This window comes from Rhodococcus sp. NPDC127593, from assembly GCF_042671975.1.
Lineage (GTDB): Bacteria > Actinomycetota > Actinomycetes > Mycobacteriales > Mycobacteriaceae > Rhodococcus_F.
The window spans coordinates 56,323-112,301 of record NZ_JBHXWI010000027.1; the positions used below are offsets into that span (position 1 = coordinate 56,323).

General features: G+C 67.7%; 56 protein-coding genes and 1 pseudogene (2 of these 57 only partly in view). 38 read left to right on the plus strand and 19 right to left on the minus strand.

The genetic code is table 11. The annotated features are described in order from the left end of the window. The 7 genes in view from ACFVJ3_RS24805 to ACFVJ3_RS24835 are tightly spaced (at most 29 nt apart) and all read left to right on the plus strand, a layout consistent with a single transcriptional unit that may run on beyond the window. Positions 1-635: the 3' portion of an FAD binding domain-containing protein gene (locus ACFVJ3_RS24805; RefSeq protein WP_378454568.1), read on the plus strand. 271 nt of this gene lie to the left of the window's left edge; only the last 635 of its 906 coding nucleotides appear in the window; its start codon lies beyond the left edge, outside the window; it ends in the stop codon at positions 633-635. 2 nt (positions 636-637) lie between these two features. Beyond that, complete coding sequence (locus tag ACFVJ3_RS24810) at positions 638-1,222, plus strand: (2Fe-2S)-binding protein (protein WP_378454569.1); 585 nt, start codon at positions 638-640, stop codon at positions 1,220-1,222. Continuing rightward, a complete protein-coding gene (locus ACFVJ3_RS24815) occupies positions 1,219-3,621 on the plus strand; it encodes an aerobic carbon-monoxide dehydrogenase large subunit (RefSeq protein ID WP_378454570.1) in 2,403 nt (800 codons plus the stop codon). Before ACFVJ3_RS24810 ends, ACFVJ3_RS24815 begins: the two co-directional genes overlap by 4 nt. A gap of 29 nt (positions 3,622-3,650) precedes the next feature. After that, positions 3,651-4,544, plus strand: coding sequence for an XdhC family protein (locus ACFVJ3_RS24820; RefSeq protein ID WP_378454571.1), 894 nt, complete (start codon positions 3,651-3,653; stop codon positions 4,542-4,544). After that, the gene (locus ACFVJ3_RS24825; RefSeq protein WP_378454572.1) at positions 4,541-5,428 is read left to right on the plus strand and encodes an AAA family ATPase; all 888 of its coding nucleotides are present in this window, start codon (positions 4,541-4,543) and stop codon (positions 5,426-5,428) included. Before ACFVJ3_RS24820 ends, ACFVJ3_RS24825 begins: the two co-directional genes overlap by 4 nt. Positions 5,429-5,440: 12 nt before the next feature. Then, entirely contained in the window at positions 5,441-6,094 is a 654-nt protein-coding gene (locus tag ACFVJ3_RS24830) for an SRPBCC family protein (RefSeq protein ID WP_378454573.1), read from the plus strand. Beyond that, complete coding sequence (locus tag ACFVJ3_RS24835) at positions 6,091-7,308, plus strand: VWA domain-containing protein (protein ID WP_378454574.1); 1,218 nt, start codon at positions 6,091-6,093, stop codon at positions 7,306-7,308. The genes ACFVJ3_RS24830 and ACFVJ3_RS24835 overlap by 4 nt, the downstream gene beginning before the upstream one ends. 393 nt (positions 7,309-7,701) lie before the next feature. Here the strand turns inward: ACFVJ3_RS24835 and ligD are convergent, their stop codons facing one another. The 4 genes from ligD to ACFVJ3_RS24855 all read right to left on the minus strand — a co-directional run bounded on the left by ligD (position 7,702) and on the right by ACFVJ3_RS24855 (position 12,307). Beyond that, positions 7,702-8,673 carry a non-homologous end-joining DNA ligase gene (gene ligD, locus ACFVJ3_RS24840; protein WP_378454575.1) on the minus strand — a complete coding sequence of 324 codons (972 nt, stop codon included), beginning with the start codon at positions 8,671-8,673 and terminating at the stop codon, positions 7,702-7,704. A gap of 114 nt (positions 8,674-8,787) precedes the next feature. Further along, positions 8,788-9,222, minus strand: coding sequence for a PAS domain-containing protein (locus tag ACFVJ3_RS24845; RefSeq protein WP_378454576.1), 435 nt, complete (start codon positions 9,220-9,222; stop codon positions 8,788-8,790). Between the two features lie 58 nt (positions 9,223-9,280). Next, positions 9,281-10,903, minus strand: coding sequence for a serine/threonine-protein kinase (locus ACFVJ3_RS24850; RefSeq protein ID WP_378454577.1), 1,623 nt, complete (start codon positions 10,901-10,903; stop codon positions 9,281-9,283). A gap of 276 nt (positions 10,904-11,179) precedes the next feature. Beyond that, complete coding sequence (locus ACFVJ3_RS24855) at positions 11,180-12,307, minus strand: RNA-guided endonuclease InsQ/TnpB family protein (protein ID WP_378454578.1); 1,128 nt, start codon at positions 12,305-12,307, stop codon at positions 11,180-11,182. Between the two features lie 101 nt (positions 12,308-12,408). Here ACFVJ3_RS24855 and ACFVJ3_RS24860 point away from each other — a divergent pair, with 101 nt between their 5' ends. Beyond that, entirely contained in the window at positions 12,409-12,858 is a 450-nt protein-coding gene (locus tag ACFVJ3_RS24860) for an FBP domain-containing protein (RefSeq protein ID WP_378454643.1), read from the plus strand. 172 nt (positions 12,859-13,030) lie between these two features. Here ACFVJ3_RS24860 and ACFVJ3_RS24865 read toward each other — a convergent pair whose 3' ends face one another. Next, positions 13,031-14,185 (minus strand): AbrB family transcriptional regulator, encoded by a 1,155-nt coding sequence (locus ACFVJ3_RS24865; protein WP_378454579.1) that lies wholly within the window; start codon positions 14,183-14,185, stop codon positions 13,031-13,033. Positions 14,186-14,278: 93 nt separating this feature from the next. Here ACFVJ3_RS24865 and ACFVJ3_RS24870 point away from each other — a divergent pair, with 93 nt between their 5' ends. Next, complete coding sequence (locus ACFVJ3_RS24870; protein ID WP_378454580.1) at positions 14,279-14,977, plus strand: GntR family transcriptional regulator; 699 nt, start codon at positions 14,279-14,281, stop codon at positions 14,975-14,977. A 368-nt stretch (positions 14,978-15,345) separates the two neighbouring features. On the opposite strand, the gene ACFVJ3_RS24875 is transcribed toward ACFVJ3_RS24870, so the two are convergent. Then, positions 15,346-16,842, minus strand: coding sequence for an aldehyde dehydrogenase family protein (locus ACFVJ3_RS24875; protein ID WP_378454581.1), 1,497 nt, complete (start codon positions 16,840-16,842; stop codon positions 15,346-15,348). A 302-nt stretch (positions 16,843-17,144) separates the two neighbouring features. Here ACFVJ3_RS24875 and ACFVJ3_RS24880 point away from each other — a divergent pair, with 302 nt between their 5' ends. After that, positions 17,145-18,188: a helix-turn-helix domain-containing protein gene (locus tag ACFVJ3_RS24880; protein WP_378454582.1), complete on the plus strand. Its 1,044-nt coding sequence runs from the start codon at positions 17,145-17,147 to the stop codon at positions 18,186-18,188. Here the strand turns inward: ACFVJ3_RS24880 and ACFVJ3_RS24885 are convergent. Then, positions 18,146-19,399 carry an acyl-CoA dehydrogenase family protein gene (locus ACFVJ3_RS24885; RefSeq protein ID WP_378454583.1) on the minus strand — a complete coding sequence of 418 codons (1,254 nt, stop codon included), beginning with the start codon at positions 19,397-19,399 and terminating at the stop codon, positions 18,146-18,148. The two genes, ACFVJ3_RS24880 and ACFVJ3_RS24885, sit on opposite strands and share 43 nt — an antisense overlap. A gap of 111 nt (positions 19,400-19,510) precedes the next feature. Between ACFVJ3_RS24885 and ACFVJ3_RS24890 the strand changes: the two genes are divergently transcribed. Both ACFVJ3_RS24890 and ACFVJ3_RS24895 read left to right on the plus strand, forming a co-directional pair. After that, complete coding sequence (locus ACFVJ3_RS24890; protein WP_378454646.1) at positions 19,511-19,642, plus strand: hypothetical protein; 132 nt, start codon at positions 19,511-19,513, stop codon at positions 19,640-19,642. Positions 19,643-19,719: 77 nt separating this feature from the next. Continuing rightward, positions 19,720-20,787 carry a LacI family DNA-binding transcriptional regulator gene (locus ACFVJ3_RS24895; protein WP_378454584.1) on the plus strand — a complete coding sequence of 356 codons (1,068 nt, stop codon included), beginning with the start codon at positions 19,720-19,722 and terminating at the stop codon, positions 20,785-20,787. Positions 20,788-20,902: 115 nt separating this feature from the next. Here the strand turns inward: ACFVJ3_RS24895 and ACFVJ3_RS24900 are convergent, their stop codons facing one another. Continuing rightward, positions 20,903-21,331, minus strand: a complete 429-nt coding sequence (locus tag ACFVJ3_RS24900) for a PIN domain-containing protein (protein ID WP_378454585.1) — start codon at positions 21,329-21,331, stop codon at positions 20,903-20,905. A gap of 274 nt (positions 21,332-21,605) precedes the next feature. Here ACFVJ3_RS24900 and ACFVJ3_RS24905 point away from each other — a divergent pair, with 274 nt between their 5' ends. Then, positions 21,606-22,784: a Gfo/Idh/MocA family protein gene (locus ACFVJ3_RS24905; protein ID WP_378454586.1), complete on the plus strand. Its 1,179-nt coding sequence runs from the start codon at positions 21,606-21,608 to the stop codon at positions 22,782-22,784. Between the two features lie 50 nt (positions 22,785-22,834). Then, entirely contained in the window at positions 22,835-23,836 is a 1,002-nt protein-coding gene (locus ACFVJ3_RS24910; protein ID WP_378454587.1) for a sugar phosphate isomerase/epimerase family protein, read from the plus strand. A gap of 81 nt (positions 23,837-23,917) precedes the next feature. Here ACFVJ3_RS24910 and ACFVJ3_RS24915 read toward each other — a convergent pair whose 3' ends face one another. After that, positions 23,918-24,817: a LysR family transcriptional regulator gene (locus ACFVJ3_RS24915; protein ID WP_378454588.1), complete on the minus strand. Its 900-nt coding sequence runs from the start codon at positions 24,815-24,817 to the stop codon at positions 23,918-23,920. Positions 24,818-24,900: 83 nt separating this feature from the next. On the opposite strand from ACFVJ3_RS24915, the gene ACFVJ3_RS24920 reads away from it, so the two are divergent. From ACFVJ3_RS24920 to ACFVJ3_RS24950, 7 genes are read left to right on the plus strand one after another with little or no spacing between them, the layout of a single operon-like run. Next, positions 24,901-25,791 carry a DMT family transporter gene (locus ACFVJ3_RS24920; RefSeq protein WP_378454589.1) on the plus strand — a complete coding sequence of 297 codons (891 nt, stop codon included), beginning with the start codon at positions 24,901-24,903 and terminating at the stop codon, positions 25,789-25,791. 41 nt (positions 25,792-25,832) lie between these two features. Further along, a complete protein-coding gene (locus ACFVJ3_RS24925) occupies positions 25,833-26,417 on the plus strand; it encodes a biotin transporter BioY (RefSeq protein WP_378454590.1) in 585 nt (194 codons plus the stop codon). After that, complete coding sequence (locus ACFVJ3_RS24930; RefSeq protein WP_378454591.1) at positions 26,414-27,535, plus strand: class I adenylate-forming enzyme family protein; 1,122 nt, start codon at positions 26,414-26,416, stop codon at positions 27,533-27,535. Before ACFVJ3_RS24925 ends, ACFVJ3_RS24930 begins: the two co-directional genes overlap by 4 nt. Next, positions 27,532-28,659 carry a thiolase family protein gene (locus ACFVJ3_RS24935; protein WP_378454592.1) on the plus strand — a complete coding sequence of 376 codons (1,128 nt, stop codon included), beginning with the start codon at positions 27,532-27,534 and terminating at the stop codon, positions 28,657-28,659. The genes ACFVJ3_RS24930 and ACFVJ3_RS24935 overlap by 4 nt, the downstream gene beginning before the upstream one ends. Continuing rightward, positions 28,656-29,336 (plus strand): energy-coupling factor ABC transporter ATP-binding protein, encoded by a 681-nt coding sequence (locus ACFVJ3_RS24940; protein ID WP_378454593.1) that lies wholly within the window; start codon positions 28,656-28,658, stop codon positions 29,334-29,336. Before ACFVJ3_RS24935 ends, ACFVJ3_RS24940 begins: the two co-directional genes overlap by 4 nt. Then, complete coding sequence (locus tag ACFVJ3_RS24945) at positions 29,333-29,935, plus strand: energy-coupling factor transporter transmembrane component T family protein (protein WP_378454594.1); 603 nt, start codon at positions 29,333-29,335, stop codon at positions 29,933-29,935. The genes ACFVJ3_RS24940 and ACFVJ3_RS24945 overlap by 4 nt, the downstream gene beginning before the upstream one ends. After that, the gene (locus tag ACFVJ3_RS24950) at positions 29,928-31,322 is read left to right on the plus strand and encodes an AMP-binding protein (RefSeq protein ID WP_378454595.1); all 1,395 of its coding nucleotides are present in this window, start codon (positions 29,928-29,930) and stop codon (positions 31,320-31,322) included. The genes ACFVJ3_RS24945 and ACFVJ3_RS24950 overlap by 8 nt, the downstream gene beginning before the upstream one ends. A 4-nt stretch (positions 31,323-31,326) precedes the next feature. Here the strand turns inward: ACFVJ3_RS24950 and ACFVJ3_RS24955 are convergent, their stop codons facing one another. From ACFVJ3_RS24955 to ACFVJ3_RS24965, 3 genes are all read right to left on the minus strand, one after another. After that, positions 31,327-31,647 (minus strand): hypothetical protein, encoded by a 321-nt coding sequence (locus ACFVJ3_RS24955; protein WP_378454596.1) that lies wholly within the window; start codon positions 31,645-31,647, stop codon positions 31,327-31,329. Next, positions 31,644-33,017, minus strand: a complete 1,374-nt coding sequence (locus ACFVJ3_RS24960) for an acyclic terpene utilization AtuA family protein (protein WP_378454597.1) — start codon at positions 33,015-33,017, stop codon at positions 31,644-31,646. The genes ACFVJ3_RS24955 and ACFVJ3_RS24960 overlap by 4 nt, the downstream gene beginning before the upstream one ends. Before the next feature lie 67 nt (positions 33,018-33,084). After that, the gene (locus ACFVJ3_RS24965) at positions 33,085-34,395 is read right to left on the minus strand and encodes a CitMHS family transporter (protein WP_378454598.1); all 1,311 of its coding nucleotides are present in this window, start codon (positions 34,393-34,395) and stop codon (positions 33,085-33,087) included. Between the two features lie 154 nt (positions 34,396-34,549). Between ACFVJ3_RS24965 and ACFVJ3_RS24970 the strand changes: the two genes are divergently transcribed. Both ACFVJ3_RS24970 and ACFVJ3_RS24975 read left to right on the plus strand, forming a co-directional pair. Next, a complete protein-coding gene (locus ACFVJ3_RS24970; RefSeq protein ID WP_378454599.1) occupies positions 34,550-35,470 on the plus strand; it encodes a LysR family transcriptional regulator in 921 nt (306 codons plus the stop codon). Between the two features lie 9 nt (positions 35,471-35,479). Beyond that, positions 35,480-35,845 (plus strand): VOC family protein, encoded by a 366-nt coding sequence (locus tag ACFVJ3_RS24975; RefSeq protein WP_378454600.1) that lies wholly within the window; start codon positions 35,480-35,482, stop codon positions 35,843-35,845. A gap of 15 nt (positions 35,846-35,860) precedes the next feature. On the opposite strand, the gene ACFVJ3_RS24980 is transcribed toward ACFVJ3_RS24975, so the two are convergent. Then, entirely contained in the window at positions 35,861-36,841 is a 981-nt protein-coding gene (locus ACFVJ3_RS24980; protein WP_378454644.1) for a LacI family DNA-binding transcriptional regulator, read from the minus strand. A 187-nt stretch (positions 36,842-37,028) separates the two neighbouring features. Here ACFVJ3_RS24980 and ACFVJ3_RS24985 point away from each other — a divergent pair, with 187 nt between their 5' ends. Both ACFVJ3_RS24985 and ACFVJ3_RS24990 read left to right on the plus strand, forming a co-directional pair. After that, on the plus strand, positions 37,029-38,084 hold the full coding sequence (locus ACFVJ3_RS24985; protein ID WP_378454601.1) for a Gfo/Idh/MocA family oxidoreductase: 1,056 nt from the start codon (positions 37,029-37,031) through the stop codon (positions 38,082-38,084). A gap of 5 nt (positions 38,085-38,089) precedes the next feature. Continuing rightward, positions 38,090-38,872 carry a TIM barrel protein gene (locus ACFVJ3_RS24990; protein ID WP_378454602.1) on the plus strand — a complete coding sequence of 261 codons (783 nt, stop codon included), beginning with the start codon at positions 38,090-38,092 and terminating at the stop codon, positions 38,870-38,872. Positions 38,873-38,882: 10 nt separating this feature from the next. Here ACFVJ3_RS24990 and ACFVJ3_RS24995 read toward each other — a convergent pair whose 3' ends face one another. Further along, positions 38,883-39,308, minus strand: a complete 426-nt coding sequence (locus ACFVJ3_RS24995; protein ID WP_378454603.1) for a hypothetical protein — start codon at positions 39,306-39,308, stop codon at positions 38,883-38,885. A 182-nt stretch (positions 39,309-39,490) separates the two neighbouring features. Here ACFVJ3_RS24995 and ACFVJ3_RS25000 point away from each other — a divergent pair, with 182 nt between their 5' ends. The 7 genes from ACFVJ3_RS25000 to katG all read left to right on the plus strand — a co-directional run bounded on the left by ACFVJ3_RS25000 (position 39,491) and on the right by katG (position 44,671). Next, on the plus strand, positions 39,491-39,637 hold the full coding sequence (locus tag ACFVJ3_RS25000; protein WP_378454604.1) for a hypothetical protein: 147 nt from the start codon (positions 39,491-39,493) through the stop codon (positions 39,635-39,637). Between the two features lie 17 nt (positions 39,638-39,654). Continuing rightward, positions 39,655-40,284, plus strand: coding sequence for a histidine kinase (locus ACFVJ3_RS25005; RefSeq protein ID WP_378454605.1), 630 nt, complete (start codon positions 39,655-39,657; stop codon positions 40,282-40,284). Positions 40,285-40,346: 62 nt separating this feature from the next. Next, entirely contained in the window at positions 40,347-40,682 is a 336-nt protein-coding gene (locus ACFVJ3_RS25010) for a sensor histidine kinase (RefSeq protein ID WP_378454606.1), read from the plus strand. A gap of 17 nt (positions 40,683-40,699) precedes the next feature. Beyond that, positions 40,700-41,368: a response regulator gene (locus ACFVJ3_RS25015; protein ID WP_378454645.1), complete on the plus strand. Its 669-nt coding sequence runs from the start codon at positions 40,700-40,702 to the stop codon at positions 41,366-41,368. Between the two features lie 88 nt (positions 41,369-41,456). Next, entirely contained in the window at positions 41,457-41,612 is a 156-nt protein-coding gene (locus ACFVJ3_RS25020; protein WP_378454607.1) for a hypothetical protein, read from the plus strand. Positions 41,613-41,962: 350 nt separating this feature from the next. Then, positions 41,963-42,406, plus strand: a complete 444-nt coding sequence (locus tag ACFVJ3_RS25025) for a Fur family transcriptional regulator (protein WP_005243590.1) — start codon at positions 41,963-41,965, stop codon at positions 42,404-42,406. 36 nt (positions 42,407-42,442) lie between these two features. Beyond that, complete coding sequence (katG, locus tag ACFVJ3_RS25030) at positions 42,443-44,671, plus strand: catalase/peroxidase HPI (protein ID WP_378454608.1); 2,229 nt, start codon at positions 42,443-42,445, stop codon at positions 44,669-44,671. Between the two features lie 78 nt (positions 44,672-44,749). Here the strand turns inward: katG and ACFVJ3_RS25035 are convergent, their stop codons facing one another. Then, positions 44,750-44,983, minus strand: a complete 234-nt coding sequence (locus tag ACFVJ3_RS25035) for a hypothetical protein (protein WP_378454609.1) — start codon at positions 44,981-44,983, stop codon at positions 44,750-44,752. A gap of 94 nt (positions 44,984-45,077) precedes the next feature. Further along, on the minus strand, positions 45,078-45,857 hold the full coding sequence (locus ACFVJ3_RS25040; RefSeq protein ID WP_378454610.1) for an acetoin reductase: 780 nt from the start codon (positions 45,855-45,857) through the stop codon (positions 45,078-45,080). 452 nt (positions 45,858-46,309) lie between these two features. On the opposite strand from ACFVJ3_RS25040, the gene ACFVJ3_RS25045 reads away from it, so the two are divergent. Further along, positions 46,310-47,218: a hypothetical protein gene (locus tag ACFVJ3_RS25045; RefSeq protein WP_378454611.1), complete on the plus strand. Its 909-nt coding sequence runs from the start codon at positions 46,310-46,312 to the stop codon at positions 47,216-47,218. A gap of 778 nt (positions 47,219-47,996) precedes the next feature. Here the strand turns inward: ACFVJ3_RS25045 and ACFVJ3_RS25050 are convergent. Continuing rightward, positions 47,997-48,458 (minus strand): ubiquinol-cytochrome c reductase iron-sulfur subunit, encoded by a 462-nt coding sequence (locus tag ACFVJ3_RS25050; protein WP_378454612.1) that lies wholly within the window; start codon positions 48,456-48,458, stop codon positions 47,997-47,999. Positions 48,459-48,724: 266 nt separating this feature from the next. Here ACFVJ3_RS25050 and ACFVJ3_RS25055 point away from each other — a divergent pair, with 266 nt between their 5' ends. Both ACFVJ3_RS25055 and ACFVJ3_RS25060 read left to right on the plus strand, forming a co-directional pair. Continuing rightward, positions 48,725-49,216, plus strand: a complete 492-nt coding sequence (locus ACFVJ3_RS25055) for a MarR family winged helix-turn-helix transcriptional regulator (RefSeq protein WP_378454613.1) — start codon at positions 48,725-48,727, stop codon at positions 49,214-49,216. Beyond that, entirely contained in the window at positions 49,213-50,172 is a 960-nt protein-coding gene (locus tag ACFVJ3_RS25060) for an alpha/beta fold hydrolase (RefSeq protein ID WP_378454614.1), read from the plus strand. The genes ACFVJ3_RS25055 and ACFVJ3_RS25060 overlap by 4 nt, the downstream gene beginning before the upstream one ends. 29 nt (positions 50,173-50,201) lie before the next feature. Here the strand turns inward: ACFVJ3_RS25060 and ACFVJ3_RS25065 are convergent. Next, positions 50,202-50,279: pseudogene (locus ACFVJ3_RS25065) on the minus strand (antitermination regulator); the annotation flags it as partial. Positions 50,280-50,495: 216 nt separating this feature from the next. On the opposite strand from ACFVJ3_RS25065, the gene ACFVJ3_RS25070 reads away from it, so the two are divergent. From ACFVJ3_RS25070 to ACFVJ3_RS25080, 3 genes are all read left to right on the plus strand, one after another. Next, the gene (locus tag ACFVJ3_RS25070) at positions 50,496-51,605 is read left to right on the plus strand and encodes a ring-opening amidohydrolase (RefSeq protein WP_378454615.1); all 1,110 of its coding nucleotides are present in this window, start codon (positions 50,496-50,498) and stop codon (positions 51,603-51,605) included. A gap of 161 nt (positions 51,606-51,766) precedes the next feature. Next, positions 51,767-53,272, plus strand: a complete 1,506-nt coding sequence (locus ACFVJ3_RS25075; RefSeq protein ID WP_378454616.1) for an amidase — start codon at positions 51,767-51,769, stop codon at positions 53,270-53,272. A gap of 91 nt (positions 53,273-53,363) precedes the next feature. Beyond that, positions 53,364-55,043 (plus strand): PucR family transcriptional regulator, encoded by a 1,680-nt coding sequence (locus ACFVJ3_RS25080; protein WP_378454617.1) that lies wholly within the window; start codon positions 53,364-53,366, stop codon positions 55,041-55,043. A 4-nt stretch (positions 55,044-55,047) separates the two neighbouring features. Here ACFVJ3_RS25080 and ACFVJ3_RS25085 read toward each other — a convergent pair whose 3' ends face one another. Beyond that, positions 55,048-55,979, minus strand: the 3' portion of a protein-coding gene (locus ACFVJ3_RS25085) for a PucR family transcriptional regulator ligand-binding domain-containing protein (protein ID WP_378454618.1). 595 nt of this gene lie beyond the right edge of the window; 932 of the gene's 1,527 nt are visible here — the last part of the coding sequence; its start codon lies beyond the right edge, outside the window — the gene reads right to left on this strand; its stop codon occupies positions 55,048-55,050.

Below are 55,979 nucleotides of genomic sequence, written 5' to 3' on the forward strand. Positions count from 1 at the left end.
CGGCGTTCCCCCTCTTCCGCGACGCGGAGAAGGTGATCGCCGACCCGGTGGTCCGCAATCGCGGAACCATCGGCGGATCGCTGTGCCAGGCGGATCCGGCCGAGGACCTCACCACTGTCTGCTCTGTTCTCGACGCCACGTGCGTGGTGCGTGGGCCCGGCGGGCGCCGCGAGATCCCCATGTCCGAGTTCCTCGTCGGACCGTACGAGACGGCGCTCGCACACAACGAGATGCTCATCGAGATCGTGATACCGGTCCACGGCCACAGCTCCAGCGCGTACGCCAAGGTCGAACGGCGGACCGGGGATTGGGCGGTCACCGCGGCCGGAGCGGCCGTCACGGTGGAGGGCGGCGAGATCGCCAGGGCAGCGGTCGGCCTGACCGCCGTCAACCCGGATCCGTCCGGACTCTCGGATGTCGCCGACTACCTGACCGGACGTCCCCCGTCCGAGGAGGCGTTCGCCCAGGCCGGGCGGATGGCCGCGCAGGCCTGCGAGCCCGTCCGAGACGCACGCGGCACCGTCGAGTACAAACGCCACCTCGCATCCGAACTCACGATCCGCACACTCCGTACAGCGGTCGACCGGGTGCTCCGCAGCGACGTGGAGCACGAGCCGACCGGAGAAGAGGCATAGCCATGCAGGTGAACATGACCGTCAACGGTGAAGCAGTGAGCGCCGAGGTGGAACCGCGCATGCTGCTGGTCCATTTCCTCCGCGACCAGCTGGGCCTGACCGGGACCCACTGGGGCTGCGACACCAGCAACTGCGGTACGTGCGTCGTCACCGTGGACGGCGATCCGGTGAAGTCGTGCACGATGCTCGCCGCGATGGCGGGCGGGCACGACGTCCGCACGGTCGAGGGCCTCGAACACGACGGCGAACTCGATCCCGTCCAGCAGGGCTTCATGCAATGCCACGGACTGCAGTGCGGGTTCTGCACGCCCGGCATGATGATGACGGCGCGGGCACTGCTCGACCGGGAGGAGAGCCCGGACGAGGCCACCATCCGGGAAGCGATTTCCGGGCAGATCTGCCGCTGCACCGGGTACACCACGATCGTGCGCTCGATTCAGTGGGCGGCGGACCATCGGGCGGGCGAGGCCGCCGAGCCGGAACCGGCCGGCGACTTCGACGCGGAGGTCCAGGAGGACAAGACGCGGGGCGCCGAGGGCGCACCGATGACAGTCGAGGAACACGCGACCACGGGAAGTAAGTCATGACCACCGTCGAATCCCGTCCGCCGTCGGGCGGCGCCGACATCGTCGACAACGACAAGAAGCCCTGCGGCCACGGCCGCATGCTGCGCAAGGAGGATCCCCGCTTCATCCGGGGGCTCGGAAATTACGTCGACGACATCACCCTCCCCGGCATGCTGCACCTGGCGATCCTGCGGTCGCCGGTCGCGCACGCGCGGATCGTGAGCATCGATACCACTGCAGCACAGGAACACCCGAAGGTGACTGCGGTGGTGACGGGAGCCGACCTCGCCGCGAAGAACCTCGCGTGGATGCCGACGCTGTCCAACGACGTGCAGGCCGTGCTGGCCACCGACAAGGTGCGCTTCCAGGGCCAGGAGGTCGCGTTCGTCATCGCCGAGGACCGCTATTCGGCCCGCGACGCCCTGGAACTGATCGACGTCGAGTACGACATGCTCGATCCGGTCGTCGACGCGCGCGCCGCGCTCTCGCCGGATGCGCCGGTGATCCGGGACGACCTCGAGGGCAAGACGGACAATCACTGCTTCGACTGGGAGACAGGCGATGCCGCCGCGACCGAGGCCGTGTTCGCGAAGGCGGACGTGGTGGTGAAGCAGGAGATCGTCTACCCCAGGGTGCATCCGGCGCCGATGGAGACGTGCGGTGCGATCGCCGACGTCGACCGGGTGTCCGGCAAGCTCACCCTGTACTCCACGTCCCAGGCCCCGCACGCGCACCGGACGGTCTACGCCCTGGTCTCAGGGATCCCGGAGCACAAGATCCGGGTGGTGTCCCCGGACATCGGCGGGGGATTCGGCAACAAGGTCCCGATCTACCCGGGATACGTGTGTGCCATCGTGGCGTCGCTCGTGACGGGTAAACCGGTGAAGTGGATGGAGGATCGGAGCGAGAACCTGATGAGCACGGGCTTCGCCCGCGATTACATCATGGTCGGCGAGATCGCGGCGACCCGTGAGGGCAAGATGCTCGCGATCCGCACGAAGGTGCTGGCCGATCACGGTGCGTTCAACGGCACGGCGGCGCCCATCAAATACCCGGCCGGTTTCTTCGGCGTCTTCACCGGCAGCTACGACATCGAGGCCGCGCACTGCGCGATGACGGCCGTCTACACGAACAAGGCGCCCGGCGGGGTGGCGTACGCCTGCTCGTTCCGCATCACCGAGGCCGTGTATCTGGTCGAGCGGCTCGTCGACTGCCTGGCGTTCGATCTGAAGATGGATCCGGCGGAACTCCGGCTGAAGAATCTGCTGAGACCGGAACAGTTCCCGTACACCAGCAAGACCGGATGGGTGTACGACTCGGGTGACTACGAGACCACCATGCGCAAGGCCATGGACATGATCCGCTACCAGCAGTTGCGGGAGGAGCAGAAGGAACGCCGCGAACGCGGCGAGCTGATGGGAATCGGCATGGCGTTCTTCACCGAAGCCGTCGGTGCCGGGCCCCGCAAGGACATGGACATCCTGGGACTGGGCATGGCCGACGGCTGCGAACTGCGCGTGCACCCGACGGGCAAGGCAGTCTTGCGATTGTCGGTGCAGACCCAGGGACAGGGTCACGAGACGACGTTCGCGCAGATCGTCGCGGAGGAGCTGGGGATCCCGCCGGACGACATCGACGTCGTGCACGGCGACACCGACAACACGCCGTTCGGGCTCGGCACGTACGGCAGCCGGTCGACGCCGGTGTCGGGGGCGGCCGCGGCACTGGTGGCCCGCAAGGTGCGGGACAAGGCGAAGATCATCGCCTCGGGCATGCTCGAGGCCTCGGTCGCGGATCTGGAATGGGAGAAGGGCGAATTCCATGTGAAGGGCGACCCGTCGGCGAAGGTGACCATCCAGGACATCGCGATGCGGGCACACGGCGCCGGCGACCTGCCGGAGGGCATCGAGGGCGGACTCGACGCGCAGATCTGTTACAACCCGGAGAATCTGACGTACCCCTACGGCGCGTACTTCTGCGTCGTCGACGTCGACCCCGGCACCGCCGTGGTGAAGGTGCGGCGGTTCCTCGCCGTCGACGACTGCGGCACGCGCATCAACCCGATGATCATCGAGGGGCAGGTCCACGGCGGCATCGTCGACGGCATCGGCATGGCGTTGATGCAGATCATCGAATTCGACGAGGACGGCAACTGCCTCGGCGGATCACTGATGGACTACCTGATCCCCACCGCGCTCGAGGTTCCCAAGCTCGAGACCGGCTTCACCGTCACCCCGTCGCCGCATCACCCGATCGGAGCGAAGGGCATCGGCGAGTCCGCGACGGTCGGATCGCCCGCGGCCGTGGTGAACGCGGTCGTGGATGCGCTCGCCCCGTTCGGTGTCCGGCACGCCGACATGCCGCTCACCCCGTCCCGGGTGTGGGAGGCCATGCAGGGCCGCGCGACACCCCCGATCTGAATGTCGCGCGTCGGCTGCGAGGAGGCCCGATGGATCTGAAAGAGCGTGCGGCGCAACTGACGCGCGATCGCAGGCCATTCGTCCATGCGACCGTGGTTCGGGCGCAGCCGCCCACGTCCAGTCATACCGGTGACGAGGCGATCCTCCTGCAGGACGGGACGATCGAGGGGTTCGTCGGCGGTCAGTGCGCGCAGAATTCGGTGCGCACGGCCGCCCTGGGCGTGCTGGCGACCAACGAGAGCGTGCTGTTGCGGGTTCTCCCCGACGGGGCGGTGCAGTTCCCCGAGATGCCGGGCGCGTCCGTCGTGGTGAATCCGTGCCTGTCCGGCGGTGCCATGGAGATCTTCCTGGAGCCGCAACTGCCACCCCCCTTGGTGCGGATCTTCGGCACCACTCCGATCGCGCAGGCATTGGCGGGCATATCGGAACTGCTGGGATTCACCGTCGAGCACGACGACGCCGGGATCGAGCAGTTCTCCGGCACGACGGCCGTGGTGCTCGCCGGTCACGGTGGGCCCGAAGCCGTGGTCATCCGTGCGGCGCTCGACGCGGGGGTCGGGTACGTCGGGCTCGTCGCCAGCCGAACACGGGGTGGGGCCATCCTCGACACTCTGGGTCTGACCGAGTCCGAACGGGCGCGGGTGCACACCCCCGTCGGTCTCGACATCGGGGCGCGGACGTCGGCGGAGATCGCGGTGTCGATCGCGGCCGAGTTGGTGCAGGAACTGCGGACCGCGGGACTCCGTGCGCCCGAGAATGATTCGAATCCGCGGGCGGCGGTGACGGAGTCGATCGATCCGGTGTGCGGGATGCGAGTCGTCGTGGGGCCGGGCACCGCCCACCTGCGGCGCGACGGTGAGGACTTCTGGTTCTGCGGGCCGGGTTGCCGGGCATCGTTCGCGCAGCAGACGGGAGCGGTATGACCGCGGCGTTCGAGGACGTGGCGGACGTGGTCCGGCGCTTCGATGCCGAGGACTACCTCCTGGACTTCGGAACCGCGTCGGCCCTGTATCTCGCGGCAGCCCTGCGCCGCCCGCTCCTGCTCGAAGGCGAACCCGGAGTCGGCAAGACCACCGCGGCGAAGGCTCTCGCGACCGTCCTCGGCGCCCCGCTGATCCGGTTGCAGTGCTACGAGGGTCTCACCGCGAACGAGGCCCTCTACGACTGGAACTACCAGCGGCAGTTGCTCACCATCCGGCTGGCCGAATCGCGGGGTGACGGCCTCACCGAGGACGACCTGTTCACCGAGGAATTCCTGCTGGAACGTCCGATCCTCCACTGCGTGCGATATCGGGGGCCGACCCCGCCCGTACTGCTGATCGACGAAATAGACCGAGCCGACGACGAGTTCGAGGCACTCCTCCTCGAATTCCTGGGGGAGGCATCGGTCACCGTCCCCGAACTGGGAACGTTCACGGCCGAACATCACCCCGTCGTCGTGCTGACGTCCAACCGGAGCCGCGACCTCCACGACGCTCTGCGCAGACGATGCCTCTACCACTGGATCGACTACCCGGAGCTGGCGCGGGCGGCCGCCATCGTGCGCCGCACGGTGCCCGCGGCTGCGGCGCCCCTCATCGAGCACGCCACCCGCTTCGTCGGCCGGGCCCGCGAACTCGATCTCGACAAGCCGCCCGGAATCGCCGAGACGATCGACTGGGTGTCCGCACTCGCGGCACTGGGAGTGGCCGATCTGGTTCGCGACGACGCGATCCAGAGCCTGAGTGCCCTCGCGAAGACCCCGGACGACCGCACAATAGTTCAGGACGCATTCGCCGACTACGCGCACGGCCTGGCCACCGGATGAGAGGCAACTGCCATGAAGATCGCCAACGAGTTCACCGTCAGCGCCCCGATCGAGCAGGCGTGGGAGGTGCTCAGCGACCTCGACGAGGTGGCCCCCCTGCTACCCGGAGCCCAGATGACCGGGCGGGAGGGTGACGACTACCTGGGGAAGGTGAAGGTCAAGGTCGGCCCGGTGACCAGCGAGTTCAAAGGCAAGGCCGCCTTCGTCGTGCGCGACCCGAAGGAGCATCGCGCCGTGATCGACGCCCGCGGGAAGGACTCGCGCGGTTCCGGCAACGCGTCCGCGACCATCACCGCCCAGTTGCACGAGGCGGGCGACCGCACCCGCGTCACCGTGGACACCGACATGAAGATAGTCGGCAAACTCGCGCAGTTCGGCAGCGGGATGATCCAGCAGGTGTCGGAGAAACTCATGGGGCAGTTCGCGGAATCACTGGAAGCGAAGCTCGCCGGTGGACCCGCCGACCAGCCCGCGTCGGCCGAGCCCGAGTCGGCCGACGCCACCGGCACCACGACGCTTTCCGTGGCCCCGCCTGCCGCCGAACCGGCGCCGCTGGACCTTCTGGCGCTGTCCGGTGTGGGTGCGTGGAAACGGTACGCCCCCATCCTCGCTGCGATCCTCGCCGGAATCGTGGTCGTCCTCGTGGTGGGCCGCCGCAGGCGATGAGCGCGTCGGGCGTCCTGCGGGGCGTCGATCTCGCGGCGTTCGCGGTGGCACTCGTGGCCCGGCTGCGTTCCCGCGGCGTTGTGGTTTCGGCGAGTGGCCCCGCGGTGTTCGTGCAGGCGCTGCATCTGTCGCCGCCGAGTTCGCGGTCGCGGCTGTACTGGTCGGCGCGTCTGACGCTCGTCAACCGCGTCGACGACCTCGCGCCGTTCGACGCCGTGTTCTCCGCGGTCTTCGAGGACGCCCTGCTGTCCGTGGATCCGCACGCGCGGCGGGCCGCTGCGGGACGGGAGACGGCCCTCGCCGCTGTCCGCGACGGTCGCGACCGGCCCGGTGAGGCGCAGGACGCCGAGGGCGTGCCGTGGATGACACGACCGATGATGACCGGCGGCGACGACAGCGGCGAGGGCGACCTTCACGACGCGCTCACCGCCGTGCCGGACACCCTGCCCAGTAGGCTCGTGGCTCGCGCCGACGAACCCTTCGCCCGATTCGACGCCGGCGACCTCCGGCTCCTCGGGTCCTGGCTGGAGCAGGCCACCGCCGCGTGGCCGTCCCGCCGCACCCGGCGTCGCGAAGTGCATCGGCGCGGCCGGCGTATCGACCTGCGGGCCACCATGAACCGGTCGAGGGCCACGGGCTGGGAGCCGGTGGTCCTCGCGCGGAGCCGGGCGCGGAACCGTCCGCGACGCATCGTGATGCTGTGCGACGTGAGCCGGTCGATGCAGCCGTATGCCGCGATCTATCTCCATCTGATGCGGGCGGCGGTGCAACGACAGACCGCGGGCAGGCCGGAGGTGTTCGCGTTCTCCACGTCGCTGACGAGGCTCACGCCCGTGCTCGCACACCGCAGCGCCGAGACCGCGGTCCGCAAGGCGAACGACAAGGTGGTCGACAGATTCGGTGGCACCCACATCGCCGGCAGCGTGAGCGAACTGCTCGCGTCCCCGCACGGCAACGCGCTGCGCGGCGCAGTCGTCGTCATCGCGTCCGACGGCTGGGACAGCGACGACCCGAAGCGCCTGGCGCATGCCCTCACCCGGGTCCGCCGTCGCGCCCATCGGCTGGTGTGGCTCAACCCCCGTGCCGGTGACCCCGACTTCTTACCGCTCGCCGGATCGATGGCGGCTGCGCTGCCCTTCTGCGATGCCTTCCTCCCCGCGCACTCCGTGTCCGCGCTCCGCGACGTGCTGGACGTGATCAGCCGCATGGGATAGCGGGTGGTGCGATTCCACCCCCAGGGTGCCTGGCCCCTGTCGTTTCCTTCGCCGAAGCTCTATGGACGGTGCACACCGCTCTTCAGCTCACAGGAGGAACCCACATGTCGACTACCAGAACTCCCGCCAGAATCGCGGCGGCCATCGGGGCGGTCCTTGCAGCCCTCTCGATTTCCCTGGTGGGAACGGCCGAAATCGCCGGCGCCAGACCATGTCAGAACGATTGTCACGCACCGGTTCCCAAACCGCCGGTCGACGGTTGCCAACTCTGCAATCCCAACCCGCCTCCGCCGCCACCGCCCCCGCCGCCACGGTAGGGAAAAGTTCGGCATGCGAGACACGCGCCTCGGCCGCACGGTCGGGGCGCGTGTCGCGTTGCGGGCAAGCCGTCGACTAGTCTTCCGCGCCACCGGGATCCGATTCGCCTTCGGCCTCGTCGCGGTCGGCCCACTCGAGCAGCGGTTCGAGCGAGAACACGGCGTCGTCGATTCCGGCGTGCAGGTCACCGAGTTTCGCGAAGCGGTCGGGGACGGTGGCGATGGTGAACTCGTGCGGATCCACGTCGTCGATCTCGTCCCACGTCACCGGTGTGGACACCGTCGCGTCGGGCACACCGCGCACCGAGTACGCGCTGGCGATGGTGTGATCGCGGGCGTTCTGGTTGTAGTCGACGAACAGTTTGCGCGGATCCCGGTCCTTGCGCCACCAGGTGGTGGTGACGTCCTGCGGGGTCCGGCGCTCCACTTCGCGGGCGAAGGCCAGCGCGGCCCGCCGGACGTCGCCGAATTGCCAGTCGGGCCGGATCCGGACGTAGACGTGCATGCCGCTTCCGCCCGACGTCTTCGGCCAGCCCGTCGCACCCAGTTCGTCGAGCACCTCGTGCACCACCCCGGCCACGCGCTGCACCGTGTCGAACCCGCACTCGGGCATCGGATCGAGATCGATCCGCCACTCGTCGGGACGTTCGACGTCCGCGCGCCGCGAGTTCCACGGGTGGAACTCGACGGTGGACATCTGTACCGCCCAGATCACGTCCGCCGGGTGCGTCACGCACAGTTCGTCGGCGTGGCGGTTGTACCGCGGAAATGTCACCCGCACCGTCTGAACCCAGTCCGGCGCACCGTGCGGCAACCGCTTCTGGTGCACCTTCTCGCCGCTCAGGCCGTCCGGAAAGCGGTGCATCATGCAGGGGCGTTCGCGCAGTGCGCGGACGATCCCGTCGCCGACGCTCAGGTAGTAGTTCGCGAGGTCGAGCTTCGTGGCACCGGTGGCGGGGAAGTAGACGCGTTCCGGGTGCGAGATCCGCACGGTTCGGTCGCCGACCTCCAGTTCGACAGCGGGAGCCTTGCTCTTACCGGTCGCCATGCAGTCAACCTAACCCGCGTTCGATCCCTGCCGCGCCGTTTGCAGACGGTTTCGCTGGAATCCCGGGCAATTGCGTGGGATTCCGGCGCATGTCTTTGCGTCTGTGGGGCGGGGTCAGAAGCCCGGCGCCCGGCCGCCGTTCCAGAGTTGTTCGGTGACGTCGTGGAAGCAGACGAGGGTCACCGGATCGTCCTGCCGACGGAGGATGGGGCGGCTGACGAGTGCGCGCACTCGGGATCCGTCCTGGTGTGCGAGGTCGACGGGTGTCGTGGCGCATTCGCGGAGGTGTTCGACCGCGTCGGCACCCGTCGGGGCCTCGTCCAGGTCGAGGAGTTCGGACACCGGGTGCCCGCGCAGTGAAGCGACGGGATGACCCAGCATCGCCTCGAAGGCACTGTTCGCGTGGACGACGGTGCCGTCGTTCTCGACCGCGAGGACGGGAACCGGAAGGCGTTCGAGCAGGACGAGGGCGGGTAGCTGTTCGAGGTAGCCCAACGGAGTGTCCGGGATCGGGCGACGTCTCTCCTCATGCTCTGCCTGTGCGCTCACAGACCTATACTCTCACCGATTCCGACCGCTCGTCCCGTTGTTCGTCGCAGACGGCGATTCAACGGTGTGCGGAGTCGACCATCGGTTCGGTCGCGAGGATCCTGCCGTCGCCGCTGACGATGGTCAGGGCGGACGGGGTCAGCCGGTACTGAGTGCCGCCGTCGCCGGTGGCGACGAAGCCGGAACCGCTCGGGACGGGGTCGTCGACGGAGATGGCGGCGCCGTCGCTGATGCGTACGCCCTGGTAGTAGTACCGTCCCACTCCGGTCTCGCAGACCACGACGAGGGACTTCGTGGTGCGACCGATGAACACCGCCGGGTTGGTGTAGTTGCACCGTGCATCGGACGGGGGCAGGAAACCCTGCCCGTCGGCGCCCGACACCTCGCCGACGATCGGCGGCGGGGGAGCCGTCGTCGTTCTCGGCGTCGTCACGGCAGGCGAAACCGTCGACGGAGCCGCCGACGGAGCCGCCGACGTCGCGGATGCGACCGGTACGTCCTCCGTGACCGGGACCCGTACCCGACTGCTGGTGGCCGCGGCGACAGTGGATGCGTCCGGATTGTTCCGATCCAGCACGAGCCATCCGACCACCCCGCCGAGGGCCAGCAGCGCTATCACCAGCACGGTGACCGTCACCGGCACGGCCACCGACCGGCGAGCCGGCGGCGGGGCGGCGTAGGGCGTCGCGGGGTAGTACAGCGCCGCCGGGGGCTGCGCGGGCGGCCCGCTGTGGAACGCGGTCGGCGGGTAGACGGGGGGACGGCCGCGGTCGTCGACACGCGTCGGTTCGGACCGCATGCCCGGCGAGGGTTCCGGGCGGGTCGCGATGTCGGTTTCGGTCTTCCGCTCGCGAACGGTCAACGCGGCCCGGGCGGCGGCTGCGACGTCGCCGGCCGTCGGGTACCGATCGCGGGGATCCTTGGCCAGGCCTCGGGCAATCACGTCGTCGAACGTGGCGGGCACGTCGGGTCGAATCGAGCTGGGGCGGGGCACCGGCGTCGTGAGGTGGGCTCGGATGGCGCTGCTGATGCTGTTGGACGGGAACGGGATGGACCCCGTGAGGCATTCGTAGAGGACACACGCCAGCGAGTAGACGTCCGCGCGCGCATCGACCGGCGCATTGTCGAACCGCTCCGGCGCCATGTACGCGTAGGAGCCGACGGCGCTGCCGAGGGTGGTCAGGCGGAGGTCGGAACTCGAGTGCGCGATACCGAAGTCGACGAGGTACGCGAACTCACCAGCCGTGACGAGGATGTTCTCCGGCTTGACGTCGCGGTGGATGAGACCGTCGGTGTGCGCGGCGTCGAGCGCCGCCGCGATCTGGTCGACGATCGCGACCGCGTGTGCGGGGCCCATCGGGCCACGTGTCCGGAGCAGCGAACGCAGATCCTGTCCCACGACCAGGCGCATGTCGATGTAGAGCACACCGTCGATTTCGCCCCAGTTGTGAATCGGAATGACGTGCGGCTCCTGCAACCGGGCCGCGGCATGCGATTCGCGACGGAACCGCTGCTGGTAGGTGGGGTCTTTCGCGAGGTCGACGTCGAGGATCTTGAGTGCGACGGTGCGATCCTTGGTGGTGTCGTACGCCTCGTACACCTCACCCATTCCACCTCGGCCGAGCAGAGCCCTGAGATGGTAGTGCCCGAACTGCGAGCCGACCCGTGTACCTGCCGCCATTCCCCATCCCCTCGAAGCCGGAAACAGCACGATACACGCAGCGTCCGAACTGTGGATCGTCGAAAATCCGTTGCCCGCCGCTGCCGCGGTCCGTAGTGTCCCGAGGCTTTGTCCACCCGTCGACAGAAGGAGTTCTTTTCGTCATGGAACCTTTCACTGAACACGACACGACATCAGGTCGTCGTTCTTGACGTCCTCTCGGCAGTGAACGACCGAGATTCCCCTCAAGTCTCACGTCTCGAGGTTCCTGTTTCACCGACAGTTGCCGCCCCGCACTTACGTGTGGGGTGGTCTCTCACCGTCTCCGCAGGCTGCCACCGTCAGTCCGACGGCCAAAATGTTCTTCGCCGCGTTCACATCCCGGTCGTGGACGGCGCCGCATCGGCACGTCCACACCCGTAGGTTTAGCGGCATCTTCGAGGCGATTGCCCCGCACACCGAGCAGGTCTTCGACGACGGATAGAACCGGTCGATCGCCACCACCCGCCGCCCGTACCAGTCGGCTTTGTATTCGAGCATGGACCGGAACTCGGACCAACTCGCATCGGAGATCGCCCGAGACAACGACCGATTCTTGACCATGTTCCGCACACTCAGATCCTCGATGGCGATCACTTGGTTTTCGCGCACCAGTCGAGTGGAGAGTTTGTGCAGATGATCGCGACGCCGATCGGCGATCCGGCCATAGATCTTCGCGACTTTCAGGCGGGCCTTGGCCCGGTTACGGGACCCTTTCTCCTTCTTGGCCAGCTCCCGCTGCGCCTTCGCCAGCCGCTCACGGTCCGTGCGCTCGTGGCGGGGGTTGGTGATCTTCTCCCCTGTCGAGAGTGTGTAGAGGCTGGTGATTCCGGCGTCGAGCCCGACCACCCGGCCGACAGATTCGAGTTCGCTGATTGTTTCCTCGACGAGGATCGAAATATGGTACTGCCCACGTGAATTGCGCGACACCGTCACCTGCGACGGCACGGCCCCCTCCGGAAGCGGCCTCGACCACCGAATGTCGAGCGGTTCGGCCTGCTTGGCCAACCGGAGTTGCCCGCCGCGGTAGGTGAAGCAGTTCGAGTAGTAGGTCGCCGAATCCTTCGAGTGGCCCTTCTTCTTGAATTTCGGGTGGCAGGCTTGCTTGCGCCAGAACTTCTCGAACGCACCCTGCAACTGCCGCAGCGATTCCTGCAACGGCCCCTTCGACGGCTCCGACAACCACTCCGTCTCGGCGTCCCGCTTCCATCCGGTGAGCATCTTCGAGGTGTCCGCGTAGGTAACCCGTCGCTGCTCCTGCGACCAGGCACGCGAGCGCTCGGCCAACGCCCGGTTGTAGACATACCGGGTGCACCCGAACGTCCGAGCAAGCTGATCAGCCTGCACCGCAGTCGGATAGAAGCGGTACTTGAACGCTCGCTTCATCACCCTCCCCGCCATAGCCCAGACACTAGCCACCCGGTCCGACAAAACCAGATCGGCTATCCCGGACCTGAAGGACCGGGTTTGCGCCGAAAGACTCACGGATCAATTGCTCCAAAGGCGACGCCAAGCGCCTACCGGTTCCTCGTGACCTGGACGATCGGCCGTGGGAGGATCTCGACTTCCTCGGCTGGAGCGACCCGTCGTTTCCCGGCCGCTGTTATGTCGTCGTACCGCGGGAGGGTCGACTGGTCGGCGTCGCGCTGCGCTACGAGACGGGCGGTTACCGCCGCGCGCAGATGTGCACGGTCTGCATGATCACGCACGCCAATGGCGGCGTCTCGCTGATGACGGCGCGCAAGTCGGGTGAATCCGGTCGCCGGGGCAACTCGATCGGCACTTACATGTGCGCCGATCTCGCCTGCTCGCTCTACGCGCGCCGGAAGAAGTCGCCCGCACTGGGCAGCCAGTACCGCGAGGATCTCGAGCCCGAGGAGAGGATCGAGCGGGTCCGCGACAACCTCGACGCCTTCATCTCGAGGGTCTACGGCTGACCGCGACCCGACGCCGACCCGCCATGTAGCTCGATAGCTGCTCGCAAGAATCGGAGGTAGATGCCATGCGCCGACATTCGAGGAACCCGCTCCCCGACGCATCCCGAGTTCGAAGACACTGCAACGAAACTCGGGGTGTACGGGACTCCTCTCCGGTCGAGACGGCCCGGACTCAGGCCGGACCGTCCCGTCCGGAGAGGATCCCCGGCTGCGCTCGTCGTCGCCGAGAACTGAAGTGGGCAAATACCTTCGCCATGATCGGGGTGGTCACGAGCATGATGACCAGGCGCAACACCTGGGCGGCCGCGACGAACGTGACGTTGGAGGCGGTGGATGCCGATACGGCCAGCACCGCCGCCAGGCCACCGGGTGTGGTGGCGAGATAGGCCTCGAGGAGGCTCGCACCGGTGAGGTGGGAGAGTAGGACGCCCAGGCCGGCGCACGCCGCCCCGACCAGGAGAGTGAGCAGCGCGGCGTACGGCAGGATTCGTCCGATCGCCCGCAGGCTTGCCCGGTCGAACGCGAGCCCGGCCTGCCAGCCGATGAGAATCAATGCGGCCGTCATCAGCATCGGCGGAACCGCGACCGCGTCGCTCCAGCCCCCGAGTTCGAACCCGGCGCTCACGGCCAGCGGCCCCAGCGTCGCGGGTGCGGGCAGTCGCACGAGTGACGCGACGACGGTGCCGCCCACGATGAACAGTGCCAGGAATGGCACGGCCACATACCATTCGGACCCGCCGCCATCGGTGCCTGTCACGGTTTCCGCACCGGTATCCGCGCGGAAGCCGAACGTGACGATCATCGGCATCGACACGACGACGAGCGCCACCCTCAGATACTGCACCACTGCGACGACCCGGTCGTCGCCGCCGAGTTCGCGGGCCATCGCGACGAGTCCGGTGGCGCCGCCCGCGGTCATGGCGAGGGATCCGGTCACCGCGTCCACGTCGCGGTGCATAGCGAGCAGGGCGCCGGCCGCCACGCTGAGCGCGAGGGTCGCGGCGGCGATCGAGACGACCGGCACCCACATCGAGCCCAGAGCGGCGATCGTGTCCCGGTGCACCATCAGCCCGACTGCGCTCGCCAGCACGCCCTGCGCAAGCTTTCCCAGCGGGCGCGGCACTCGGGACGGACCCCATCCGGTGACGGCCAGGGTCGCCGCGACGATCAGGGCCGAGAAGAGGCCTGCCGCGGTCAGTCCGACGCTCTCGCCGAGTACCCAGCCGCCGACCGAGAGTGCGATCAGTGCAGCCCATCGGAGTCCGCGACGGCGCAGTTCGGACGCGCGCGTCGGCACGGATCGTTCGGGGGTTTGCACGTCGTTCACGTATGGGCGCCTACTCCGGGATGCTGTCCCTGTTCTATGGTGCGCATTAGTGTATACCGTAGCTCATACTGCGGCGGACGTTAGGATGTATGCATGGCGGGCGAGAACAAGAGCGAACAGGTATACGAGCAGCTCAGGCAGGACATCCTGAACGGAACCCTGCCCCCGGGTCAGTCATTGAGTGCCATCGACGTGGGCACGCGGTTCTCGGCGTCTCGCACCCCGGTGCGTCAGGCCTTCCTTCGGCTCGAGGGGGAGGCGCTGGTCTCGCTCATCGATCGGCAGGGCGCCCGGGTCGCTCCCATCTCGATCAAGAGTGTTCGCGATCTGTTCGAGCTACGCATCCTGCTCGAGGCCGCCGCGGCGCGCATGGTCGCCGAGGCCGTCGCCCGGGACACCGCGGCCCGGAAGCAGTTCGAAGAGGTAGCGGAAGCGCTCGGGGCGATCTCCGAGGAGGATCCGTCCGACTCCCGGCGAGATCGTTTCTACGAACTCACGGAAACCTACGACCAGGCCGTGATCGCGCACACCCGGAACTCGCAACTGGCCCGATCGATTGCCGAACTCCGGCCGCACACCGAGAGACTGCGTAACATCGCCCACTCCCACCCGGACCGTCTGGACGTCTCGTTGGCGGAGCACGTTTCGATGTGCCGTGCGATCCTCGCCGGCGACGGCCCGGCGGCTGCCGCGGCCTGCGCCGAGCACCTGACCCAGACGCAGAAGACCATCCTCGACGCGGTCGTCGATCCGCGAGGGTCGGCCGTCGCCATCGACCTGGTCACCGCGTAGTCGGCGCCGCGATCGCGACCCGGGGTGAGCCTCACCCACCCCTGTGGTGCCTGGTGGTCGCCGCCTCACAGTCGGATGCTGGACGGACCTTCCGACCCTACGGGAATTCGTTCATGCATCAGCTCTGGAAAATCGTTGTGTCCTACATCGTCGCGTTGCCGGTGTTCGCTGTCGTTGTTCTCCTCCCTTCCGACGACGCGTCTCGCCTGTGGGAATTTGTCGCTCTGTTCCTATTCGGGGCGGTGTTCGGTCGACTGGTCGTGTGGTCGCGTCGCGATGGCGCGGGGGTGGAGGATCGTGCTTAGTGATGATGGATGTCGCCGCGGGCAGATGCCGCGGTCGGAGCGACGGCATCTGCCCGTGCAAGATCACCCCTTCTTGAGGATCACGGTCTTCGTCTCGGTGTATGCGTCGAGGACTGCCGCACCGTGCTCACGTCCCCAACCGGACTGCTTGTAACCGCCGAACGGCAGGGCCGGGTCGAGCACGTGGTAGCTGTTGATCCACACCGTGCCGGCCTTGATACCCGCCGCGACGTTGTGGGCCTTCGACACATCGGACGTCCAAATGCCCGCGGCGAGACCGTAGTCGGTGTCGTTGGCGGTCCGGACGATGTCGTCGATGTCGTCGAACGGTATCGCGGTGACGACGGGTCCGAAGATCTCTTCCTTCACCACCCGCATGTTCGGTGTGGTGTCGGCGAGCACTGTCGGCTCGACGAAGTAGCCGACGTCGCCCTTCCGTCGCCCGCCTGTCACGGCGGTGGCACCTTCGGCCCTGCCACTGTCCAGGTATCCGAGAACGGTATCGAGTTGCTTCTCCGATACGACGGGACCCATCTGGGTGTCCGGGTCGAGGCTGTCGCCCACCTTTAGCGCGGAGGCGATCTCGGCGACCCCTTCGACGACCCGGTCGTACACCGTGGACTGCACGTACAGCCGTGACCCGGCCTCGCAGGCCTCGCCCTGGTTGAAGAAGATGGCCATTGCCGCACCTTCGATGGCGGCGTCGATGTCGGCGTCGTCGAAGACGATGTTGGGGGATTTGCCGCCGAGTTCGAGGGTCACCTTCTTCAGGTTGCCGCGCGCGGCACCGACGATGTGCCGTCCCACCTCGGTCGACCCCGTGAACGAGACCTTGTCGACGCCGGGATGAGCGCTGAGTGCGGCGCCGACGTTCTCTCCGTCACCTTGCACGATGTTCACCACACCGTCGGGGATACCCGCCTCGCGGAGCACGTCGCCGAGCAGCGCCGCGCTGAGTGGGGTCTGTTCCGCCGGCTTGAGGATGACGGTGTTGCCCGTGGCGAGTGCGGGGCTCAGCTTCCAGGCCGCCAGCAGCAGCGGGAAGTTCCAGGCGACGATCGCGGCGACGACGCCCACCGGCTCGCGCACGGTGTACGCCAGGTAATCGCCGGGCGCTGCGGTGGAGGTGACCGGAATTGTGCTGCCCTCCAACTTCGTGGGCCAGCCCGCCATGTAGCGGAACCAATCGGCGGACAGGGGAACATCGACCAGACGTGCGTAGGTAAGAGGCTTTCCATTGTCGAGCGCTTCGACGAGCGCGAACTCCTCGACCCGCTCCTCCAGCAGATCACCGACCCGCCAGAGAATCTTGCTTCGCTGTGCCGGAGTCATGCGTCCCCACGGTCCGTCGAGTGCTCTGCGAGCAGCCGACACCGCCCGGTTGACGTCCTCGTCGCCGCCGAGCGCGACCTGTGCCAAGGCGTCACCGTTGCACGGATTGACGGTGGCGAAGACTTCGCCGGATGCGGACGGAACATGCCGGCCGTCGATCAGGTGGAGAACAGGGCTCGCCAGGAAGGCGGAGACTTCGGGTGACAGTGCGGGTGATGTCGTTGTCATTGTGTGCTCCTCGATGGTGTATCCGGCCTGTCGGCCGATGGTGGGCAGGGATGTGATCGGTGGTCTCGCAACGGTGGCGCGGCTCTCGCTCCGCGCGGAAGATCGTCAATTGCCGGGAACCGCAGTGCAGTTCGCAATTCGCCGGCTCGTGAACGACGCTAGTCTTCCGTGCCGAACGTCATCTGTGTGGAAACCGGACAGTTTCTTGACAACCCCGTCGGAACGCGCAGAATTTGGAGTGCAACAGGCACCGGTTCTGATTGCCCAGCACCGGTGACCCTGCCCAGAAACCGGGAGGTGTCATGCCCTATTGGTCCACCTCAGGTCTGAGTACTCGTGATCAGGCGAGTTACTGGGGTGACGTCGTGTGTGAAGCCTTCACTCCGCTGTCGCCGCAGCGTGGGCGTGCCCAGACTGCCCGTAGCGCGACCCCGGACGGGATTCCCGGGTGGGTGCGCTCGGAAGCGCTGGTCGAGACCAATTGCGCTGAGATCTCCTCGTGCACACAGCTACTGACTCACGGTCCCAGGGAGGTTCGCCGCGCGCCCCTGGATGCCTTGTTCGTGAACCTGCAGTTGGAGGGAACGTGCTACGGAGAGCAGGATGGACGCCGTTGCGTCGTCCATCCGGGCAGCTATGCCGTGTTCGACACGACGCGCCCGTACTCCCTCGAGTTCCGGGAGCCGGACGACGCGGCCAGGTGGCGGGTGCTGTCATTTCGCATTCCCCGGGATCAGTGGAGCGCGAACGTGCGGGGGGTCGGGGCGACGGCGCGTGCCATCGACACGACGAGCGGACCGGGAAACGTCGTCGGGGCAATGATGTCGTCCCTCTGGCGGGAGCGCCCCGCCTTCGACCAGACCATTGTGAGAGCCCTCGAGCGTTCTTTCACGGATGTTCTCGCCGCAGTGACCGAGCCCCCGGCTGGTGGAACTCGCACCGAAGGTCGCGATGCGGCGCTCCGCGAGGTCGTCCGCCGCTACATTCGCTCAGCCGTCCCTTTGGGCCGGGTGACCGCGGAGGCCGCTGCGCGCGAAGCCGCCGTCTCGGTGCGAACGCTGCACCGCCTGTTCCAGGCGGTCGGCGCCACGTTCGCGGAGTGTGTTCGGGACGAGCGCCTACAGGGGGCGATGCAGGACCTGGCGGTGGCGCCCGACTCGGTGACCGTGAGCGAGATCGCTGCGCGATGGGGCTTCTACGACAGCTCGCACCTGACCCGCACGTTTCAGAACTGCCTCGGTTGCACCCCCACGGAATATCGCGTCACGAGCAGAGCAGCGGATGGCCGGCCGTTCGTACGAGGTCACCCTGCCACGATTCCGGCGGCGGACAGCATCGGATCGTAGTCCGACCGCTTCATCAGGGCGTGGAGCTGCCGGCGCCGAACGCCCATGTTGCCCCCGTCGTAGAGCGGGAAGCACAGGACGTCTTCCATGATTCCGGCGATCGGTGTCTGGTCTCCGTAGGAGTTCACTCCCACCACACGCATCGTGTCGTACACCACCTGTACCGCAAGTTCGGATGCGTAGATCTTGACCATGTGGCCGAGCTCTTCGTCGGCGCCGCCGGTCTTGTCGTAGAGGTCGCATGCTTTCCAGGTGAAGTATCGAGCGGCCTCGATGCGGGTCTTGATGTCGACCAGCATGTAACCGACGTTCTGGTAGTCGATGATCGGGACCGGGCCCGAACGATTGTCGCTCTTCGCGAAGGTGAAGGCGTAGTCGAATGCCGCCCGCATCCGGCCGACACACGCGGCCCCGATGATCGACGAGGTCCAGTTGAACGTCTTCCGGACGATCTCCATGCCGTCACCGGGCTTTCCGATGATGTTCGAGGCCGGCACGCGAACATCGGTGAACGTGATACGAGGTGATGCCGTGGCACGGTGCCCCATGGTGTCGATATAGGACTCGACAGCGACCCCGGGTGTGTCCCCGGGCACGACGATCACGGCCATCGACTCGTTCAAGGGAAGCGTCGGATCCGTACGGCAGAGAACGCTGATCAGCGCGGCACCGTTGCCGTCCCACCCCGAACCATTGGTGGTGAAGTGTTTGTCCCCGTTGATCACCCATTCGTCGCCGTCCAGGCGCGCGAAGGTCTGCACACCTGCCGAGGCATCCGCATTGTCGAAGTTCGCGCCGCCGGCGGTCTCGGTGAACGCCCACGCCGCGAGTAACGGTTCACTGCCGGCGAAGGGTGGCAGGAACCTGGCCTTCTGATCCGCGGTTCCGAAGTGGATGATGGGCTGCAGCCCCAATCCGGTGCCGAGCAGCGCACTGGGAACGTTGATGTCGGCACGGGTGAGTTCTTCTGCCGCCAAGGCGAAATCGAGCGACGGCATAGCCGTGCCGCCGTACTCGACCGGCAGCAGCGCTTTGAGGAATCCGGCATGCACCATGTCCTGATAGAACGGTTTGATCGCCGCGAAGCGCGCCTCGGGCGTCGGAAGTGGGGCGATGACGCCTTCAACGAGACTGAGCCGCTCGTCGGCGAAGGCTCGCGCCGCCTTCTGCAGGGCCGCCTGGTCTGGACTCAGGTCGAAGTCGATTGCCATGGGGATCAGATCCTCCGTCGATTGTGTGACCCCGGACACGTCCGGGCGTGACACCTCAATAGTGGTCCCGCGCCCGCCCTCGACATTGGACGGTTGCGACAAGACTCTTGGATGGTTGTGCCAGGACCTGATCGTCGGGCGTTCTACCGCCAGCTCCTCCTCAACGCTGCCGTGGTCGTCGTCGCGGTTGCGCCCGCGCTCTGCTGGCTGGTTCTCGTCGTGGCACCCGGACTGTTCGGGTAGGTAGCCCGGTCTAGTACTTCGGTCTATGTCGGATACTCTGGGTGGGCCTCGTGCTCGGTGAGCGAAAGGGTCTGCACATGCGAAGCGACGACGACGCCCGGAGTGGCGGTTCCGTTCCGATGCCCCGGCAGGCCGTCACCATGCAGGACATCGCCGACCGCGTGGGCGTGTCGAAGGCATTGGTCTCCATGGTGTTTCGGCGTGTGCCCGGACCGAGTTCCGAGACGCGGAAACGGGTCCTCGACGTCGCTGACGAGCTCGGGTACCGACCGAACCGTACGGCCGCACTGATGTCGCTCCGGCGGACCCACCTCGTGGGGGTGTCGGCGGATATTCGCAATAGCTTCCACGCCGAGATGGTCGAGTACATCGTCGCCGCCGCCGACGAGCACGGGTACGAGGTGGTGCTCGGTGCGCTGACTCCCACGCACGCCGAACCGAAAGTCGTCGAAACGCTGCTCGATTTCCGGTGCGAAGCCTTGATCCTGCTCGGCACCGAACTCGGCACCGACGTTCTCGACACGCTCGGGGAACGGGTACCGGTGGTCGTGGTCGGTCGCCGCGTCGGTGACGGCGCCGTCGACGTCGTGCGGACGGCGGACGGCAAGGGGATCGGCACCGTCGTCGACCATCTCGTGGAGCTGGGGCATCGCCGAATCACGCACCTCAGCGGTGGTACGGGCACGATTGCGGCCGACCGGAGGTCGGGGTACACCCGTGCGATGCGTCGTCACGGACTCGATATCGACGTGGTCGAGGGCGACTTCACCGACAGTGCCGGAACGGTCGCTGCGGAGACTCTGCTCGGGCGGTCGCAGCTTCCCACCGCGGTGATCGCGGCCAACGACCGGAGTGCCATCGGGCTGATCGGCGAACTACGGAGCAGGGGCGTGCGGATCCCCGAAGACGTCTCGGTCTCCGGATACGACGACAGCGTGCTCGCCCAGCTCGCGCACATCGATCTGACGTCGGTCAATCAGCAACCGCGGGAGCAGGCCGCCACCGCGGTCGACGCGGTTATCCAACGGCTGGACCGGGGGAGGACCGAATCGGTCGCGACCGTCCTCCGACCGCGGCTCGTCGTGCGTCGTACCACCGGGCCCGCGCCCACACCGGTGGAAGGGGCCCGGTCGGGCGTGTCCTGACCTGCGACGGCCGTCAAGTTCGGTGGGCCGGGTTGCTCGGCCGGCAAGGGCAGGGTGCTCAGGCAAACTGAGCGAGTCCCAGTAACCGCAACCCCGCATCGATCGCGGGTTGTCCTCAGAGGGTGTCGACATCCAGCAGGTGTTCGATGCCGCGAAGATCGTCCGCGTTGCGGGTGACGAGTCGGGCGTTGTTCGCGTGCGCGGTGGCGGCGATCATCAGATCGAGGGCTCGGGGCTGAGGTTTGCGGCCGTACGCTCGCGCTGCTGCGGCCAGCTGCCCGTAGCTTCGGGCGACACCTGCGTCGACGGGTAGGGGTTCGAACTTGCGTTCCACGGCGATCAACCGCTGCAATCGCTGAGCTCGCTGCTGCGCGATGGTCGCGACAAGGAGTCCGAAGTGTAGTTCCGCAGGCTTGCGAGGTTGATGGGCAGCGACCCGAGGGTTGGGGTGTGTTTCGTAGAGGGTGACGTCGGAACCGATGCGGCGCAATGCGATTGCAGTCGCGGTCCCGGACACACCTCCCTCTGCGACGATGGTCTGCATGCACCCCTCCTGAACTGGCATTCATTGAAATCAAGTTCAGTGAAAGTTTATTCAGTGTGCGCGGTGGAGGGTGTTCGTGAAGGGGTCGGACCCGTTTGCCGCCCCGTCGGGCCGGGGCTTGACAGGGTGTCGTGACTCAGCTCATAGTAGTCGTACTAGACCGGTTAAATAGACCGAACTAGCCGGAGGGCGTCTTCACTCATCCGTGCGGGTGTCTGCGGGTAGCCGACGTGCACTCCCGCCGGGTCAACATCACACCGAAAGGCTTCCACACATGACTTCCAACTCGATCGGTGTCGCCGTCATCGGCGGCGGCATGGCCGGACGAGCACACGCCGCCGGATATCGCATGGCGTCGACGCTGTTCGGAACCGACCGCCCCGACGTGCGTCTGGTCGCGATCGCCGACACCAACCAGGCCGTCGCCGACGACACCGCGAAGCGGTACGGGTACGAGCGGGCCGAGTACAGCTGGCAGGCCATCGCCGAATCGCCGGACATCGACGCCGTGAGCGTCGTCGTCGCCAACCAGTTGCACCGGGAGATCGTCGAGGGCCTCCTCGCTGCGGGGAAGCACGTGCTGTGCGAGAAGCCGCTCGCCGGGTCCATCGCGGACGCCGAGGCCATGGTCGCCGCCGCCGCGGAAGCCGACACGATAGCCACGGTCGGGTACACCTACCGCCGGTCGCCGGCCATCCAGGCGATCCGCGACGAACTCGCGACGGGCCGCCTCGGCGACATCATCCACTTCAACGGGCACTACTGGTGCGACTACGGTCTCGATCCCGCTTCGCCGATCACCTGGCGATACCGCGGCGGTCCCGGAACCGGTGCGCTCGCGGACGTCGGCAGCCACCTGCTCGACATGGCCGAATTCGTGTGCGGCCCGATCGTCGAGATCAGCGGCGCGACCTTCGCCACGGTGATCACGGAGCGTCCCGTGCCCGCCGGAGTCACCTACGGCCACACCAAGGCCGAGACCACGGGTGAGATGGCGCCCGTCGAGAACGAGGACCTCGCGACGTTCACGGCGCGCTTCCAGAACGGCGCAGTCGGCACGTTCTCCGCTTCCCGTGTCGCGCACCAGCTTCCGGACGGACTCGGTTTCGAGCTGTTCGGGACGTCCGGCTCCGCGGCGTTCGACCTGGCTCGCGCCGCGGAATTCTCGGTGTCCAGCGACGGCCTCGACCGCACCGTGAACGGTCAGCGACGGGTGATCATCGGACCGCAGCACCCGTACATCCAGGGTGGCCTGCCGATGGATGCCGGCGGTGTCGGCCACGGCAAGGCGGAGTTCTTCGCCTACCAGGCCCGTGCGTTCCTCGACCAGATCGCCGGCATCGACGTCCTCGGCCCGCTGCCGACCTTCGCGCACGCCCTGCGCGGCATGCAGATCGTCACCGCCGTCGCGGAGTCCGCCCGCGCCGACGGAGCAGCCGTCAAGATCGGCTGAACCGCAAACCCCCTGAACCGCAACTTCTTCCCACCACGCAAGGAACCCTCATGAAACTCGGTGTGTACACCGCCATCCTGCACGACCGCAGCCTGCGCGAAGCGCTGGAGACCATCGCGTCCCTCGGACTCGAGGGCGCGGAGATCAACGCGGGCGGATTTCTGCCCGCCCCGCACCTGCCCGTCAAGGAACTCCTTTCGGGCGAGGTGTCACCGCAGGAGTACCTGAAGGTCTTCGACGAGACCGGCGTCTCCATCGCCGGCCTGAACTGCAACGGCAACCCGTTGCACGCGGACCCCGAGGTGGGCCCCGAGGACGCCGAGGACCTGCGCAACGCGATCAAGGTTGCCGGCCTGCTCGGTGTGGACCGGGTGGTCACGATGTCCGGGCTGCCCGCCGCGCACGCCGGCGGCCAGTGGCCGGCATGGCACGTGAACACCTGGGACAGCGGCTATCTCGACTCCCTCGACTACCAGTGGGATCAGGTCGCGGTGCCGTTCTGGAAGGAGATCGACGCGCTCGCCCGTGAGAACGGCGTGAAGGTCGCGATCGAGATGCACCCGCAGAACCTGGTGTTCAACCCGCCGACGCTGAAGCGCCTGGTCGAGAAGACCGGTGCGACGAACGTCGGCGCCGAGATGGACCCGTCGCATCTGTTCTGGCAGGGCATCGATCCGGTCGCCGCGGTCGACTGGCTCGGCGACCTCGTGTTCCACGCCGCCGCGAAGGACACCCGGATCAACGAGAACTGCAAGATCTACGGTGTTCTCGATGACCGGTTCACCCGCATCCCGGCCGACCAGAACCCCACCGGGCTCGGTGGCAAGCACGTGGTCAACAAGTGGCCCGAGGACTCGGCGTGGGACTTCGTCGCCGTCGGTCGCGGACACGACGTCGATTTCTGGTCCCGTTTCCTCGCCGCGCTGCAGCGGGTCGACCCCGACATGGCGGTCAACATCGAACACGAGGACGTCGAACTGGGACAGCTCGAAGGACTGCAGGTCGCGGCCCGCACCCTGAAGGACGCGGCTTCCGCCGTGGCATCCCGCTAGAAACCGCCCTGCGCACTCCCGCGATAAACCGCCCCGCCTGCCTACTCCCGCAGGCGGGGCGTCGTGCATCCGCCTGGCGGGTCATGTCGCGTCGGCTGATCGTCGTTCCCGGGTGACGGCGGCCAGGCGGTCGAGGACCAGCCGCAGCGGCGGCCAGGTCGACCTCCCACGGCGGGTCACGGCGTAGGCCGTGAGCACGACCTTCGGGTTGGCCAGCGGGAGGACGGTGACCTCGGCGCGGGTGGGACGGTCGGCGGGCAGCAGGCCCACGCCGTAGCCGGCGGCGACGAGGTCCTCGACGAGGTCGAGGCTGTCGATCTGGTGGGCGATGTGCGGTGTGAAACCCGCGAGCGAGGCGAGGGTGCGGACGGCGTCCTCGTCGGCGGTGTTGCGGGAGTTCACGATCCAGGGTGAACCGGCATAGGCCGCGACGTCTGCGGGTTCGTCGTCGCCGCGCGCGGGGACGCCGAGTCCCCAGGGGGTCGACCACAGGGGGACTGCCTCGAGAGCGGCGCCGGGGGATGCCGGTGCCAGGTTGTAGTCGTAGGTCAGTGCGAGATCGAGTTCGTCGTCGGCGAGCAACGCGAACGCCTCGACCGGCTCGTATTCGCTGATCACCACGTCCACCTGCGTGTGGGTGCGTGCGAGTTCGGCGACGACCGGGAGCAGCGACACCCGGATGCCCGTCGCGAAACCCCCGACGCGCAGGGTGCCGACCGGCTCGGCGTGGGGGTCGAGGTCGAGTCGGGCGGCGTCGACCGCCGCCAGGATGGTGACGGCGTGGTCGGCCAGCCGGCGACCGGCCGGAGTGAGCCGCACTCGGCGGCCGGTCGGTTCGACGAGCTGGGCACCCGTCTCCTTCGCGAGTGCCGCGATCTGCTGGGAGACGGTCGAGGTGGTCAGCCGGTGTGTCTCGGCGACCTCACGCATGGAGCCGAGACGGGAGAGCTCGAGCAGGAGATGCAGGCGTCGGGTGTCCACCCTCGCATTGTTCGCGATATCCGAATGGTTTGTCCATGAAAGTCACGTGGACGTGAACGGTCGACGTGTCATTCAATGCATGCATGACCAGGAACTCGACCCACGTCGGCGCGACGATGGCGCTGACCTCGATGCTGTGCGTGCAGAGCGGACTCGCGATCTCCGTCGGCGTGTCCGAGCGCGTCGGTGCCGAGGGTGCCGCCTGGCTGCGCCTCGCGTGGGCGGGAGTCCTGCTCGTCCTCATCGTGCGCCCTCGTCCGAAGGCGTTCACGCGTTCGTCCCTCGGCGCATGCGTCCTGCTCGGGGTGGTGACGGCAGCGGTCACATTGCTGTTCATGGCGGCGGTGGACCGGATCCCGCTGGGCACCGCCAGCGCGCTGGAGTTCCTCGGGCCCCTCGGCGTCGCTGTTCTGCACGGACGAGGCCGGCTGAAGTGGCCGGCGCTGGCAGCCGTGGGGGTGCTGCTGCTGACGCAACCCTGGGCGGGCGGCGTCGACCCGGTGGGAATCCTGTTCGCGCTGGGCGCGGCCGCGTGCTGGGCTCTCTACATCGTGCTCACCCAGCGCGTGGGCGACGAGGTGGCCGGTCTCAACGGGCTCGCGGTGTCCATGCCGGTCGCCGGGTTGGTCGCGACTGCGGTGGGCGGACCGTCGATGCTCGCGAAGATGACGCCGGACCTGTTGATCATCGGGCTGGGATTGGCGATACTGCTGCCGGTAGTGCCGTTCACGCTGGAGATGCTCGCCCTGCGCCGGCTGAACACCGCGGCGTTCGGGACCCTGATGAGCCTGGAACCGGCGTTCGCATTGATCATCGGGCTCGTCGTGTTGCACCAGGTGCCGGACCACGCGGCCGTGGCCGGGATCTGTTTCGTGATCGCGGCGGGGATCGGAGCAGCGCGGGCCGGGGCGCGAACGGCGCCCGACGAGGGCGAGGTCGCGGAGTCGGCCGCACCGTTGTCCGCGCCGACCTGATACCTTGAACGTCGTTCAAGTTTGAAGCAAGAGGAGTCGTCATGGCAGAGGTCGGGAGCGCTCGGGTGTCGAGGCTCGGTATTTCAGCGCGGGACATGGCGCAGATCGCGGTGTTCGCCGCGCTGATCGCGGCGCTGGGACTGCCCGGCGCCATCACGGTCGGCTTCAGCGGAGTGCCGATCACGCTGCAGACGCTCGGGGTCATCCTCGCCGGCGCGGTGCTCGGGGCTCGCAAGGGCACAGCCGCTGTCGCGGTCTTCATCGCACTGACCCTGATCGGCCTGCCTCTGCTGTCCGGTGGTCGCACCGGACTGACCGCGCTCGCAGGCCCCAGCGCCGGGTACCTCATCGGCTGGATTCCCGCGACGCTGGTCATCGGCCTCCTCACCGCTCGGATCCTCCCGAAGTACCCGATCGCGCTCGGTCTCCTGATCAACGCCCTCGGCGGGATCGTCGTCATCTACGTCTTCGGCACCGTCGGACTCCTGCTCCGCACCGATCTGGGTGTCGGCGCCGCCATCACCACCAACTTCGCGTTCATCCCCGGCGACCTGCTCAAGGTCGTCGTCGCGACCGTGGTCGCCAAGAGCGTGCATCGCGCGTACCCCGGCCTGATCCGTACGTGAGTTTCGAACTCGGCGGCTCCGGCGATCAGCCTGCTCTCGATTTCGAAGACCGCACCTACACGTATGCCGAACTCGACGGTGCCATCGACCGATGGATCCTCGAGCACGGCTCGGGTGCGCCTGCCTACGACGCGTCGACGCTGCCGGTCCCGGATGCCCTGATCTGCGTCTGCGCGGCGGCGCGGCAGGGGACGGCGGTGATCGTCGAGAACCCTGACGCGAGACCGGACCGCACGGTGATTCCGCCGTCCGCTTTTCTGCTGGTGGCGACGTCCGGCTCCACCGGCAGGCCGCGTCCGCTCGCGCGCACCGCGGCCTCCTGGTTCGACAGCTTCCCCGCCTTCACCGCGATCACCGGCATCGAAGCGACGGACCACGTGCTGATCACCGGGCCGTTGCACGCCACGATGCACCTGTTCGCCGCAGTGCACGCACTGTGGCGGGGCGCATGCGTCACCGACGACCCGTCCCGGGCGACGGTGGTGCACGCCGTTCCCGCCGTCCTTCGTGAGGTGGTGGGGAAGGCCCCGAAGCTGCGCACGGCGATCGTCGCCGGCACCGCCCTGGACGACGGCGCCCGCGCGGTGGCGGACGGCATCGAGATCGTCGAGTACTACGGCGCCGCGGAACTCTCCCTCGTCGCGGCGCGCCGGGTGCCCGAACCGCTCCGGTTGCTGGACGGTGTCGACGCCGACATCCGCGACGGTCTGCTGTACGTCCGGTCGCCGTACAGCGTGATCGGAGCCCCGGACTGGTTCGGGGTCGGTGACCTGGCCGAACTCGGTGACGACGGTGAGCTGACGGTGCGCGGCCGGGGTGAATCCGCGATCAACGTCGGCGGCACCACGGTGGTCGCCGAGGACGTCGAGCGCATCCTCGAGACGCTCGACGGTGTCGCCGCGGCGGCCGTCGTCGGATCGCCGCATTCGGTGCTCGGCGAGACCGTCACCGCCGTCCTGGAGCTCGACGGCACCGCGGAGATCGGTGACGTCCGTTCGCGAGCACGCCGGACGCTGACGAAGGAAGCCCTGCCCCGCCGCTGGGTGCCGATCGAGTCGATGCCGCGGACCGCCAGTGGCAAGGTCGCCCGAGGCCGAGTGAGAGACTGGCTGGCATGAGCTCTGTCCCTGTCCTGGTGGCGCCGCGTCGGACGCCGATCGGCAATGCCGGGCACGGGTTCGCCGATCTGACCACCACCGATCTGGCCGCCCCGGTGTTACGCGACGTCCTGACGTCGCTGCGGGGGTCGGGCATCGACGCCGAGATCGACGACGTCGTCCTCGGCAACTGCCTCGGACCGGGCGGCGATCCCGCGCGGGTCGCGGCCCTGCAGGCGGGGCTGGGTGTGGAGGTCCCCGGTGTCACCGTCGACCGGCAGTGCGGTTCCGGCCTCGACGCGGTGATGCAGGCCGCGCTCCGTGTGCGCAGCGGCGTCGACGAGCTGATTCTGGCGGGTGGCGTCGAATCGGCGAGCACGGCGCCGTGGCGGTTCTGGCCGCCGGTGTCGGGCGCCGATCCGGTGCGCTACACCCGAGCTCCCTTTGCGCCGCAAGGCTTCCCCGACCCCGACATGGGAGCGGCCGCGGACGATCTCGCGCGGGTGCGCGGCATCAGCCGTGAGCGGCAGGACGCGTACGCGGCGCGGTCGCACACGCTCGCGGCCGCCGCCGACTTCTCGTCGGAGATCGTGCCGGTCGGTGGCATCGACCGGGACCAGCGCATTCGGGCAGGCATGACCGAGGCCAGGCTCGCGCGGCTGCGCCCCAGTTTCGGTGCCGGCGGGACGGCGACGGCGGGGAATTCCTGCGGCATCTCGGACGGCGCCGCGGTGCTGGCGGTGACGACCGAGTCGCTGGCCGCCGGACTGCCGGCGTTGCGGATCCTCGGCTCCGCCGTCGCGGGATCGGACCCGGCGCTGCCCGGGCTCGGACCGGTACCCGCGATCCGCAAACTCCTGAAGAGGACCGGACACGACGTGGCGGATCTGGGCGTCGTCGAGATCACCGAGGCCTTCGCGTCGGTGGTGCTGGCGGTGTCGGACGAACTCGACCTGGACGAATCCGTGATCTGCCCACAGGGCGGCGCCATCGCCATGGGACATCCATGGGGCGCCTCGGGGGCGATCTTGTTGGTGCGCTTGGCAAGTCAGATGCTGCGCGAGGACGGACCCGCGCTCGGGCTCGCGGCCTGCGCCATCGGCGGCGGGCAGGGCATCGCGATGCTCGTGGAGCGCGTGTCGTGAGTGAGATCGTCTTCGATTCGGTGACCCATGCCTTCGGGGACCGCCCGGTGCTGCGCGGCGTCGACCTCCGTTTCTCCGAGCGCCGCGTCGGCATCATCGGCTCCAACGGCTCTGGCAAGTCGACCCTGGCGCGCATGATCAACGGGTTGCTGAAGCCCACCTCCGGCACCGTCACGGTCGACGGTGTCGACGCCGCCAGGAAGGGCGCCCAGGTGCGCCGCAAGGTCGGGTTCGTGTTCACCGACCCCGACACCCAGATCGTCATGCCCACGGTGTCCGAGGACCTGGCGTTCTCGCTGCGCCGGTCCGGTCTGAGCAAGCCGGAGATCGCCGCGCGCGTCGAGGAGATCCTGGTGCGGTTCCGGCTCGACCAGCACGCCGATCACCCCGCGCACCTGCTGTCCGGGGGCCAGAAGCAGCTGCTCGCCATCGGCGCCGTTCTCATCCGCAGGCCCGAGGTGATCATCGCCGACGAGCCGACCACGCTGCTGGATCTACGGAACGCCCGCGTCGTCGCCGAAGCGCTCGATTCGATGGACCAGCAGGTGATCGTCGTGACCCACCAACTGGCGTTGCTGGAGAGTTTCGAGCGGGTCATCGTCATCGACGACGGTCTCGTCGCGTTCGACGGAAGCCCGGACGACGCCGTCCCCGCGTACCGGCAGTTGGTCGAATGATCGGCCTGTACCGTCCGGGCGACTCGCTCCTGCACAGGATGCCCGCGGGGCTGAAACTGTTGCTGTTGATCGCGTCGATCGTCACGGCCACCGTGTTCGTGCGCACCCCGCTCGAGGTCGGTGTCGTCCTCCTGGTGGTGGGACTGCTGTTCGCGGTGGCCGCCATTCCGTGGCGGGTCGCCGTGGCGCAGCTGCGTCCGGTGGTGTGGATGTTGTTGATCATCGCAATCTTCCAGGTGCTGATCACGTCGCCCGCGCGGGCGGTCGTCGTGTGCGGGGTGCTGCTGATCTCGGTGGCGCTCGCCGCGTTGGTCACGCTCACCACCCGGGTCACCGACATGCTCGACACGGTGTCGCGCGCACTCGGGCCCCTGCGGAGGTTCGGGGTCGATCCGGACCGGATCGGGCTCCTGCTCGCGTTGGCGATCCGGTGTATCCCGCTGCTGACCGGGATCGTGCAGGAGGTGGCGCAGGCGCGGAAGGCGCGCGGGTTGCAATGGTCGATGACGGCGCTGGCCACCCCCGTTCTGGTCCGAGCCCTCCGGACCGCGGACGCGATGGGCGACGCCCTCGTCGCACGGGGAGTCGACGATGACTGAGCTGCTCGCCGAGCGCGTCGCTCGACGGGCCGCCGAGAACCCGGAGACGACAGCGGTCGTGTCCGCGCGCGAAACCGTCGACTACGGCCGGTTCTGGTCGCGGGTCACTCGCACCGCAGCCGGGCTCGACGGCATGAACCGGGTGGCTGTGCTGCCGACGTCGGATGTCGGATCGCTGGTGGTCGTGACGGCGGCGATGCACGCGGGAGTCAGCGTCGTGCTGCTGCACCGGCATCTCCTGCCCTCGCAGCTGAAGCGGGTGCTCGAGCTCGCGAAACCCGGCGCCGTGGTGGCCGCGTCGCACCAGCACACCAGGCTTCGGAGACTGGGATTCGACGGGACCGTCGAGACGGCGGAGAGCCTCGAATCCGACGGCGCCGCGGACCGGGCGCATCCCGACACCGAACTGCTGGTCGGCATCACGTCCGGCACCACCGGTGAGCCGAAGCTGTTCGTGCGCAACCAGCGATCGTGGGCCACGACCCTCGACCGCTCGGACGCGACGTTCGACATCGGCAGCGGGGATCGCGTGGCGGTGCCCGGCGTTCTCGACCACACGCATTTCCTGTACGGCGCGCTGCACGGCCTCACTCGCGGGGCGACGGTGGATCTGCGACCGGTCACGCACTCGCTGCGCGACGCGGCCACACATCTGTACTCGGTACCCACCATCGCCTGGGACGTGGTGCGGTCGGGGATCGGTCCGGTCGGCAGCGTCCGCGAGGTGCTGTCGTCGGCGGCCCGGTGGCCGCGCACGGGGCGTCAGGCGTTGCAGGAGGTGTTGCCGAATGCGTCGCTCGTGCACTTCTACGGCGCATCCGAACTCAGTTTCGTGTCGTTCGACCGGGGTCTCGGCGCCGCCGACGAGCATGCGGCAGGCGAACTGTTCGACGGCGTCGACGCAGAGATCCGCGAGGGCCTGGTTCACGTGCGCAGCAACATGCTGTTCGACGGATACCTCACCGAAGACGGCGTGGTGAACGGCCCCGCCGTCGGGTGGATGACGGTGGGGGACCGCGGGCGGGTGGCGGGCAACAGCCTGCAGTTGTTCGGCCGCGACAGCGACACGGTGATCCGGGCGGGACTCAATGTGGAACCGGCCGCCATCGAGGCGGCGTTGACCGCACTTCCCGGGATCTCGGAAGCTGCGTGCATCGGAGTGCCCGACAGCCGGATGGGCGAGGCACCGGCCGCCGCGATCGTGGTGGCCGGCGACGGGCCGAGTTCCAGCGAGATCTGGCGGCATCTGCGCGCCACGTTACCCAGCCCGAGCATGCCGGTTCAGGTTCTCGCGGTCGACAGCTTGCCGCGCACGCCGCGCGGCAAGCTCGATCGTCAGGCGCTCGCCGCCACCCTGGCAGCTTCCCGTAACCGGAATCCCGCCTAGCCCGTCAGATTTCGAGGCTCAGCAGGTGGTAGCCCAGCGTCTTGCCGTGTCCGTCGAGTGCGGGTGAACCGGTGACGCCGCCGCCGAGGACGCCGGGCAACTCGAACACCATCGCCATCAGGTTCGGCTGGCAGGTGCGCCGGGCCCGGCCGGTGATCAGTTCACCGTAGTGGGCGGCGACGACGTCCTCGGTCAGGCTCCGGGTGAGATGACGGTAGGCGGCGCGGTCCCGGGCCAGCACGGCGAGGATGAGCGTGTCCCCCTTGTCTCCGGCACGGACGTCTGCGAGCGTGTCGATCTTCTGAACAGTTGCGGGCGTCGTCATTTCGTCACCTCCGTGAGATGCACCCGGGTGGACACGAGGTCGCGGGGCAGGGTGCACGAGCGGATCGCGAGTACCTCGGTCGCCGACCGCCGGGCACCGCCGCCGCCCGCCGGCCCGTTGGTGTACAGACTTTCCACTTCCCAGCCGACGAGGTCGGCTTCGTCGCGGGTGCGTGCGCGGGCGGTCACTCTCAGGCGAACCTCGTGGGCATCGGTGTCCATGTCGAGTCCGCGGAAAGCCGCACCGGCGCCGATGTATTCGACGGAGACCGCGTCCTCGGTGAAACCGTGCACGTCGACGAGTCGTTCGGTGACGATATCCGCGGCGAGCCGGGCGCGGGGGTAGGCGCGTGGACCCGCGTAACTGATCTGGCCCTCACCGAGCCAGCCGCCACGGAAGCCGAGGGTGACCTTCAACTGCTCGGGGCGGGGTCGCCCCGTCGCGCCGGTGATGGCGACCCGGTCGGGTCCGACACTGGTGAACGACACGTTGCCGAAGTCCGCGGTGACGTCGGGGGTCAGGTACGACGTGGGGTCTCCCACCTCGTACAGGAGTTGCTCGGCGCACGTTCGTTCGGTGAGTATGCCGCCGGATCCGTCGAGTTTGCCGAATGTCGCCGATCCGTCGGCGAGGACGTCGGCGAACGGGAAGCCGAGATCGGCCATACCCTTCACCGGTTTGGTGACGGGATCCGCGTAGTAGCCGCCCGTGAGCTGTCCGGCGCACTCGAGCAGGTGTCCGATCGCGGTTGCGGCGCCGATGGTTTCGTGATCGGCCAGGTCCCATCCGAAATGGTGGGCGAGTGGGGCGACGTAGAGGGAGGGGTCGGCCAGACGCCCCGTGACGACGACGTCGGCGTCCAGTTCGAGCGCGGGGATCACGGCGTCCGCCCCGATGTATGCGTTCGCGGAGACGAGCGTCTCGTCGTGCTCCGACAGGCGTCTCCCGGTTTCCCATACGACGGGGTCGTGGCGCAGCACCTGCTCGAGCACCGCGTCGCCCGTGATCGCAGCGATGCGCACCTGCCGGTCGGCGAACCGGGACGCGATGCCGGAGACCAGTTCGGCAGCGGCGAGAGGGTTGGCGGCACCGGCATTGGTGATCACCGTGGTCCCGGACGCGAGCGTGTGCGGGAGAACCGCGCGCATGCGTGCGGCGAGGAGCGGATCGTATCCTTCGTCCGGGTTCTCGAGCCGGCGAGAGTTTCCGGCGGCGACGGTGCGTTCGCCGAGGCATTCGAAGATCAGGTAGTCGAGGTCGGCGTGCCGGGCGAGTTTCTCGGCGGGGTCGATGCGATCCCCGGAGAACCCGGATCCTGCGCCGAGTCGCACGCTCCGCGAGGCGCTGCCGCGGGTGCTCGATGGTGTCACGGGCTCGAAGTCCTTTGCTCGTTCGATGTGTGGTGGGTGGGCCGGCGTGCGGCGGTGTCGTGGACGACTACAACGAGATGGCCCCGGTGAGCAGGGCCACGACGGTCATCACGATGGTGGTCCCGAAGGCCCAGCCGAAGATGAACCGCTGGTGCTTGCCGAGGTCCACCTTGCTCAGTCCGATCAGGATGAAAGTCGCGGCGGTCAGCGGGCTGAGCGGGAATCCGGTGGTCATCTGGCCGAGGATGGCGGCGCGGCCGATCTCCGCGGGGTCGCCTCCGAACGATGCGGTGGTTTCCGCGAGCACCGGGACGACGCCGAAGTAGTACGCGTCCGGGGTGAAGACCAGACTGAGCGGCATCGACGTGACCGCGGTGATGACGGGGATCAGGGAGCCGGCGGACTGCGGAATCCAGGAGACGAAGGTCTGCGCCATCGCGGTGATCATTCCGGTGCCGTTGAGGATTCCGGTGAGCACGCCCGCCGCGAGGATCATCGCCACCACCATGGTGACGTTGCCGCCGTGCTTCGCGAACAGGGCCTGCTGGTCGTCCCATTTCGGGCGGTTGACGGCGAGCGCAAGTGCGAATGCGATGGCGAATGCCACCTCCAGCGGCACGAGCTGGAACAGCAGGATCACGATCAGAACGAGGGTGAGCACCGTATTGAACGCCATCACCGCCCGTTGGCGGCCGGTGCGCACCGGCGCGTCGGAGAGGTGCGGCGTGCCGGGACCACCGGCGCCGGGAGACGCCAGTTCGGTGACGCCGAGCCGCTTTCGTTCGGTGCGGCCGATCATGTAGGCGGCGAACAGGACCCACAGGACCCCGGCCCCCATCGCGGGCAGGACCGGCGTGAAAATGTCGGCGCTGGTCAGGTCGAGCGCGGCCATGGCGCGGACGGTCGGGCCGCCCCACGGAATCATGTTCATCAGTCCCGCGGCCAGGCAGACGATGCCGGTCAGGACGACCGGGCGCATCCCGAGTCTCTGGTAGATGGGCAGCAACGCCGAGATGGTGATCAGGAAGGTCGAGGTTCCGTCGCCGTCGAGCGCGACGAGCAGGGTCAGCACCGCGGTTCCGACGGCGATCTTGGTGGGATTGCCACCTGCCCACCGGACGATCCGGCGGATCGCCGGGTCGAACAGTCCCACGTCGACCATCAGACTGAAATACAGGACCGCGAAGGCGATCATGATGGCGACGGGCGCGACCTTCAGCAGACCGTCGCCCACCATCTCCCCGAGGTCGGGTGCCCATCCGCCCACGATCGCGAATGCGACGGGGACGAGGATCAGCGCGACGAGCACCGAAACTCGTCGGCTGAACGCTAGCGCCAGGAAACAAGCGATCGTGGCGAACCCGAGCGCGGCAACCATGTGACCTCCTTCGAAATGGAGTCTCAGTGTCACGCGCCTCACAATTGCGCGTCAAATATCAATGAATGATCGATTTATGAGTTCAACTCATGAATGCGTAGATGCAGCTTGGCGAGGGGTACGGCAGCCCAGCGCATGAATACCGGCCATACTGATGCGCATGAGCATCAATCTCGGGATTTCTCACCTGAGGAGCATCGTCGCCATCGCCGACTACGCGAGCTTCACCTCGGCGGCCCACGCACTCGACGTGTCTCAGTCCTCGCTGAGCCGCTCGGTCGCCGAGGCCGAGCGCAGACTCGACGTCACGCTGTTCGAACGCACCACCCGCCGGGTCGAGCTGACCACGCACGGGCACGAGATCATCGAGCACGCCCGGCGGATGCTCCACGACTTCGACGACGGGCTCACGCAGATCGAACGATTCGTCACCGGTGACCGCGGAATCGTGACGGTGGCGTGCCTCCCGTCGCTCGCGGCCACGTTCCTTCCTCCCTACGTGGTGAGCTTCCGCGAGCGCCACCCCGACGTGCGGCTGCAGATCCGGGACGGACTGCGTCAGGAGGTTCTCGACGCCGTGTACTCGGGCACGGTCGACCTCGCCCTGGTCACCACCTCAGGGATTCTGCCCGGCCTGCAGCAGGACGTCCTGACGAGCGACTCCTTCTATTGCGCCGTCGCGCCGACACATCCGTTCGCCGATCGGCCGGTACTCCGATGGTCGGATCTCGCCGGGCAACCGTTCATCGCGTTCGGACCCGAGAGCAGCATCGCGGCGCCCGTCCGCCGGGCCGTCGAGGACGCACGCATCGAACTCGGACCTGTCATGCAGGCGCAGAACATCGGCGCGGTAGCAGGATTGGCGGCGGCCGGGCTCGGTGTCACCGCGGTACCCGAACTCGTGCTTCCCATGATCTCGTTCGCCGGTCTCGTCCACATACCGCTGCAGCCGACGGTCGAACGCACCATCTCGCTGGTTCAGGTCGCCGGCCGACCCCAGACGGCGAGCACCCGCGGTTTCGTGAACATGCTTCTCGCCGAAAGAACTCCCGATCGAGGAGCTGATTGCGGCTAGAGTTCCGGCATGTCACCTTCTCGCGCAGATCACCATCGACTGAACTACGTGGAGTTGTCGGTCACGGACCTCGCAGACGCGGAAGCGTTCTACCGCTCGGCATTCGGCTGGGAGTTCAATGCCTACGGCCCGCAGTACGCGGGCATCGTCGGTGCAAACGGGGAGGAGGTCGGAGGCCTGCTGCAGGTGCCGGACCGGAAGCCGGCAGGCGGACCGTTGGTGCTGCTGTACTCGGTGGATCTCGACGCGTCGGTGGATGCGGTGCGGGCGGCGGGCGGCACCGTCGTCAACGGCCCGTACGACTTTCCCGGCGGGCGCCGCTTCCACTTCACCGACCCGAGCGGCAACGAACTCGGTGTGTGGTCGTCGTCCTAGCATCGGGCAGAGGATCTAGTCGCGGAGTGCGACAGGGCCGGTGGTCGCGCGGCGGACGAGGTGTGGCGCGAGTACGAGGTCGACTGCCTTGTTGCCGGCGATCTGAGCCAGTGCTCCGTCGACGGCGGCTTCGGCCATCTGCGTGGCGTCCTGGGAAATCGTCGTCATCTGCACGTGCGGAATCCTCGCCAGGCGGGAGTCGTCGTAGCCCACGACGGAAACGTCCGCGGGCACGTCCCGGCCCCGGCGGACCAGTAGGTCGAGCACGCCGGTGGCGCACCGGTCGTTGAAGGCGACGACGGCGGTCGGGGGAGCAGGCATCCCCAGAAGTTCGTGCATGCCTTGTGCACCTTCAGTTTCCGTTGTACCGCCGGCCACGACCGTTGCCGAAGCCGACAGTCCGTGCCGGTCCATCGCAGCCAGGAACCCGGCCCTCCGGTCGGCGCCGCCGGGCGCGTCGGCGCCGTCGATATGGGCGATGTTCCGGTGCCCGAGTTCGGTGAGGTGGTCGACGGCCAGGGTGATGCCGGCGATGTCGTCGCCCCGCACGGCACCGACTCCGGGCAGGCCGCTTGCGCGTGCCACGACGAGGGAGGGCACGCGGTCGGCCAGCGCGCCGAGCGCGTCGGCGTCGAATCGGGACCCCAGGAGGATCGCCGCCTCGCAGCGCTCCCGCATCAGCGCCTGGACGGCGACCTGCTCGGCACGGCTCGGGGCGACCGCGCTGAGCATCACGTCGTAACCCCGGCGGGTGGCCGCCGCGTAGATCTGTTCGACGAGATCGCCGTGGAACGGCTGCTGCAGTTCGAACACGACGCCGAGCAACCGGGAACTGGCCTGGCGCAGTTTCTGTGCGCGACGGTCCGGCACGTAGCCCATCTCGTCGGCGATCTCGAGCACCCGCCGGCGAGTGGCCTCGCTCGCGCCGGGGACGCCCCGCATCACGATCGAGACGAGCGCGGTGGAGACCCCTGCTGCGCGCGCGACGTCGCCCATCGTCGGACGAGCGCCACCGGTCGATCCCGCCACCGGTTCGACCACGTGCACGGCTCCTGTCCTCCGGGCCCCGCGCTGTTCCGCTCGAAGCTGCTCTTGACCAATGATCGCATGAGTTCTACGGTCTTGAACTAGAACGTACTAGTTCGCCTCGGCCTCCACCCTTCCACTGCACTGGAGCACACCCATGTCACTCACCGAAGCCGCAACCGTCCACTCGGCGGCGCCCGCTCCCCACCCGGTACGCATCGCGACGATCGGTGCCGGACGCATCGGCTCGAATCACGCGGAGATCGTGGCCCGCCTGGTCCCCGGGGCGTCGCTCGTCGCGGTCAGCGACCCCGTCGGCGAGTCCGCGCAGCGTCTCGCCACCACGCTGGGAGCGCCGCTCGCCACCACTTCCGTCGACGACGTCCTCACCAGCGACGACGTCGATGCGGTGCTGATCACCGCCCCCGCGCGGAGTCACACGGACCTGGTCGTCGCGGCCGCGGCCGCCGGCAAGCACGTGTTCGTCGAGAAGCCGATGGCAGTGACCCTCGCCGACGCCGACCGCGCCATCGCGGCGGCCGCCGACGCCGGCATCGTCCTGCAGGTCGGATTCAATCGCCGATTCGCTCCCGGATTCGCCGCCGCCCGCGCCGCGATCGACGCGCAGAAGGTCGGAACCCCGCAGCTGCTGCGTTCGCTGACCCGCGACCCCGGGCCGTACACCGCCGATCCGGCACGCGTTCCGCAGTGGACGATCTTCCTCGAAACGCTCATCCACGACTTCGACACCCTCTGCTTCCTCAACCCCGGCGCACGACCGGTGCGGGTGCACGCGGTCGCGGACGCCCTGGTGCGACCGGACGCCAAGAACGCCGGTTATCTCGACACCGCGGTGGTGACCGTCCAATTCGACAACGGTGCCATCGCCACGGCGGAGGCGAGCTTCAGCGCGCTGTACGGATACGATGTGCGCGCCGAGGTATTCGGCTCCGGCGGCATGGTCACCGCAGGCAGTGGGCTCAGCACCGACATGACCTACTACGGTCCCGAAGGACTCCACGCCGACACCGCGCGCCGCGACACCGACCTCCTGCACTCCGCGTACGTCGGGGAACTGACCGCCTTCGTCGACGCGATCCGCACCCACACACCGGCCGTCGTCACAGGCCAGGACGCCCGCACCGCGCTGTCGATCGCACTCGCCGCCATCCGCAGCGTCGAGACCGGCTCCGCCGTCGACCTGGACGCGTGACACCGATGGCCACGTACGCGCTCGCCGCCAGCGCCGAAATGCTCTACCTCGACCTGCCGTTCCCGGACCGCGTGCACCGCATCGCCGAACGCGGACTCCAGGTCGAGATCTGGGACTGGTCGACCAAGGACATCGACGCTCTCGCCGCCAGCGGCGCCGAATTCTCCTCGATGACCGGTTATCTGGAGGGCAACCTCACCGAACCCGACGGCATCGAGGCCCTGCTCGCCACGGCGTTCCAGTCCCTCGACGTCGCGAAACGGCTCGACTGCCCGCGGCTGAACCTGCACGGAACCGGACTCGACAGCCGGGGACTACCCGTCCGGCCGGTCGAAACGGTTACGCCCACAATGTGGCTCACCGCCGCCGACACTCTGCGGAAGGTTGCCGAACTCGGTGAACAGGCGGGGCGGGTGTTCACGCTCGAGAATCTCAACCTCGCCGTCGATCATCCCGGTACCCCATTCGCGTCCGCGGCCGACACTCTCGCCCTTGTCCAGGCGGTCGACAGCCCCCACCTGCGTATGAATCTCGATCTCTATCACGCCCAGATCGGCGAGGGAAACCTCATCGAACTCGTCCGAAAGGCGCTGCCCTACATAGGGGAAATTCAGGTCGCCGACGTCCCCGGACGCTGCGAACCCGGAACCGGCGAAATCCACTACCCGGCTGTCGGGGCCGCCCTCCGCGACATCGGTTACACCGGCGTCGTCGCACTCGAAGGGTGGGCGAAGAACGATCCGGACGACGCGCTCGACGCGTTCGAGGCCGCTTTCGCGCACCCGTAGGGTATGTCTGTCACGCGGAGGTCATCGTCGTTCGCGCGCAGATCGGTCGCTGCTCGAACCGGTGGCCGGACAGACGCCCGGTGTCGTGGGCCTCGATCATCCGCTGCTCCGCGCATTGGGAACCGCGCAACGGCAGGGAGGAGGCAGCCGCGGTGTCGAGGAGCGCACGCAATGCCGGTTGTTCGGCGGCCAGCGCCCGCCACGTCGCATTCAAGGGGGTGCCGTCCTCGACCGCCTGGTCGAGGCGGGCCGCGAGGTGGTTGCTCCACCGGTGCTGAAGGGCGACCAGGATGGTGTCGGCCGAGCCGAAAAGCTCGATCGCGCCGGGTACTTCGTCGAACCGCAGGGCCCGTGCGGGGTCGGTGTGCGCCCGCGCCAGGATCTCTTCCAGTACCGCCCGGCGTGCACGGAAATCGTTCCACGACATCTCGGCCACCTCCGTTGTTCCGTTGATGACTGCAACGCTACGGATCCGCGGCAGCGGTTTCGCCGCGCCACGGTCGCGTTCTCGTCTCCTACCGTGGGCGGAGGGTGCCCCCACTCCGGAGACGACGCGGTGCGGGTGGGTCTTCACCTACGCTGGTCGTGTGCAGGTGACGGCATTTTTTTCGTCGACGCGTGGCGGAGAGTGAGTACGACTATCCGCTCGCTGTGCCGGTGTTCGCGCACATCGCCGTCGTTGCCATCGCTGGTGCCGCTGTCGCGCAACGCGACGGGTTCGTGCCGCCGGGATGGGTCCTACGTGTGGCCTGGTTGCCGCGGTGACCCCCGTTGCGGGAGACATGATCAGACCGGGGGTGGTGCTTCCGCGTCCGTTCCTGGCCGTCTTCGTCATCGCGGCGGCCGCACTGTTGCTTCTGCAGCAGCCCGACACCGCGTTCGACTTCGCTCCGCTCATCCTGGTGATCCTGACCGCCGAGGTCGCGGCAACGGCGTCACTGGTCGTCAGCCTCGCCACCCTGGCTGCCGCGATGGCAGTCCTGTCTGCGTGTGCACTGACGGGCCGACTCGACGGTGCGCCTTACGCTCTCGCCGGAGTCGTGCTGGGCTGGGCCTTCGGTTACCTGATGCTCACGCAGTTGCGCCTCCTTCACCAGGAGCGGGCCTCGAAGGCGATCCAATCCGAGCAGGCCGCCACATGTGAGCGCCAGCGAATCGCCCGCGAGGTTCACGACGTCATTGCCCATTCGCTGAGCATCACGCTGCTGCATCTGACCGCGGCCCGTCGCGCGCTCGAGCAGGACCGCGACGTCGACGACGCAGTGGACGCGCTCTCCGACGCCGAGCGACTCGGGCGGCAGGCGATGGCCGACATCCGGCGCACCGTCGGGTTGCTCGACGCCGGCCCGGCCGGCACCCGGCCCCGGCCGGCACCCGGCCCCAGCCGGGCGTCGCCGATCTTCCCGATCTGATCGACGACTTCCGCCGTGCGGGTCTACCGGTGGCCTTCGACATGCAGGGAGACCTCTCAGCCGTGACCGGCGCAGTCGGTCTCGGCATCTACCGCATCACTCAGGAGTCGCTGGCGAACGTCGCCAAACATGCGCCGGGCGCCAGTGCCGACGTGCGACTCACGATCGAGCCGGAACGCGTCACCCTGGAGATCCGCAACCCGACCCGAGATCGAATAACCCGACCGAACGGTTCACTCGGTTCCGGTCTGCGGGGCATGCGCGAGCGCGCCGCACTGCTCGGTGGCAAACTCCGCGCCGGCCCGGACGGCAGGGGATGGTCGGTGCACGCCGCGGTCCCATTGCCCCGAGACTCCTGCCGGCCGGCGATCCCCCGCCACATCCCGGGGCTGTCGTGACGGGCCCGGAGATCAGAGTGCTACTGGTCGACGACCAGGAACTGGTGCGGTCGGGGCTCCGCCGGATCCTGCGGCGCAAAGACGGCTTCGTGATCGTCGGCGAATGCGCCGACGGCTCGGAGGTGCCCGATGCGGTGGCGGAGCACACCCCGGACGTCGTGCTCATGGACCTTCGGATGAAGAAAGTCGACGGGATCCGGGCGACCCGCGATCTCCGGTCGCGCGCTGAGCCGCCGCCGGTGCTGGTGCTCACCACGTTCGACGACGACGAACTGCTGTCCGGATCGCTCCGCGCAGGTGCGGCGGGTTTCCTCCTCAAGGATTCGCCGGCCGAGGATCTGATTCGCGCCGTACGCACCGTCGCCGAGGGCGGCGCCTGCCTCGACCCCGCAGTGACCGGACGCGTTCTCGCCACGTACCGCACCGTCGCGCCGTCGTCCGACGGGGGCCGGGACCACCTCGCCGAGTTGACCGCGCGGGAACGCGATGTGCTCGCGCTCATCGGGCGTGGGCACAGCAACAGTGAGATCGGGCATGAGTTGGGTATCTCGGGCGTGACTGTGAAGAGTCACGTCGGGCACATCTTCCTCAAACTCGATCTCCGCGACCGCGCGGCCGCCATCGTGTACGCCTTCGATCACGGCATCGTCACCCCGGGCGAAACCGGTCCGGACCGAGTTTCCTGACGCCGGGTCGCATTCTGCGCCTAGTATTCGTTCACCCGGCTTCGAGAAGAGGGGCGAAGCCTGAGCCACTCTCATGAAGGAATCGACCATGATCGCAATCGGTGTGGTTCTCATCGTCATCGGCTTAATCGTCAAGATCTCGTCACTGTGGATCGCAGGCCTCGTCGTCGGCGTCATCGGCCTCGTTCTCCTGCTCGTCGGACTGAGGGGCCGCAAGGTGGGCGGACGACAGTACTGGTACTGACGGGACTGGTTCCGCCGGAACATCCCTGTTCGCCGATTGCGACGCCGTCGACTCGACCTATCTCATCTTGCTCACATCTCGGGGCACACACCCTGCCAGTCACGTTGCAGCACAGTCGGCCCTGTCGGCCGAAAGGGCGGCGGCGGCCTGTCCCACGTGCCGTCGGGCGGCACGATCGGACCGTCTGCGCCGGATTCGGTGCCCTCGGTCGTCGTCACCGTCGATCTGCCCTGAAGGGTTCGATCAGAGCCGCGGTCGGCCGACCGACCGTTTATGCGTGAGTCGAAGTCACGGCAAATTGTTTCCGCAAAGTCTTGGCTGAGTCCAGAAAAGTGAGTCATAGTGGGTGCATGCCGTCGATGCCGGATTACGCAGCGCTGCTGCGCGGGGCTGAGCTCCGCGTGACCCGCCCGCGGGTCGCGGTGTTGGAGGCCGTGCACGCACGCCCGCACGCCGATACGGAGACGATTTTCGGAGCGGTGCGCACCGTTCTGGAAGGGGTGTCCCGGCAGGCCGTGTACGACGTGCTGCACGCAGTGACCGCTGTGGGACTGGTGCGGCGGATTCAGCCGCCCGGCTCCGTTGCTCGTTACGAGTCGCGGGTCGGAGACAATCACCACCACGTCATCTGCCGGTCGTGTGGGGTCATTGCGGACGTCGACTGTGCCGTCGGCGAGGCGCCCTGCCTGACCGCGTCCGACGACAACGGTTTCCTCGTCGAGGAAGCCGAGGTCATCTACTGGGGTCTGTGCCCCGACTGCTCGACATCACAGACTTCTCGATCGAACCCATGACCACAGCCCAACTTGGTCTCTCCCGGAAGGAATGTTGTGTCCGATAGCTGCCCGGTCGCTCACGAGGGAAACACTCAGAGCACCAGTGAAAGTGAAAACCCCGCAATCCCGTCTCCCACTCCGGCGGCGCACCGCCCGAGGACGAACCGCGACTGGTGGCCGAACCAGCCGGAGCTGTCGGTGTTGCATGCCCACACGTCCAAGTCGAACCCGATGGGCGAGGGCTTCGACTACGCCGAGGAGTTCGCCAAGCTCGACGTCGAGGCGCTCAAGCGCGACGTCATCGATCTGATGACGACCTCGCAGGACTGGTGGCCCGCCGACTACGGCCATTACGGCGGCCTCTTCATCCGGATGAGCTGGCACGCCGCAGGCACCTACCGCATCGCGGACGGTCGTGGCGGTGGCGGTCAGGGCGCCCAGCGTTTCGCCCCCCTCAACAGCTGGCCCGACAACGCGAGCCTCGACAAGGCCCGCCGGCTGCTCTGGCCGGTGAAACAGAAGTACGGCAAGCAGATCTCGTGGGCGGACCTCCTCGTCTTCGCCGGCAACTGTGCCCTGGAGTCGATGGGGTTCAAGACCTTCGGGTTCGGATTCGGCCGCGAGGACATCTGGGAGCCCGAGGAGATGTACTGGGGTCCCGAGGACACCTGGCTGGGCGACGAGCGCTACAGCGGCGATCGCGAACTGTCCGGTCCGCTCGGCGCCGTGCAAATGGGTCTCATCTACGTGAACCCGGAGGGCCCGAACGGCCAGCCGGATCCGCTGGCAGCTGCCCGCGACATCCGGGAGACGTTCGCCCGCATGGCGATGAACGACGTGGAGACCGCCGCGCTGATCGCCGGTGGCCACACCTTCGGCAAGACCCACGGCGCAGGCGACGCCGACCTGGTCGGTCCGGAACCGGAAGGCGCCCCGATCGAGCAGCAGGGCCTGGGCTGGAAGAGTGCCTATGGCACCGGCGTGGGCAAGGACGCGATCACCAGTGGTCTCGAGGTCGTGTGGACCCCCACACCGACGAAGTGGGACAACAGCTTCCTGGAGGTCCTGTACGGCTACGAGTGGGAGCTGACCAAGAGTCCCGCCGGTGCCTGGCAGTGGACCGCCAAGGACGGCGCAGGCGCGGGCACGATCCCCGACCCGTTCGATTCGTCGGCGGGGCGGGCTCCGACGATGCTGACCACGGACCTCTCGTTGCGCCTCGACCCGGCCTACGAGAAGATCACCCGGCGTTGGCTCGACCACCCGGACGAGTTCGCCGAGGAGTTCGCCAAGGCCTGGTACAAGCTGCTGCACCGCGACATGGGGCCCGTCACGCGCTACCTCGGCCCGTGGGTTCCCGAGGCGCAGCTGTGGCAGGACCCGGTCCCCGCAGTCGAGCACCAGCTGATCGGTGACAGCGAGATCGCCGCGCTCGAGAGCAAGATCCTCGACTCGGGCCTGTCCATCTCGCAGTTGGTGTCCACCGCCTGGGCGTCGGCAGCCACCCACCGCAGCACCGACATGCGCGGCGGCGCCAACGGGGCGCGAATCCGTCTTGCGCCGCAGAAGGATTGGGAGATCAACAACCCCGCCGAGCTGGCCACGGTCCTGCAGACCCTCGAACAGATCCAGCAGGACTTCAACTCGTCGCAGTCCGGCGGAGTGAAGGTCTCACTCGCGGACGTGATCGTTCTGGCGGGTGTTGCGGCTGTCGAGAAGGCGGCGAAGAACGCCGGTCACGACATCACGGTCCCGTTCACGCCGGGTCGTACCGACGCCACACAGGAGCAGACCGACGTGGAGTCGTTCGCCGTACTCGAGCCGAGGGCCGACGGGTTCCGCAACTACCTGCGGGCGGGGGAGAAGTTGCCTGCCGAGGCCCTGCTGGTCGACCGGGCCTACATGTTGAACCTGACCGCTCCGGAAATGACGGTTCTCGTCGGCGGCCTGCGTGCACTGAACGCCAACTTCGGCCAAACGAAGCACGGCGTCTTCACCGACCGGCCCGAGGCGTTGACCAACGACTTCTTCGTCAACCTCCTCGACATGGGTACGGAGTGGAAGGGTGCGGCCTCGGCCGAGAACGTCTACGAGGGCACCGACCGTGTCACGGGTGACGCCAAGTGGACCGCCACCGCCGTCGATCTGGTCTTCGGTTCGAACTCGCAACTGCGCGCTCTCGCCGAGGTGTATGCCACCGACGATGCGCAGCAGAAGTTCGTGCAGGACTTCGTTTCTGCCTGGGACAAGGTGATGAACCTCGACCGGTTCGACCTCGACTGATCACGGTTGATCGGCCCTGTGCCGATCGACCGCAACCTGGCCCGGCACCCGCGAGCTGATACTCGCCGGGTGCCGGGTTCAACCGGTCGACAGTCTCTCGGCGTTCCGCACCGCGGTCTCGAGGTGCCTGTCCGCGGTGCTCAGGTCGAGCCGGGCGTCGCTGAGGCTGTCGATCACCTGTTCCCGCGAAGCGCCGAGGGTTGTGCTGTCGAGCAGGTCGAACGCGTCGGTCAACTCCTTGATGCGGTTTTCGAGTGCTTGCAGATCGGACCGCAACCGAGCGGTGCGCTCGACCAGGTCGTCGACGTCCACGGCTGCCCCTTTCATCCCCGGACGCGCTGTCGCATCACCACTACGTCCGTCTACCCGCGGATCCGGGCGTGAAACCCCGGCCGCGAGCGGCGGCCTATCGGTACACAAGGCCGCCGTCGATCAGTCCCGCCTGCCCGGTCATGTAGTCGGAATCCGGCCCGGCCAGATACGACACGTACGCCGCGACGTCCTCGGGCGTCTGCGCGCGTCCGAGGGCGATGCCGCCGACGAACTTGTCGAACGTGGCGCCCTTCGGCGCGCCGGTGAGGGCCGCGAAACGCTCGTCGATGGTGACCCACATGTCGGTGCCGACAACGCCGGGGCAGTAGGCGTTGACGGTGATGCCGTCGGACGCATACTCCTTCGCCGCGGCCTGGGTGAGTCCGCGGACGGCGAACTTGGTGGCCGAGTACACACCGAGCATCGGGAATCCCTCGTGGCCGGCGATCGACGACGCGTTGATGATCTTCCCGCCATGTCCGCGTTCCCGGAACTTGGCTGCCCCGACCTGGATACCCCACAGCACGCCTTCGACGTTCACGGCGAGGATGCGTGAGACCTCCTCCGGTGTCACGTCGGCGATCGGGTTGACCTGGGCGATTCCCGCGTTGTTGACGATGATGTCGAAGCCGCCCAGTTCGCGCTCGGTTCGGTCGACGGCGGACTGGACCTGTTCGCGGTCCGTCACGTCGGCGACCAGTGAGATCGCCTTCGCACCCACGGCCCGGACTTCGTCGGCCACCGCATCGACCCGGTCGCCGTTGACGTCGACGAGCGCGATGTCGGCGCCGTCCGACGCCAATCGCAACGCGATCGCGCGTCCGATGCCTTGGCCCGCGCCGGTGACCAGAGCGACTTTGCCCTTGATGCTCATCCTTGACTCCTGTCGATTGTGACCGTCCTCACAGGGGAGCCAAGCATTGTCAGCCGTGGGCATTCAAGGGTTGCAGTCGGTTGCAATGTGTGTCCGTTCGCTCGGGATTGCGTTCGTACCCAATCGAAATGGCGGACCCCGCCACCGGCGGAATAGTTCGATCGAGGGATGCGAAACAACGACGCGGTCGAGGTTCATCGAAAGCTGGCCAGAGACAACATCCCTGATGCGATCGTCGCCAACTGCCACAAGCCCCACTGGCATCGCCCGGTCGACGACTCGGTCTACCTCGCGGCGCTCCACGCCAAGGTCGTGGAGGACGCGAGGGAACTCCCGACCTCGGCAACGCGACCGAATCGTAGTCGGAGGGATTGACACAGCATCGATCACGGCGTTTGACTGGAACGCAAGCTTGTGCGGGCTCGCCCGGTGGTGTTCTGGGAGGTGGACGTATGCGCGGCATAGGGACAGCGGGTCCGGGGCATCGACGCGGAGCAACCCCTCACCGCAGGACCATCTCGGTACTGGCACTGGTCGGAGTGTGCATTCTCTCCCTGGCAACCACCCAGACAGCCAGCGGGGAACCGGCGGCAGACACCGTCGACACAGGGTTCGCGATCCCCTTCTCCGGGGCACCCGGCTACGAGCGCCTGGCACCGACGCAGGTGACCAGTCCGGGGCAGCTCAACCAGCCACTCGGTCAGCAAGCGGCGGACGAGATTGCCGGCCAGGTGGGGCTCACCAGGGCTGACGCTCTATCCGAGCAGCAGTATCGCGACCTCATCACCGGCGGCGGAGTCGGCGGCAGCCTCGAAGCTGCCGAGGTGATCGATGCATGCGCCGAGATCCTCACCAATACGAACGGTCGTCCCCTCTATTCCGACGTCGATGGCCACCCCACACCCTCGGTTCTGGCCAGCTACGGGCTCTACGTGAACGCCAGCGGACTGCTGGAGAGTCCGGCCAACGCGGACGCGCCGACGAGGCAGGTGAACTCTTTGATCGCTCCCGGCGGTTTTGTGGGGACATGGTTGAGGAACAACGATGCGACACGAACCCTGATAGCGCTCTACCGGTCGGCATACACGGTGCAAGCGGTCTATGGCTTCGCAGCGCAACAGATTTCGGGCGCAGCTCAACTGGTGACCAACACCAAGGAGGGTGTGAGTTCGGAGGTAGGCATGTCGATGGCGCCGCCGCTCTGGATAGTGAACTTCGCCCTGCTCTACATACTGAATCCTTCACTGGCGGCCGCGATGCCTGCCCACTGGGCTCCCATTCCGTCGGCGGTCGCCGACGCAGTTCGGTCGAGCCCTACCGGCCAGGTTCCTTTCAGCGACTACGCGTCCTACCTCCAGTGATTCGATTCCGGAGCCCGGCGAGGTCTCGCTCGATGGCATGAGCGGCGGCGAGGTGCTCCACGAACTGAAGGATCGGTAATTACGGGTAAGGGGGGCTTCCGATCACACCCGATTCCGCTTGCTGCGGGCACGTTCTGCAGATAGTTCTCGAGGGGCGCCGAGCGTCACGAGTCGCGTTTCATGCGGGCTCTCAATCCGACTGGCAGTGCCCCGGATGCGACAATGGTCCCGGCATTCGGCATTCGCCTCGGCATGCGGTGCGCATCGCGCAGCCGCCGTAGCAAGAGGTCGCCCGGCGGAATGAGCGTGACGGAGTAGAACACCGCACCGTCAAGAGAATCCTCAGCCACGCAGGAGAAGACTCCGAAGGCGGAAATAGCCAACAGGCCGCACGCGAAACTCGCCGCCCGATACCTGAACGCCATTGTTCATCCGTCCTTCATGTTCGCTCAGTAAGGAGCGAACCCAGCGTGCCGTGAGAATGAAAGCCCCGCCAGACCGGCGACGCGAATCAAGATCAGACCGACCGAGCACGTGCTCCCCGGTGCGAGGGAGCGTCCACTGTCAGTCACCGATTGCGACACCGCTCACTGGTGAGACGAGAACAGATCACCATGCACGCGGTGGCTCCACAAGGGTTTCGCCGAGGTCGGAGGCGCGAATGCGTCACACCCGGCGAGCGACCGTGTAGGCCAGTGGCATCGTCGGAGAGATGTGGCCGAAGTGGGCCTCCCCGAGCGCAACGAGTGACAGGATCGGCCCGGAGCTGTCACACACCTCAGCCGATCACGACCGAGTCACCCTGAACGGAGACGCTTCGTGGGGCGAGCGGAGCGGACGCCGGACCCGTGTGCACAGACCCGTCGAGATTGAACTTGCTGCCATGGCACGGACAATTGATGGTGCCGCCGGAGACGTCGGAGACGGTGCATCCCGCGTGCGTGCATGTCGACGAGAACCCGCGGAAGTCGCCGCCGCTGGGCTGTGTGACGACAACATCGCCGAGCACCGCGCCGCCACCGACGGGGATGTTGCCGGTCGGTACGGTTGCACCCGCGGGCTTCACGGCTGGGCCGGCGCCGGCGCCGGGCGCAGCCGGCGCGCGAGTTCTACTGAACAGCGCGCTACCGGCGGCCAAGGCGGCTGCTGCAGCGCCGATACCGACGATAACCGTACGGCGCGGGAGCGTTAGCTGGTCGCTCCGTAGTCCCTGCTCCTGGTCAAGTTCGTCGGACTGCATGTCAGGCTCCCTCGTCTTGGGCTGTGGTCGATGCGGACCGCTCAATGGTTATAACGAGGGACACGGACGACTGGTTCACACGCGCCTGTCTCGGTCCAAGATCGATGAGAGCCCCGGGGTGTCCTGCCGGGCGCACTCGTCGGGGAGGGCTCGGCGAGCGGTGAGTCCAGACCGCGACGCGTGTATTCGACGACGATGTCGCCATGGGGAACCATCCGCCAATTTAGATGTGTCAGATGTGCTGACACACGTGGTACGGTGGCGACATGATGTCAGAGAAGCTGACAACCGCCTCGGCGGAGCTGCCGGGACCGGATGCGAATCTCGGCTACCTGTTCCGGCTCGCAAATCAGCGCTTCCGCGCGCTGCTGGACGCAGCGCTGGAGGACCTGGAGATGTCGGCGCAGGAGTACGGGATCCTCAGCGTCTTCGAGACCCGTCCGGAGCTGTCCACCTCCGAGCTCGCGCGCATCTCGCAGGTCACGCGGCAAACGATGCACACATCGATCCTCGGTCTCGAGGCCGCCGGGTTGCTCGAGCGCCGAGCGGTCAACCCGCGGGTGGTGCTCGTGCGCCCGACCGAGCGTGGTCGCATCTGCCTAGACTTGGCAACGCGCCGAGTGCGGGCGGCGGAGCGCGCCGCGCTCGGTGGTCTCAGCGACCGGGACGAGCGGACCGTGCGTGCGTGGCTGGCCAACCTGGCTGCAATGGCGCCACGCCGTGCCGATGCAACAGGTCGACGACAGGACAGGTCATGACTCGACAGCCGCCCGGGCCGGAGAGTGTCGAGCAGCGCATGGTCGATGCCGAGCGCGAGCTGTTCGCCGGCCTCGGCGCCGACGTCGACGAGTTCTTCATCGAGCTCGGGCAGACGGGGCGGCGCGTGCGGGTGCTCGCACACGGGCGTGGCCCCGCGGTGCTGCTGCTGCACGGGGTGTCGCTCAGTGCCGCCGTGTGGGCGCCGTTGTTCAGCGAGTTTCCTCAGTTCCGGCTCCTTGCCGTCGACCTTCCGGGCCACGGCTTGTCGGATCCGATGGTGTTCGGGCGTGGGCAGGTGCGCGAGCAGGCCAGCCGGTTGATCGACGACATCCTGGACGCGCTCGGGCTCGACGAGGTCCCGGTGATCGGCCACTCGCTGGGTGGCATGTTCGCCTTGTGGCAGGTGGCGGCCGGCTCCCGGCGGATCTCTGCGCTGGTCGCGATCGGAATGCCCGCGGTCGCGCTCGCGGGCGTGCGGGTACGCATGCCGCTCTCGCTGATGACCGTCCCCGGGCTGGGGTCGGCGTTCCTTCGATCACCCAGCCCGCGTCCGGTGTTTCGCCGCCTGCTCGCTCGGGGCCTGGGCCCCGCGGAGGTGGCGGCCGCACCGAACGCGCTGATCGAGGCGCTGCGCCTGTCCGCACGCCGCCGCGCAAACGCGCGGACCGTTGCGTCGGTGATGCACGCGATCGACCGGTTCCGACGGCCGCGAGCCGAGAGCATACTGACGGGCACGGAGCTCGCCGCGATCCGGATACCGACGATCTTCATCCTGGGATCCGACGACCCGTACCTGTCCGTCGACGGTGCGCGGCACTCGATCCAGCGGATTCCGGGCGCGACGATCCATGAAATGCCCGCCGGGCACGCGCCCTGGCTCGTCGACCCCCACAGGGCCGCGCTGCTGGCAGCCGATCCCCTCGCGCGCCGGGGCAGCGGGAACCCGGTCGACTGAACGGCGGCGACCACGACACCCTCGCGGACGACCAGGGCGCGGGCGGCGCTGTGGACGCCGAGGTGGTGACGCTGGGCGACGTCGAGGAGTTCGTCGAACGCCTGGGCGGGCGGCGATCGGGATCGCTTTCGCGGTGGCGGCGGGTCAGATATGCCCAACAGCAGCTCTGGTTTGGGCAAACTTTGCCAGTGCTCGAAGGGGGGCGCCCTCATAGCGTGGGCGGCGTGAGAGTTCTGATCGGGTTCCCGGTGATCCGCACAGCCGCCGGAACGATCGTCACCGCCTGATTTTCCTACCCCGCACGCCCCACAGAGGAGATGTCAATGCCCGAAGCAATCGAGGTCCGCAAGGTTCCGCTGCACAGCGTTTCCGACGCCAGCGAGCTGGCCAAGCTCATCGACGACGGCGTGCTCGAGGCGGACCGTGTCGTCGCTGTCATCGGCAAGACCGAGGGCAACGGCGGCGTCAACGACTACACGCGCATCATCGCGGACCGCGCCTTTCGTGAGGTCCTCTCGGCGAAGGGCAGCCGCAGCGCCGACGAGGTGGCCGAGGTGCCGATTGTCTGGTCCGGCGGGACCGACGGTGTGATCAGCCCGCACGCAACGATCTTCGCAACTGTGCCGGCCGGGAAGGCGGCGAAGACCGACGAGCCGCGGCTGACCGTCGGTGTCGCGATGAGTGAGCAGCTGCTGCCCGAGGACATCGGTCGCACGCCGATGATCACCAAGGTGGCCGCAGCGGTGAAGATGGCGATGGCCAGTGCCGGCATCAGCGACCCGGCCGACGTGCACTACGTGCAGACGAAGACGCCGCTGCTGACGATCCACACCATCCGAGACGCCAAGAGCCGCGGCGAGACGGTGTGGACCGAGCACACCCACGAGTCGATGGACCTGTCCAACGGCGTTACGGCACTGGGGATTGCCGTCGCTCTCGACGAGATCGACATGCCCGGCGACGCGGATGTGATGCACCGCCGGGACCTGTTCTCGTCGGTGGCATCCTGTTCGTCGGGTGTCGAGTTGGACAGGGCCCAGGTCGTCGTCGTCGGCAATGCGCGTGGCGTCGGCGGTCGCTACCGGATCGGGCACAGCGTGATGAAGGACCCGCTCGATCAGGACGGCATTTGGGCGGCGATCCGGGACGCCGGACTCGAGCTGCCCGAGCGGCCCCACACGAGCGACCTGGACGGCCAGCTCGTCAACGTCTTCCTCAAGTGTGAAGCGAGCCAGGACGGGACGGTCCGTGGCCGCCGCAACGCGATGCTCGACGACTCGGACGTGCACTGGCACCGCCAGATCAAGTCCTGCGTGGGCGGTGTCGCGTCGTCGGTGACGGGCGATCCGGCGGTGTTCGTGTCGGTGTCGGCGGCACACCAGGGTCCGGAGGGCGGCGGCCCCGTTGCCGCCATCGTCGACCTCGGCCAATAGTTCGTGCTCACACCGTGAATGAGGTCGCGTTGCGTCCCGGCAACCGGGCCGCGGCGCGACCTCGACCACACGAACCGCCGACTTCAATGATGCTGCGGTCGGAGTTCATGCACGTCGGCGGTTCGCCGGTACTCGCTTTCGAAACGTGGAGAGGTTCACCCATGTCAACCGTCATCGACCCCGTCAGCGCCGGCGACTCCGGCCGGACTCGCCCGGGGCCCTCGTGCCCGCCGCGCGGATACGGAGAGCTCGTCATGTGTGACGCGCTGACGCTCAGTAGTTTGATCAAGAGCCGCCAGGTGTCGTGCATCGACGTCATGACCGCCTATCTCGACCACATCGAACTGCACAATCGGAGTGTCAACGCCATCGTCGCCCTGCGTGACCGGGACGCGTTGCTGGCCGAGGCGCGCGAGCGGGACCGCCAACTGGCCGACGGGCACTACCTCGGTTGGATGCACGGCTTCCCGCACGCCGTGAAGGACCTCTCCGCGGTCAAGGGATTACCGTTCACCTCCGGATCACCCATCTTTGCGGACCGGATCGCCGACGCGGACGATCTGTTCGTCACACGGATCAGGGCAGCCGGTGCCATCATCATCGGCAAGACCAACACCCCCGAGTTCGGACTCGGATCCCAAACGTACAACCCGGTCTTTGGGACGACGGCGACACCGTACGACACCTCACGCACCGCCGGTGGAAGCAGCGGCGGCGCTGCCGCGGCCCTGGCGTTGCGGATGGTTCCCGTCGCCGACGGCAGTGACTACATGGGCTCACTGCGCAATCCGCCGGCCTTCAATAATGTTGTGGGATTTCGCCCTTCGTGGGGCCGCATCCCAGAGGCCGGTTTCATCGCTCAGGGCGCGGTGGTCGGTCCGATGGGACGGTCGGTGGCTGATGTGACGCGCCTGCTGTCCACGATGGCGGGTCCCGACGCCAACGCCCCGCTGGGCATCGGCGAGGACCCCGAGGTATTCACCCGGAGCCTTGACCGCGACTTCAGCGGGACTCGGATCGCATGGGTGGGGGACTGGGGCGGGTACCTGGCGACGGAACCCGGAGTCCTCGAGTTGTGCGAGTCCGCATTCGACGCGTTCGCGAACGTCGGTTGCCGCGTCGAGGCGGCGCTGCCCGACTACAAGCCCGGGGACATCTGGCAGCTGTTTCTGAGGTGGCGCTGGTGGGCGCAACTCGGCTTGGTCGACCTCTACAACGACCCGCAGACACGAGCGCAGATGAAGCCCGAGTTCGTGTGGGAGATGGAGCACGGACTCGCTCTCTCCGCGCTCGACGTCACCAGGGCAGCGGCGGCCCGCAACGACTGGCAGGCGGCCCTCACGAAGATGTTCGAAACCTATGACTACATCCTCGCGCCCAGTGCCCAGGTGTTTCCGTTCGACAAGGCCACACACTGGCCCACGACGATCGCGGGCCGGCCGATGGATACCTATCACCGGTGGATGGAGACCGTCGCACCGTGGACGATGACGAGTCTTCCGGTTGCTGCGATGCCGGTCGGTTTCGACGACCGCGGGCTTCCCATGGGAATCCAGATCATTGGACGGCACGGCGCAGACCGGGCCGTTCTCCAACTCGCCTACGCGTACGAGCAGGCAACGAAGTGGGTGGAGCGTGTGCTTCCGCCCTCGCTCCTCCCGGGCTGAGCCGTACTGGTGACGCGGCGCTCTATCGTCGCCGGCGTACGGTTGGCATATGGAAGATGTTGCCAACGGAGAGCGACCACAGGCACATGATTTGCCAACACCGGTCGGCTACGAGTTGACGGTTCGGGAGCTGCTGACCCTGCCTAGCCTGACCGGCTCGAAGCTGATCGCGGGGGCCGGCGGCCTGGAGCAGATCGTCCTGCGGGTCAACGTCATCGAGGTGCCGGACATACTGCCATGGGTCAAGCCGAACGAACTGTTGATCACCACCGGATTCCCGCTGCGGCATGCGGACTCGGGTCAGCCGTTCGACCCCGCCGCGCTGGTCGAGCTCATCGAAGGTCTCGCCCAGCGCGGCGCGGCCGCACTCGGTGTGAAGGAGGGCCGGTACCTCGCCGAGCTTCCCGCCGCGATGCTCGAGGCGTCCGACCGTCTCGGGTTTCCGCTGTTCCTCATCCCGCGGGAGATTGGATTCGACGAGGTGATGTCCGAGGTGTTCACGCACCTCGTCGATCGTCAGGCGTGGGCACTGGACGTTGCGGACCGCATGCACCGTGCCTTGACCAAGATCGTCCTCGAGGGCGGGGATCTGCCGCAGATCGCGGACGAAGTCGCAGCGCTGTTCGAAGCCGCGGTCCTCATCTGCACGCCCGACGGGCGCGTACAGGCGACAGCTGGTGCGGCTCCCAACCTGCAGGCGCTGCACGGGTTGCCGCTGTTCGACCCGTCCGGCCGGCTTCGTACCGAGCGCCTACACCACGGCCTGCAGCCGGCACCGGGCACCGAGGCAGGCCAGATCGCCGTCGCGCCGGTTGTCGCCGGCGGCACCGACCACGGCCTCATCGTCGCCTTCGTGGCAGACGGCGGACTGGGCCCGGTCACCGTGCAAGCGCTCGAGCGCGCCGCAACCGTTGTCGCGTTGGCGGTCACCAAGCAACTCGCGGTGTCGGCCGTCGAATCCAAATTTCGCGGCGACTTCCTGCGCGATGTTCTCAACGGCACCGCAGGGACGACCGCCCAGATCACGGAACACTGCGCGCAGCTCGAATGGGACGTGAACCGCAGCATGGTGGTCGTTGTCGCCGAGCTCGACCCGGACGCCGATCCGGCGACGGCCGGCCAGACGACACCCACGCCGGTTGCCGGGCGAATGCCGCAACAGCGGCTCACCGCTGCCTGGCAGCAGGTGGTCCGTCGCAGGGATCGGTTCGCACCGGTAGTCGGCTTCAGTCATGAAGTGGTGGCGTTGATGCCGGTCGGCGGCAGTGATACCAAAACTGTGATCGAGGATCTGATCGCGGCCGTCACCGGGGACCGTGGAGGCGGCCGGCATTCGTTCTGCACCGGAGTCAGTCGCGTCATCGACTCGGTGGCCGGCATCCCGCAGGCGTACGACCAGGCGCGGAAGGCGGTGACGGTGGGGCGGCGCATGCGCGGGAACGGTACTGTCGCTCACTTTGACGGCCTGGGCGTCCACAGACTGCTCTCCCTGGTCGACGACAGCGCTGAACTCCAAGCCTTCGCGAGTGAGGTCCTCGGTTCGCTGGCCGACGACGCCGACGAGGCGATCGATCTCCGGCAGACGCTGCAGGCACTCCTGGACACCAACTGCAACGTCGCCGAGACTGCACGAGTCCTGCATTTCCACTACAACACGTTGCGTTACCGGATCGGTAAGTTGGAGAGCATCGTCGGCCCTTTCACGACGGATCCCATACTGCGCTTGGATGTGGCGCTTGCACTGCGGGTCGTGGAGATGGAGGGTTTGTAGCCGATCAGCGGTGGCCGTGTCGGGGACGCTCGAACGAGGCTTGCGGATCGAGGCCGGTCCGCATGCGCCACGCCGTCAGGGCAAGTCCGAGGCACACCAATTGTGCCGGATCGTCGAGAGACGCACCCAGCAGCTTCTCGAGACGTGTCAGCCGGGCATAGAGGGACTGACGTCGAATCCCCAGAACGGCCGCGGTCCGGGCCTTGCTGCTCCGGTTCGCGAGGTACGCATCAAGGGTCCGCACCAGGTCTGCGGAATATGTTGTGTCATAAGCGATCACGGATCCAAGCTGCTCGGCGATGAACGCGGTGAGCGCGACCGGTGCCACGTCGGCGGCGAGCAACCGTTGGACCCCGACGTCCCGCGAGAGGATCACCCCGGTCCGGGTGCCGAAACGCCGGGCGATCTGGACGATCTCGCGCGCCTGGCCGACCGCCGCCGAGATGTCGGACAGCTGCTGGACCGGCGCTGCCACCCCGAGCGTGCGCACTGCCGAGCCGCAGGGGCCCCGGCGCAGAAGCTCGTCGACGTCGGTGAAGGCGGACCGAACTCGCGCGGGGGAGGCGGGCAACCATCCCTGAGCGAGCACGATGACGTGGTTGGCGGTGACCCCGACCAGGCAGCCACCGAGCACCGCCTGAACCGCCTCCCGGACCGGGGTCGCGAGCTCGCGAACCGGCGTTCGCTGATCGACTTCGACGGCGACGACGAGTACATGCTGACCCTCCACGGGCGTCCAGCCGGCCGCGGTGAGGCGCTCGGACAGGTCACCGTGCGAGGTGAGCACACCGCCCACCAGATCGGTGATGACCGACTGCGCAAGCGATTGACGTGGACCGAGGTCGGGGTGGCGGCCGAGCTCCAGGGCCACCGCGACGGCCGCACAGTTCGCGATGGCGGAACGGTGCGCGGTTGCCTGCCCATTGAGGACGAGTC

Bases quoted from the DNA above. Each gene is read 5' to 3' on its own strand.
- ACFVJ3_RS24895 (WP_378454584.1), top strand. From the start codon at position 19,720: ATGCGAAGCGACGACGACGCCCGGAGTGGCGGTTCCGTTCCGATGCCC.
- ACFVJ3_RS24835 (WP_378454574.1), top strand. From the start codon at position 6,091: ATGAGCGCGTCGGGCGTCCTGCGGGGCGTCGATCTCGCGGCGTTCGCG.
- ACFVJ3_RS24855 (WP_378454578.1), bottom strand. From the start codon at position 12,307: ATGAAGCGAGCGTTCAAGTACCGCTTCTATCCGACTGCGGTGCAGGCT.
- ACFVJ3_RS24880 (WP_378454582.1), top strand. From the start codon at position 17,145: ATGCCCTATTGGTCCACCTCAGGTCTGAGTACTCGTGATCAGGCGAGT.
- ACFVJ3_RS24810 (WP_378454569.1), top strand. From the start codon at position 638: ATGCAGGTGAACATGACCGTCAACGGTGAAGCAGTGAGCGCCGAGGTG.
- ACFVJ3_RS24815 (WP_378454570.1), top strand. From the start codon at position 1,219: ATGACCACCGTCGAATCCCGTCCGCCGTCGGGCGGCGCCGACATCGTC.
- ACFVJ3_RS24945 (WP_378454594.1), top strand. From the start codon at position 29,333: ATGATCGGCCTGTACCGTCCGGGCGACTCGCTCCTGCACAGGATGCCC.
- ACFVJ3_RS24935 (WP_378454592.1), top strand. From the start codon at position 27,532: ATGAGCTCTGTCCCTGTCCTGGTGGCGCCGCGTCGGACGCCGATCGGC.
- ACFVJ3_RS25075 (WP_378454616.1), top strand. From the start codon at position 51,767: ATGTCAACCGTCATCGACCCCGTCAGCGCCGGCGACTCCGGCCGGACT.
- ACFVJ3_RS24825 (WP_378454572.1), top strand. From the start codon at position 4,541: ATGACCGCGGCGTTCGAGGACGTGGCGGACGTGGTCCGGCGCTTCGAT.
- ACFVJ3_RS24830 (WP_378454573.1), top strand. From the start codon at position 5,441: ATGAAGATCGCCAACGAGTTCACCGTCAGCGCCCCGATCGAGCAGGCG.
- ACFVJ3_RS24900 (WP_378454585.1), bottom strand. From the start codon at position 21,331: ATGCAGACCATCGTCGCAGAGGGAGGTGTGTCCGGGACCGCGACTGCA.
- ACFVJ3_RS24975 (WP_378454600.1), top strand. From the start codon at position 35,480: ATGTCACCTTCTCGCGCAGATCACCATCGACTGAACTACGTGGAGTTG.
- ACFVJ3_RS24990 (WP_378454602.1), top strand. From the start codon at position 38,090: ATGGCCACGTACGCGCTCGCCGCCAGCGCCGAAATGCTCTACCTCGAC.
- ACFVJ3_RS25005 (WP_378454605.1), top strand. From the start codon at position 39,655: ATGATCAGACCGGGGGTGGTGCTTCCGCGTCCGTTCCTGGCCGTCTTC.
- ACFVJ3_RS25020 (WP_378454607.1), top strand. From the start codon at position 41,457: ATGATCGCAATCGGTGTGGTTCTCATCGTCATCGGCTTAATCGTCAAG.
- ACFVJ3_RS24980 (WP_378454644.1), bottom strand. From the start codon at position 36,841: ATGGGCGACGTCGCGCGCGCAGCAGGGGTCTCCACCGCGCTCGTCTCG.
- ACFVJ3_RS24890 (WP_378454646.1), top strand. From the start codon at position 19,511: ATGGTTGTGCCAGGACCTGATCGTCGGGCGTTCTACCGCCAGCTCCTC.
- ACFVJ3_RS24910 (WP_378454587.1), top strand. From the start codon at position 22,835: ATGAAACTCGGTGTGTACACCGCCATCCTGCACGACCGCAGCCTGCGC.
- ACFVJ3_RS24965 (WP_378454598.1), bottom strand. From the start codon at position 34,395: ATGGTTGCCGCGCTCGGGTTCGCCACGATCGCTTGTTTCCTGGCGCTA.
- ACFVJ3_RS24905 (WP_378454586.1), top strand. From the start codon at position 21,606: ATGACTTCCAACTCGATCGGTGTCGCCGTCATCGGCGGCGGCATGGCC.
- ACFVJ3_RS24870 (WP_378454580.1), top strand. From the start codon at position 14,279: ATGGCGGGCGAGAACAAGAGCGAACAGGTATACGAGCAGCTCAGGCAG.
- ACFVJ3_RS25050 (WP_378454612.1), bottom strand. From the start codon at position 48,458: ATGCAGTCCGACGAACTTGACCAGGAGCAGGGACTACGGAGCGACCAG.
- ACFVJ3_RS24970 (WP_378454599.1), top strand. From the start codon at position 34,550: ATGCGCATGAGCATCAATCTCGGGATTTCTCACCTGAGGAGCATCGTC.
- ACFVJ3_RS25045 (WP_378454611.1), top strand. From the start codon at position 46,310: ATGCGCGGCATAGGGACAGCGGGTCCGGGGCATCGACGCGGAGCAACC.
- ACFVJ3_RS24920 (WP_378454589.1), top strand. From the start codon at position 24,901: ATGACCAGGAACTCGACCCACGTCGGCGCGACGATGGCGCTGACCTCG.
- ACFVJ3_RS25060 (WP_378454614.1), top strand. From the start codon at position 49,213: ATGACTCGACAGCCGCCCGGGCCGGAGAGTGTCGAGCAGCGCATGGTC.
- ACFVJ3_RS24820 (WP_378454571.1), top strand. From the start codon at position 3,651: ATGGATCTGAAAGAGCGTGCGGCGCAACTGACGCGCGATCGCAGGCCA.
- ACFVJ3_RS24850 (WP_378454577.1), bottom strand. From the start codon at position 10,903: ATGGCGGCAGGTACACGGGTCGGCTCGCAGTTCGGGCACTACCATCTC.
- ACFVJ3_RS25070 (WP_378454615.1), top strand. From the start codon at position 50,496: ATGCCCGAAGCAATCGAGGTCCGCAAGGTTCCGCTGCACAGCGTTTCC.
- ligD (WP_378454575.1), bottom strand. From the start codon at position 8,673: ATGGCGACCGGTAAGAGCAAGGCTCCCGCTGTCGAACTGGAGGTCGGC.
- ACFVJ3_RS25055 (WP_378454613.1), top strand. From the start codon at position 48,725: ATGATGTCAGAGAAGCTGACAACCGCCTCGGCGGAGCTGCCGGGACCG.
- ACFVJ3_RS24875 (WP_378454581.1), bottom strand. From the start codon at position 16,842: ATGACAACGACATCACCCGCACTGTCACCCGAAGTCTCCGCCTTCCTG.
- ACFVJ3_RS24985 (WP_378454601.1), top strand. From the start codon at position 37,029: ATGTCACTCACCGAAGCCGCAACCGTCCACTCGGCGGCGCCCGCTCCC.
- ACFVJ3_RS24955 (WP_378454596.1), bottom strand. From the start codon at position 31,647: ATGACGACGCCCGCAACTGTTCAGAAGATCGACACGCTCGCAGACGTC.
- ACFVJ3_RS24885 (WP_378454583.1), bottom strand. From the start codon at position 19,399: ATGGCAATCGACTTCGACCTGAGTCCAGACCAGGCGGCCCTGCAGAAG.
- ACFVJ3_RS24950 (WP_378454595.1), top strand. From the start codon at position 29,928: ATGACTGAGCTGCTCGCCGAGCGCGTCGCTCGACGGGCCGCCGAGAAC.
- ACFVJ3_RS25025 (WP_005243590.1), top strand. From the start codon at position 41,963: ATGCCGTCGATGCCGGATTACGCAGCGCTGCTGCGCGGGGCTGAGCTC.
- ACFVJ3_RS24925 (WP_378454590.1), top strand. From the start codon at position 25,833: ATGGCAGAGGTCGGGAGCGCTCGGGTGTCGAGGCTCGGTATTTCAGCG.
- ACFVJ3_RS25040 (WP_378454610.1), bottom strand. From the start codon at position 45,857: ATGAGCATCAAGGGCAAAGTCGCTCTGGTCACCGGCGCGGGCCAAGGC.